At 70.9% G+C, this 56,862-nt stretch carries 48 protein-coding genes (1 of these 48 running past the window's edge); 26 read left to right on the top strand and 22 right to left on the bottom strand.

Features of this window, described 5'->3' with window-relative positions:
• Nucleotides 1–191 precede the first annotated feature (191 nt).
• Together SYYSPA8_RS10730 and SYYSPA8_RS10725 are read right to left on the bottom strand one after the other, a co-directional pair.
• Nucleotides 192–590, bottom strand: a complete 399-nt coding sequence (locus tag SYYSPA8_RS10730) for a DUF4259 domain-containing protein (RefSeq protein ID WP_323446803.1) — start codon at nt 588–590, stop codon at nt 192–194.
• Between the two features lie 303 nt (nt 591–893).
• Nucleotides 894–2,270 (bottom strand): cation:dicarboxylate symporter family transporter, encoded by a 1,377-nt coding sequence (locus tag SYYSPA8_RS10725; protein WP_323446802.1) that lies wholly within the window; start codon nt 2,268–2,270, stop codon nt 894–896.
• A gap of 136 nt (nt 2,271–2,406) precedes the next feature.
• On the opposite strand from SYYSPA8_RS10725, the gene SYYSPA8_RS10720 reads away from it, so the two are divergent.
• From SYYSPA8_RS10720 to SYYSPA8_RS10705, 4 genes are all read left to right on the top strand, one after another.
• Nucleotides 2,407–4,035, top strand: coding sequence for a sensor histidine kinase (locus SYYSPA8_RS10720; protein WP_323446801.1), 1,629 nt, complete (start codon nt 2,407–2,409; stop codon nt 4,033–4,035).
• Nucleotides 4,032–4,715, top strand: a complete 684-nt coding sequence (locus SYYSPA8_RS10715; RefSeq protein WP_323446800.1) for a response regulator — start codon at nt 4,032–4,034, stop codon at nt 4,713–4,715. The genes SYYSPA8_RS10720 and SYYSPA8_RS10715 overlap by 4 nt, the downstream gene beginning before the upstream one ends.
• A gap of 990 nt (nt 4,716–5,705) precedes the next feature.
• A complete protein-coding gene (locus tag SYYSPA8_RS10710; protein WP_323446799.1) occupies nt 5,706–6,641 on the top strand; it encodes a transcriptional regulator in 936 nt (311 codons plus the stop codon).
• A 289-nt stretch (nt 6,642–6,930) separates the two neighbouring features.
• A complete protein-coding gene (locus SYYSPA8_RS10705; RefSeq protein WP_323446798.1) occupies nt 6,931–7,359 on the top strand; it encodes a hypothetical protein in 429 nt (142 codons plus the stop codon).
• Between the two features lie 54 nt (nt 7,360–7,413).
• Here the strand turns inward: SYYSPA8_RS10705 and SYYSPA8_RS10700 are convergent, their stop codons facing one another.
• The gene (locus SYYSPA8_RS10700) at nt 7,414–8,277 is read right to left on the bottom strand and encodes a NucA/NucB deoxyribonuclease domain-containing protein (protein ID WP_323446797.1); all 864 of its coding nucleotides are present in this window, start codon (nt 8,275–8,277) and stop codon (nt 7,414–7,416) included.
• A 1,323-nt stretch (nt 8,278–9,600) separates the two neighbouring features.
• Nucleotides 9,601–9,840, bottom strand: coding sequence for a hypothetical protein (locus SYYSPA8_RS10695; RefSeq protein ID WP_323446796.1), 240 nt, complete (start codon nt 9,838–9,840; stop codon nt 9,601–9,603).
• Between the two features lie 139 nt (nt 9,841–9,979).
• Here SYYSPA8_RS10695 and SYYSPA8_RS10690 point away from each other — a divergent pair, with 139 nt between their 5' ends.
• The 4 genes from SYYSPA8_RS10690 to SYYSPA8_RS10675 all read left to right on the top strand — a co-directional run bounded on the left by SYYSPA8_RS10690 (nt 9,980) and on the right by SYYSPA8_RS10675 (nt 14,770).
• Nucleotides 9,980–11,302, top strand: a complete 1,323-nt coding sequence (locus SYYSPA8_RS10690) for a tetratricopeptide repeat protein (protein WP_323446795.1) — start codon at nt 9,980–9,982, stop codon at nt 11,300–11,302.
• A gap of 413 nt (nt 11,303–11,715) precedes the next feature.
• Nucleotides 11,716–13,086, top strand: coding sequence for an ABC transporter substrate-binding protein (locus tag SYYSPA8_RS10685; RefSeq protein ID WP_323446794.1), 1,371 nt, complete (start codon nt 11,716–11,718; stop codon nt 13,084–13,086).
• Nucleotides 13,083–13,946, top strand: coding sequence for a carbohydrate ABC transporter permease (locus SYYSPA8_RS10680; RefSeq protein WP_323446793.1), 864 nt, complete (start codon nt 13,083–13,085; stop codon nt 13,944–13,946). The genes SYYSPA8_RS10685 and SYYSPA8_RS10680 overlap by 4 nt, the downstream gene beginning before the upstream one ends.
• The gene (locus SYYSPA8_RS10675; protein ID WP_323446792.1) at nt 13,943–14,770 is read left to right on the top strand and encodes a carbohydrate ABC transporter permease; all 828 of its coding nucleotides are present in this window, start codon (nt 13,943–13,945) and stop codon (nt 14,768–14,770) included. Before SYYSPA8_RS10680 ends, SYYSPA8_RS10675 begins: the two co-directional genes overlap by 4 nt.
• Nucleotides 14,771–14,823: 53 nt before the next feature.
• On the opposite strand, the gene SYYSPA8_RS10670 is transcribed toward SYYSPA8_RS10675, so the two are convergent.
• Nucleotides 14,824–15,849: an ATP-dependent 6-phosphofructokinase gene (locus tag SYYSPA8_RS10670; RefSeq protein ID WP_323446791.1), complete on the bottom strand. Its 1,026-nt coding sequence runs from the start codon at nt 15,847–15,849 to the stop codon at nt 14,824–14,826.
• A 236-nt stretch (nt 15,850–16,085) separates the two neighbouring features.
• On the opposite strand from SYYSPA8_RS10670, the gene pta reads away from it, so the two are divergent.
• The 3 genes from pta (at nt 16,086) to pyk (ending at nt 20,941) form a co-directional block, all read left to right on the top strand.
• Nucleotides 16,086–18,170 (top strand): phosphate acetyltransferase, encoded by a 2,085-nt coding sequence (gene pta / locus SYYSPA8_RS10665; RefSeq protein ID WP_323446790.1) that lies wholly within the window; start codon nt 16,086–16,088, stop codon nt 18,168–18,170.
• 51 nt (nt 18,171–18,221) lie between these two features.
• Entirely contained in the window at nt 18,222–19,442 is a 1,221-nt protein-coding gene (locus SYYSPA8_RS10660; protein ID WP_323446789.1) for an acetate kinase, read from the top strand.
• A 74-nt stretch (nt 19,443–19,516) separates the two neighbouring features.
• The gene (gene pyk, locus SYYSPA8_RS10655; protein WP_323446788.1) at nt 19,517–20,941 is read left to right on the top strand and encodes a pyruvate kinase; all 1,425 of its coding nucleotides are present in this window, start codon (nt 19,517–19,519) and stop codon (nt 20,939–20,941) included.
• A gap of 67 nt (nt 20,942–21,008) precedes the next feature.
• Here the strand turns inward: pyk and SYYSPA8_RS10650 are convergent, their stop codons facing one another.
• The 4 genes from SYYSPA8_RS10650 to SYYSPA8_RS10635 all read right to left on the bottom strand — a co-directional run bounded on the left by SYYSPA8_RS10650 (nt 21,009) and on the right by SYYSPA8_RS10635 (nt 25,301).
• Nucleotides 21,009–22,439 carry a hypothetical protein gene (locus SYYSPA8_RS10650; RefSeq protein ID WP_323446787.1) on the bottom strand — a complete coding sequence of 477 codons (1,431 nt, stop codon included), beginning with the start codon at nt 22,437–22,439 and terminating at the stop codon, nt 21,009–21,011.
• Nucleotides 22,429–22,899, bottom strand: a complete 471-nt coding sequence (locus SYYSPA8_RS10645; protein ID WP_323446786.1) for a DUF6114 domain-containing protein — start codon at nt 22,897–22,899, stop codon at nt 22,429–22,431. The genes SYYSPA8_RS10650 and SYYSPA8_RS10645 overlap by 11 nt, the downstream gene beginning before the upstream one ends.
• A 94-nt stretch (nt 22,900–22,993) precedes the next feature.
• A complete protein-coding gene (locus tag SYYSPA8_RS10640; protein WP_323446785.1) occupies nt 22,994–23,662 on the bottom strand; it encodes a DUF6230 family protein in 669 nt (222 codons plus the stop codon).
• A gap of 661 nt (nt 23,663–24,323) precedes the next feature.
• A complete protein-coding gene (locus SYYSPA8_RS10635) occupies nt 24,324–25,301 on the bottom strand; it encodes a tetratricopeptide repeat protein (RefSeq protein ID WP_323446784.1) in 978 nt (325 codons plus the stop codon).
• A 212-nt stretch (nt 25,302–25,513) separates the two neighbouring features.
• Between SYYSPA8_RS10635 and SYYSPA8_RS10630 the strand changes: the two genes are divergently transcribed.
• On the top strand, nt 25,514–26,167 hold the full coding sequence (locus SYYSPA8_RS10630) for a TetR/AcrR family transcriptional regulator (RefSeq protein WP_323446927.1): 654 nt from the start codon (nt 25,514–25,516) through the stop codon (nt 26,165–26,167).
• A gap of 4 nt (nt 26,168–26,171) precedes the next feature.
• Here SYYSPA8_RS10630 and SYYSPA8_RS10625 read toward each other — a convergent pair whose 3' ends face one another.
• From SYYSPA8_RS10625 to SYYSPA8_RS10610, 4 genes are all read right to left on the bottom strand, one after another.
• A complete protein-coding gene (locus tag SYYSPA8_RS10625) occupies nt 26,172–27,872 on the bottom strand; it encodes an acyl-CoA mutase large subunit family protein (RefSeq protein WP_323446783.1) in 1,701 nt (566 codons plus the stop codon).
• An 88-nt stretch (nt 27,873–27,960) separates the two neighbouring features.
• Nucleotides 27,961–28,287 carry a DUF3817 domain-containing protein gene (locus tag SYYSPA8_RS10620; protein ID WP_323446782.1) on the bottom strand — a complete coding sequence of 109 codons (327 nt, stop codon included), beginning with the start codon at nt 28,285–28,287 and terminating at the stop codon, nt 27,961–27,963.
• Between the two features lie 82 nt (nt 28,288–28,369).
• Nucleotides 28,370–28,879 (bottom strand): MarR family winged helix-turn-helix transcriptional regulator, encoded by a 510-nt coding sequence (locus SYYSPA8_RS10615; protein ID WP_323446781.1) that lies wholly within the window; start codon nt 28,877–28,879, stop codon nt 28,370–28,372.
• A gap of 101 nt (nt 28,880–28,980) precedes the next feature.
• Nucleotides 28,981–29,325 carry a DUF3817 domain-containing protein gene (locus SYYSPA8_RS10610; protein ID WP_323446780.1) on the bottom strand — a complete coding sequence of 115 codons (345 nt, stop codon included), beginning with the start codon at nt 29,323–29,325 and terminating at the stop codon, nt 28,981–28,983.
• A gap of 158 nt (nt 29,326–29,483) precedes the next feature.
• On the opposite strand from SYYSPA8_RS10610, the gene SYYSPA8_RS10605 reads away from it, so the two are divergent.
• The 4 genes from SYYSPA8_RS10605 (at nt 29,484) to SYYSPA8_RS10590 (ending at nt 32,178) form a co-directional block, all read left to right on the top strand.
• Nucleotides 29,484–30,122, top strand: coding sequence for an AIM24 family protein (locus tag SYYSPA8_RS10605; protein WP_323446779.1), 639 nt, complete (start codon nt 29,484–29,486; stop codon nt 30,120–30,122).
• A complete protein-coding gene (locus tag SYYSPA8_RS10600) occupies nt 30,122–30,772 on the top strand; it encodes an AIM24 family protein (RefSeq protein ID WP_323446778.1) in 651 nt (216 codons plus the stop codon). Before SYYSPA8_RS10605 ends, SYYSPA8_RS10600 begins: the two co-directional genes overlap by 1 nt.
• The gene (locus SYYSPA8_RS10595; RefSeq protein ID WP_323446777.1) at nt 30,769–31,554 is read left to right on the top strand and encodes an AIM24 family protein; all 786 of its coding nucleotides are present in this window, start codon (nt 30,769–30,771) and stop codon (nt 31,552–31,554) included. Before SYYSPA8_RS10600 ends, SYYSPA8_RS10595 begins: the two co-directional genes overlap by 4 nt.
• 147 nt (nt 31,555–31,701) lie before the next feature.
• On the top strand, nt 31,702–32,178 hold the full coding sequence (locus tag SYYSPA8_RS10590) for a MarR family winged helix-turn-helix transcriptional regulator (RefSeq protein WP_323446776.1): 477 nt from the start codon (nt 31,702–31,704) through the stop codon (nt 32,176–32,178).
• Between the two features lie 61 nt (nt 32,179–32,239).
• On the opposite strand, the gene SYYSPA8_RS10585 is transcribed toward SYYSPA8_RS10590, so the two are convergent.
• Both SYYSPA8_RS10585 and SYYSPA8_RS10580 read right to left on the bottom strand, forming a co-directional pair.
• Nucleotides 32,240–33,664 carry a sensor histidine kinase gene (locus SYYSPA8_RS10585; protein WP_323446775.1) on the bottom strand — a complete coding sequence of 475 codons (1,425 nt, stop codon included), beginning with the start codon at nt 33,662–33,664 and terminating at the stop codon, nt 32,240–32,242.
• Complete coding sequence (locus SYYSPA8_RS10580) at nt 33,661–34,326, bottom strand: response regulator transcription factor (RefSeq protein WP_323446774.1); 666 nt, start codon at nt 34,324–34,326, stop codon at nt 33,661–33,663. The genes SYYSPA8_RS10585 and SYYSPA8_RS10580 overlap by 4 nt, the downstream gene beginning before the upstream one ends.
• 120 nt (nt 34,327–34,446) lie before the next feature.
• Between SYYSPA8_RS10580 and SYYSPA8_RS10575 the strand changes: the two genes are divergently transcribed.
• Nucleotides 34,447–34,986, top strand: a complete 540-nt coding sequence (locus tag SYYSPA8_RS10575; RefSeq protein WP_323446773.1) for a PepSY domain-containing protein — start codon at nt 34,447–34,449, stop codon at nt 34,984–34,986.
• A 906-nt stretch (nt 34,987–35,892) separates the two neighbouring features.
• Here SYYSPA8_RS10575 and meaB read toward each other — a convergent pair.
• Both meaB and SYYSPA8_RS10565 read right to left on the bottom strand, forming a co-directional pair.
• Nucleotides 35,893–36,849, bottom strand: coding sequence for a methylmalonyl Co-A mutase-associated GTPase MeaB (meaB, locus tag SYYSPA8_RS10570; RefSeq protein ID WP_323446772.1), 957 nt, complete (start codon nt 36,847–36,849; stop codon nt 35,893–35,895).
• Between the two features lie 72 nt (nt 36,850–36,921).
• Nucleotides 36,922–38,127 carry an acetyl-CoA C-acetyltransferase gene (locus tag SYYSPA8_RS10565; protein ID WP_323446771.1) on the bottom strand — a complete coding sequence of 402 codons (1,206 nt, stop codon included), beginning with the start codon at nt 38,125–38,127 and terminating at the stop codon, nt 36,922–36,924.
• Between the two features lie 148 nt (nt 38,128–38,275).
• Between SYYSPA8_RS10565 and mce the strand changes: the two genes are divergently transcribed.
• The 7 genes from mce to SYYSPA8_RS10530 all read left to right on the top strand — a co-directional run bounded on the left by mce (nt 38,276) and on the right by SYYSPA8_RS10530 (nt 49,453).
• A complete protein-coding gene (mce, locus tag SYYSPA8_RS10560; RefSeq protein WP_323446770.1) occupies nt 38,276–38,704 on the top strand; it encodes a methylmalonyl-CoA epimerase in 429 nt (142 codons plus the stop codon).
• A 167-nt stretch (nt 38,705–38,871) separates the two neighbouring features.
• Nucleotides 38,872–42,957 carry a polarized growth protein Scy gene (scy, locus tag SYYSPA8_RS10555; RefSeq protein WP_323446769.1) on the top strand — a complete coding sequence of 1,362 codons (4,086 nt, stop codon included), beginning with the start codon at nt 38,872–38,874 and terminating at the stop codon, nt 42,955–42,957.
• Nucleotides 42,958–44,118: 1,161 nt separating this feature from the next.
• Complete coding sequence (locus SYYSPA8_RS10550; RefSeq protein ID WP_323446768.1) at nt 44,119–45,054, top strand: coiled-coil domain-containing protein; 936 nt, start codon at nt 44,119–44,121, stop codon at nt 45,052–45,054.
• A 257-nt stretch (nt 45,055–45,311) separates the two neighbouring features.
• On the top strand, nt 45,312–46,376 hold the full coding sequence (locus tag SYYSPA8_RS10545; protein ID WP_323446767.1) for an ABC transporter ATP-binding protein: 1,065 nt from the start codon (nt 45,312–45,314) through the stop codon (nt 46,374–46,376).
• 3 nt (nt 46,377–46,379) lie between these two features.
• Nucleotides 46,380–47,159, top strand: coding sequence for an ABC transporter permease (locus SYYSPA8_RS10540; protein ID WP_323446766.1), 780 nt, complete (start codon nt 46,380–46,382; stop codon nt 47,157–47,159).
• Between the two features lie 288 nt (nt 47,160–47,447).
• The gene (locus SYYSPA8_RS10535) at nt 47,448–48,626 is read left to right on the top strand and encodes an ABC transporter ATP-binding protein (protein WP_323446765.1); all 1,179 of its coding nucleotides are present in this window, start codon (nt 47,448–47,450) and stop codon (nt 48,624–48,626) included.
• Complete coding sequence (locus tag SYYSPA8_RS10530) at nt 48,623–49,453, top strand: ABC transporter permease (RefSeq protein ID WP_323446764.1); 831 nt, start codon at nt 48,623–48,625, stop codon at nt 49,451–49,453. The genes SYYSPA8_RS10535 and SYYSPA8_RS10530 overlap by 4 nt, the downstream gene beginning before the upstream one ends.
• Nucleotides 49,454–49,511: 58 nt before the next feature.
• Here the strand turns inward: SYYSPA8_RS10530 and SYYSPA8_RS10525 are convergent, their stop codons facing one another.
• Nucleotides 49,512–49,838, bottom strand: coding sequence for an ATP/GTP-binding protein (locus SYYSPA8_RS10525; RefSeq protein ID WP_323446763.1), 327 nt, complete (start codon nt 49,836–49,838; stop codon nt 49,512–49,514).
• A 220-nt stretch (nt 49,839–50,058) separates the two neighbouring features.
• On the opposite strand from SYYSPA8_RS10525, the gene SYYSPA8_RS10520 reads away from it, so the two are divergent.
• Nucleotides 50,059–51,087 carry an LLM class flavin-dependent oxidoreductase gene (locus SYYSPA8_RS10520; RefSeq protein WP_323446762.1) on the top strand — a complete coding sequence of 343 codons (1,029 nt, stop codon included), beginning with the start codon at nt 50,059–50,061 and terminating at the stop codon, nt 51,085–51,087.
• Between the two features lie 122 nt (nt 51,088–51,209).
• On the opposite strand, the gene SYYSPA8_RS10515 is transcribed toward SYYSPA8_RS10520, so the two are convergent.
• On the bottom strand, nt 51,210–51,602 hold the full coding sequence (locus SYYSPA8_RS10515; RefSeq protein WP_323446761.1) for an SCO5389 family protein: 393 nt from the start codon (nt 51,600–51,602) through the stop codon (nt 51,210–51,212).
• 309 nt (nt 51,603–51,911) lie between these two features.
• Between SYYSPA8_RS10515 and nucS the strand changes: the two genes are divergently transcribed.
• Nucleotides 51,912–52,574: an endonuclease NucS gene (nucS, locus tag SYYSPA8_RS10510; RefSeq protein WP_323446760.1), complete on the top strand. Its 663-nt coding sequence runs from the start codon at nt 51,912–51,914 to the stop codon at nt 52,572–52,574.
• Nucleotides 52,575–52,685: 111 nt separating this feature from the next.
• Here the strand turns inward: nucS and SYYSPA8_RS10505 are convergent, their stop codons facing one another.
• The 3 genes from SYYSPA8_RS10505 to SYYSPA8_RS10495 form a co-directional block, all read right to left on the bottom strand.
• Entirely contained in the window at nt 52,686–55,223 is a 2,538-nt protein-coding gene (locus tag SYYSPA8_RS10505) for an ATP-binding protein (protein WP_323446759.1), read from the bottom strand.
• Between the two features lie 540 nt (nt 55,224–55,763).
• A complete protein-coding gene (locus SYYSPA8_RS10500; protein ID WP_153484418.1) occupies nt 55,764–56,087 on the bottom strand; it encodes an STAS domain-containing protein in 324 nt (107 codons plus the stop codon).
• Between the two features lie 250 nt (nt 56,088–56,337).
• Nucleotides 56,338–56,862 carry the 3' portion of a 3-hydroxyacyl-CoA dehydrogenase family protein gene (locus tag SYYSPA8_RS10495; RefSeq protein ID WP_323446758.1) on the bottom strand. 324 nt of this gene lie beyond the right edge of the window, so the window shows 525 of its 849 coding nt (coding positions 325–849); its start codon lies off the right edge, out of view; it ends in the stop codon at nt 56,338–56,340.

Here is a 56,862-nt window from a genome sequence, read left to right as displayed (position 1 = left end):
AATTCGACTCCCACCGCGATATGGTGTCCTCAATGGATGTGCTGCATTTGCGAATTGGCAAACACAGTAAATATCCACTTTACGCGAGGAAGCCCCCCGGCCGTCCATGGGATCGGGGCTTTTTTCTGTCCGGGCGGGGTTCTCCGCACGGCCGGGCGCTCCCGGCCCGGCCCCACGTCCCCGGCCTTCCCTCACCAGGCGGGCGCGGCCCCCGGCCGGCCCGCGCGTGACCGGGCCGCCGCCGCCACCCGGTCGAAGGTCTCCAGGAGTCGCGCCCGGCGCTCCTCCTTGAACCCGGGCGCCGGGTCGAGCCCGTCGACGGACCGCTCCCACACCGCCATGAACGCCTGCTTCCAGGCCTCCACGACCTGGGGTTGGGGGAGTTCGGCCCCGGCGTGGCCCTGGGCGGCGATGAGATACAGCAGCTCCAGATTGCAGGGGACGGCCACGCCCCAGTACTCGTCGGCCTCCAGCTCGACGGGGTCACCGGCCATGGCCTGCGCGACCTCGGTGACCAGGCGCGCGGTGACGATCGAGAGATGATCGGCGGCCGTGTCACTCTCGAAGTTCCCACTGCCCCAGGTGCCCATGCGGCTCCCTCCACCACGTGTGCCGGTCCGTGACGCCGTTTGTACCAGGGACCACCGACATATGCCGGTGGCCTTGGGGGATCCGCCGGATTTCCGACCGGGACGGGCACGGAGAGGGACGGGGGACACGCGACCGGAAGGGGTGGGGGAAAACCGCCGCGCCCGCCCTCCGCCGGGGGGAAGTAGCGGAGGACGGGCGCGGCACACGCCGTGACCACAGGGGCCGCACGGGGAGGGCGCGGAAGGCCCGTATGCGGAGGGAAGCACACCCCGTGGTCACGGGGTTCCGGGTCGTTCTTCGGCTCAGACCTTCTCCAGGTCCGGTCCCTTGCCCGGGGCGGGGACGTCGGCGGGGGCGTCGGCCGCCGGGGCCCCGTGCCCGTCGTCGTCCAGCAGGGTCTTCTCGTCGAACGGGATCCGCCCGGCCAGCACCTCGCGGGCCCGCTCCTTGTCGAACTCCTTCGTCCAGGTGCCCACGAGCACCGTCGCCACGGCGTTGCCCGCGAAGTTGGTCATCGCCCGCGCCTCGCTCATGAAGCGGTCGATGCCGACGATCAGGCCCACGCCGTCGACCAGCTCGGGCTTGTGTGACTGGAGGCCGCCCGCGAGGGTCGCCAGACCGGCACCGGTGACCCCGGCCGCGCCCTTCGACGCGATGACCATGAAAACGAGGAGCGAGATCTGCTCGGAGGCGCTGAGCGGGTCGCCCATCGCGTTGGCGATGAAGAGCGAGGCCATCGTCAGATAGATGGCGGTGCCGTCCAGGTTGAAGGAGTAGCCGGTCGGGACGGTGATACCGACGACGGGCTTGCTGACGCCCATGTGCTCCATCTTCGCGATGAGGCGCGGCAGCGCGGACTCCGACGACGAGGTGGAGAGGATCAGCAGGAACTCCCGGCCCAGGTACTTCAGCAGCGGGAACAGCCCGATGCCGGTGACCAGGCGCATCAGCCCGCCGAGGACCACGAAGACGAAGAGCGCGCAGGTGATGTAGAAGCCGATCATGATCACGGCGAGCGACTTCAGCGCGTCGATACCGGTCTCGCCGACCACGGCCGCGATCGCGCCGAACGCGCCGATCGGGGCCACCCACATGATCATCGCCAGGATGCGGAAGACCAGCCGCTGGATGTGGCCGATGCCGCGCAGGATCGGCTCGCCGGCCTTGCCCATCGCCTGGAGCGCGAAGCCGGCCATCAGCGCCACCAGCAGAGTCTGGAGCACCTTGCCCTCGGTGAAGGCCGAGACCATCGTGGTCGGGATCATGCCCAGCAGGAAGTCCACGGTGGACTCACCGCCGGCCCCCTCGGCGGCCTTGTCGCCCGCCGCCTTCGCCGACTCGGAGATCGTGAGCCCGGCGCCCGGCTCGATCAGATTGCCGACGAGCAGACCGATCGCGAGCGCCGCGGTCGACATCACCACGAAGTAGCCCAGCGCGAGCCCGCCGACCGCGCCCACCTTGGCCGCGTTGCGCACCGACCCGATACCGAGCACGATCGTGCAGAAGATGACCGGCGAGATCATCATCTTGATGAGGTTGACGAACCCCGTGCCGATGGGCTTCAGCTCGACGGCGACTCCCGGCGCCGCGAAGCCCACTGCGATACCGAGCACCACCGCCGCGATCACGGCGATGTACAGATAGTGCGTACGGTCCCTTCTGCCTGCCTCAGCAGCCACGGGGTTCCTCCTTGAAACGTTCCACAACAAAAGACCAGGCGTCAGCCGGATTTCCGTGACTATCCACCACGCTGTGACCCCGGTCACCCTTACGTGCGTTTCGTTCATACGAAATCCGGCAGGCAGACTGTGGGCCATGCGTATACCCCGACCCCGCAGCCTGGCGGGACAGCTCTTCGCGATGCAGGTCGTCCTGGTCGCCGCGATCGTGTCGGGGTGCGCCTACTTCACCTACGCGACCGACCGGGAGCAGGCCGAGGAGACCGCCCGGCTCCAGTCCACGGCCACCGCGGCCGCCGTCGCCCGCTCCCCCTCCGTGGTGGCCGCCGCCCGCTCCGCCGACCCCAGCGCCCGGCTCCAGCCCTACGCCGAAGGGGTACGGCGGGCCGCCGGCGTCGACTTCGTCGTCGTGATGGCCCCCGACGGCACCCGCTGGACCCACCCCGAACCCACCGAGATCGGGCGGAAATACCTCGGCCACATCGACCAGGCACGCGCCGGCCGCACCCACAGCGAGAAACACCTCGGCGTCCTCGGCCCCTCCGTCCGCACCGTCGTCCCCGTCCACGCGGCAGACGGCCGGATCGTCGCCCTGGTCAGCGCCGGGATCACCATCCGGGAGATCGGCGAACAGGCCCGCAAGCAGCTGGCCGCGCTGCTCGTCTTCTCCGGCGGCACGCTCACCGCCGGCGGAATCGGGACCTACGTGATCAACGTACGGCTGCGCCGGCACACCAAGGGCATGAACGCCGCCCAGCTGAGCCGGATGCACGACTACCACGAGGCCGCGCTGCACGCCGTCCGCGAAGGACTGCTGATGCTCGACGGGCGGCGCCGCATCGCCCTCGTCAACGACGGCGCCCGCGAACTCCTCGGCCTCCGCGACGACGCGGTCGGCAGCCCCGTCGACACCCTGGGGCTGCCACCGTCGCTCACCGGCGCGCTCCTGGCGTCCGAGCCCCGCGTGGACGAGGTCCACCTCACCGCCGACCGGGTCGTCGTCGTCAACACCAGCCCCGTCGTCGGCGGCGAACGGCGCGGCACCGTCGTCACCCTGCGCGACCACACCGAGCTTCAGGCGCTCTCCGGAGAACTCGACTCCGAACGCGGCTTCAGCCAGGCCCTGCGCTCCCAGGCCCACGAGGCCGCCAACCGGCTGCACACCGTCGTCTCCCTCATCGAACTCGGCCGGGTCCCCGAAGCGGTCGACTTCGCCACGGCCGAACTGGAACTCGCCCAAGTACTGACCGACCAGGTAGTCGGCGCGGTCGGCGAACCCGTGCTCGCCGCGCTGCTCCTCGGCAAGGCCGCCCAGGCCAACGAACGCGGCGTCGAACTCGTCCTCGCCGAGGACAGCCTCATCGACGACGGCGTCCTGCCGCCGACACTGCCGGCCCGCGACCTGGTGACGATCCTCGGCAACCTCCTCGACAACGCCGTCGACGCCGCGTCCCGTCCCCTCACGGGCGACGACGACCGGCCACGCCCGGCCCGCCCCCGCGTCACCGTGACCGCACGCGTCGAACCCGGCACCGCCGAACTGCTGCTCCAGGTCCACGACACCGGCGCCGGCATCGACCCGGCCCGCGCCGACGAGGTCTTCCGCCGGGGCTTCTCCACCCACGGCTCGCACAGGAGCCTCGGACTCGCCCTCGTCCGCCAGGCCGTCCACCGGGGCGGCGGCACGATCGTCCTCGCCACCGGCCCCGACGGCGGCGCCGAATTCACCGTACGGCTGCCACTGCGGACGGAGGTCCCCGCATGAGCACGATTCATGTCCTCGTCATCGAGGACGACCCGGTCGCCGCCGACGCCCACGCGCTCTACGTGGGCCGGGTACCGGGCTTCACCGTCGCCGGAGTGGCGCACTCCCGCGCGCAGGCGGTACGGGCCCTGGAACGCACCCGCGTCGACCTCCTCCTCCTCGACCTCTACCTCCCCGACGGCCACGGCCTCCAACTCGTCCGCTCCCTGCGGGCCGCCGGGCACAACGCGGACGTCATCGCCGTGACCTCCGCGCGTGATCTCGCGATCGTGCGCGAAGGAGTCTCCCTCGGGGTCGTCCAGTACGTCCTGAAACCCTTCACCTTCGCCACCCTGCGCGACCGCCTCGGCCGGTACGCCGAATTCCGCGCGGCGGCGGGCGAGGCCAGCGGCCAGGACGAGGTCGACCGCGCCCTCGCCGCCCTCCGCGCCCCCCAGGGCGGCGCCCTCCCCAAGGGCCTCAGCGGCCCGACCCTCGAATCGGTCACCCGCTCCCTGCGGGACGCCCCTACGGGCCTGACGGCGGCGGAGGCGGGCGCGGTCGTCGGCATCTCCCGCATCACGGCCCGCCGCTACCTGGAACACCTGGTGTCGGAGGGGCGGGCGGCCCGCAGCCCGCAGTACGGGCAGATCGGGCGGCCGGAGTTGCAGTACCGGTGGTTGCCGTCGGCTCGCGCGTGATTCTGTGCGGGTCTGTGTTTCTGCACCCGGGGCGGGGTGCGGGTCCGTCCTCAAGCTCCCCCAGACTTCGTCCGGGGGTGCCCCCAGGGGCTTGTTTTGCTCGGGTGGTCGTCGGGGGCCAGCCCCCGAACCTCCGCGCCTCAAGCGCCGGCGGGGCTGGTTTTTGTGCGGGTCGGCCCGGCCTCGGGTGGTGGTGCGGGTTGGCGGGGCCTCCGGGCTCACCTCCTCGGGGTCGGCGAGCGTACTCACCAGGTTGAGTGCGGGGCGGGCTCCGCCGATCCCCTGCGGGGGCGACCCTGCACCCCCGCCCGCGGACCACGCGAAGGTGGCCGGTACCCCCGCCGGGGGGAAGAAGGGTGCGGGACCCCGTACCGACACGGGCCGGGCAGGGTGGCCCCGGTCGCCTGTGCAGGGGGGGATCAAGGGGCGACCGACTGCTGTCGAACGCCAGCGTGCCCACCGCGAGAGCACTGCTCATGTCATTCGTTGTGTTCACGATTCAGAAAACCGGGCGGCAGTGCCGGTACCGTGGAAGACGCAGCACGGCGTAAAGCCCGTAAACGATCGCTTCCACACTGGGCGTTGAACATCTGTGGCGACCCGGGAACCGAACACACGTCTGGCGCTCCTGCACCGAGAAGCAGGGTGGACCAACAGCCAATTCGCCATGGCAGTCAATCGCATCGGAACTGAGCGCGGCACTCCGACCAGATACCAGCACCCGTCCGTGAGCCAGTGGATCGGCGGGCTCCTGCCCAAAGAGGAGACACGGCCTCTCATTCTTGAGGCGCTGACGCGGAGACTGAAACGCCCCATCACGGCTGACAACGCCGGTTTCCCGCCCGCTGTCGACACGGATTCACCCGGCACCACGGCAGGGATCATCGACCTCGGGAGCAAGGACATGCCCCCTCCCGGCGCGGAATCACGAATGCGACCCTTTTCTCCGTCGCTCTCACTATCCCGAACTGGCAGGACATTGTCGGGCGCATGGAAAAGGTTCAGCAGGGGTCGACAGTCCGCATAGGGCAATCCGACGTAAACTCGGTGATCGCTATGACCGAGCGATTTTCCGAACTGGACGACCAATTCGGCGGACGGTACGCCTGGCCGTCGGCCGCGGCATTTCTCGTCAATATCGTTGCACCGTATCTGAAGGCAGAAGCAACGGAAGCAGTGCGCAAATCCATGATGGCAGCCGCATCCGACCTCTACTATCTCGCCGGATACATGGCGGTCGACGAGGGCCTGCAAGGGGTGGCGCAGCAGTACTACCTCAGGGCCCTGGAGCTGGCAGGAGCCTCGGAAGATCACCTTACGTACTGCACAACCCTGCGGGGCATGAGCGTTCAAGCCGTGGATCTGGGGCACGGCCAGGCCGCGATGCGCCTCGCGAACGCAGCCGCTGCTGCTTCCCCTCAGGCAGGACCGAGGATGCGAGCGTTCCTGGCAGGCCAGCAGGCGCATGCATCCGCCCAGATCGGCGACCGAGTCGATGCGCTGAAATTCCTCAGGGAAGCCGAAGCGTCCATGGAAAAGGCCGAGTCGAAGTCGAAGACGTTTGGATCGTACAACCCCTCCTCGTTGACGTATCACATCGGCCAGGTCCGATACGAGCTGGGCGACATCAAAGGCTCCATTGCGGCACTGGAAGAATCCGACCGACTGCGCCACAGTTCGTTCCGCAGGAACAGAATTCGCTACCTCTCGATCCTGGCCGAACGGAAGCTGGAGATCGGACACTTGGAGGCGGCTTGCGAAACATGGGGACAAGTTATCGACATTTACCCCGATGTACAGTCCGGCAAGTGCGACGAGAAAATCTCCACCATGTTTAATCGCATTCGGCCGTATATGAGGAACCAGGCCGCACATGCCCTCCGCGAGCGCGCTCGGGCAGTCGCGCCCTCAAGGCTCCTGGCCTAGGAACAGCCCTTTCCCCCGGCGGGGGTACCGGCCGCCCCGCGCCTGGTCCGTGGGCGGGGGTGCAGGGTCGCCCCCGCAGGGGATCGGCGGACCTACCGGCCCACTGGAGTGGTGACCGGGGCCGGGGGCCGCTCCCGCGCGGTAGGCGCAGTGGCAAGGGGGCCACTGCCGCGCGGAAACGGGGTCTCAAGGCCACTGTCGCGAGTAGCGTGGGATGGGCGTGGGCGGCGTCAGAGCGCGTTCGACATATGGGACTTGAGTGGTGGAGGGTCAGAGGGTGCAGCTTCGGGTGGATGAGTTCAAGGTTCGGGTGACCTATCACGGATGGTGCATCCAGGAGTCGGACGAAGCCCTGATTCCGGTGCCGTATCCGGATGAGTCGAGTGATGCCTTCTTGACCCAGTTCGAGCACCGGGTGGACCTGTACTCGGCCGGGCATACTCACTATGCCGATGTAGTCATCGAGCACTGGGACAGCGAGCCAGCCCCGGACGGCCGGCGGCACTGGGATGAGACGGCGACGGCCGAGTTCGTCTCCGTGTCAGGCGAGGCTGCGATCTGGTCCGACGGACGGGATCACGATGTGAATCTGCTGGGCCCGGGGGCTTGGAAGCTGCGTGCACATTGCGCGGGGCGCGCTGAAGTGGCCCGCGCATGCAAGGAAGGAAGCGTCGCCGACGGTGTCGAGAAGTACCTGATCCAGTTCTGGCCGCGCTGATGCTTCCGGCTCGGCTGAGGCAACCGTTTCGGACCGCTCCAGCCGAGCCGGAAACTAACCCGTGATCTGGACGATAAAACTATCGTTTCCGCTGTCCAGGATCCGATTCTTCGCATAGAAACTTTTCAGCAGATCGCCGGCGGCTTTGTTGTCGTCTTTCCATACCGGCCGTATGGAAAAATTAAACTTCTTGACATCCGGGTCGTATTCCGAGTGGGCCGCACCTTGATGGGTTGAGGCGAACGGGTACTCATCACATTCCCTGCCGCCTTCAGTGTAATCGGGGCCGTAATGCCTGCGGCACTGAGCAACAGCCCTCCGCCAGTTTTCGTCGTGGCGCTTTTTATCCCAGTAGAGCCGCCGCAGTCCATTCCCAGGCTCCTGGCCAGGGACCTTCTTGGCCGCCATGTAGGGCTTGGTTTTCTCTGGGTTCTTGAATGCTTGTCGAATATGGAGCGCGACCCCAGCTTCAGGCGCTCTATCTTTCGCACTGTAGTTCAATTTCCCGACAATGGCAAAGGTGGCGGCACCACGCTTTCCGGGCTTACCGCCGCCTGTGGAATTGCGGAGATAGGAGGCGGAGTCCCAGCGGGGAGGGAGGAAGAAAAGCTTTCCTCCAGGATCACCCTGAACTCCGGTTGGGAAAGTGATCCCAATGTGGGGTTCGTAAACGGCATGGACGACGTCTGTCTTCTTGCCTTCGTTCCCCTGACCGGGTGCGACATTCATGGTGTGGGTGAACGAGGGATGCGCTTTGAAGTGGTCCCAGCTCTTCCGTCCAGGGAGACTTCCCCCGAATTTATGCTTTGCTTTCTTGGGGACTATGAGTGGGACCTTCGCTGTCGGGTTGATCATCAAAGCGCTGGTTCTGGCCGCTCCTGTCTTGTCCATAGAAGTGAAGTGGTAGGTCACGTTCATTTCCCGACTGTCCAGAGCTATCGTCCCGACCACGAGAACAACGAAGCGACTCTCACCGATCGGACGGCCGTTCCGCGTCCATACCTGCTGGTACAGAGCCCCAGTGCACATGGCGAATCGGGACTTCATGTAATGAGGGTTCTTGCTGCCCAGTTTCTGAAGGCACTCGGCAGCCGTCATCTTCCGTGACGGATCCGGGTACGACACCCTCGGCGCCGGAGCACCACCGTCGGTCGCCGAATCGACTGGCGACGGCCGAGGGCTGAGCCGGGCCCATGACCGAGCCGGACCCGTGGTCTCCTGAGGCAGCGTCATGCGGTCGGCTGAGGTCAGCGCCTGGCCCTTCCACCTGGTCCAAGTTTCCGGATCCCGCTGGAACTCGCGGAGAGACGGTACGTCGGTGCCTGTGGGGAAGGCCCGTGCCTCAACTTCCAAAGCCCCTTCCTGGGCTGTGGCGGGCTCTCCCAGCGGGAGCATTGCCACCGTGCCCGCCAGTACCAGCGCCCTCCGCGCGAGACGGCTGCCACCCGCTGTCCCCGAACCTTGCTGCTGCACTATCCAACCCCTTGTGTCTTTGATCGCTTCGCCTTGGCCTGAGCGTTCAGCCAACAGAGGTGTCGTGGCAACACACGCTTCGACCACGCGGTCTGGCCGGATCCACCATCGAGATTGGCCGGACTCGGTGGCCGGTTCCTCAGTGGCGGTGCCGGTGCTGCAAGGCACTACAGGTCGCCGAGCCGGCCGGCCGGACACGACGGGACGGGCATCGACGGGTCCGCCCCGGCCGATGTGCCGCTCTACACGTGGAACCCGGGCACCGCGGGGCCACGGGCCGTCGAACGACAGGAAGCAGCCCTCCTTCGGCGGGCTCACCGACACCGCGTTCACCACAATTCCGCTGCTGTGAATCCTCACTTCGCCCACCTGCGTGCTGGCCCGCGCCAGTTCAGGACGTGTCACCACCTGGGCGCTGGAGCCTATTGACCTGTTCATACAGCCAGTGGGCCCTGACCGTGCAGGTTCTGAAGGCAAGCGCGGCAACATCGCGGTCGAGGAGAGCGGGGTGCAAGAGGCCGGCGGCCGGTACCCCGTGTCGGGGGGAAAGAGAGGTGGCCCCGGTCGCCTGTGCGGGGGAATGGAATGGCGACCGGGGCCGGGGGCCGCTCCCGCGCGGTGGTGCGCAGTGGCAAGGGACCACTGCCGCGCGGAAGCGGGGCTTGAAGGGTCAGAGCTGGTCGCGCGCAGCGGATATCAGCAGCCCGACGATGGAGAGGTAGGCGGATACGAGCACCGCCGTCGCGGCGCCTTCTTTGAGCCGCTTCCTCACAGGACACCTCCCGCGCTGCTGCGCGCGTTCGCCTCGGTCAGCGCGGGCCTGAGCTGGTCCGCGACGGTCGCCGGGCGGATGTCGGTCCGGGGCGCATCCCACTCACACCCACCGTGCGGCGGGCGGAGGTAGTACCGCGTCCCGTACTCCGCCATCACCACCCCGATCGCCCCGATCACCGTGTCGAACGCCAACGTGCCCACCGCGAGACCCTCGCGAGTGTCCGCAGTGGCCATGGCCGCTTCTCCTTTGCTCCGTCAGGTGTCGCACTGCACCTTGTTCGTCCTAGACAACTCCTCGACTGCGTAGGGCGGTACCGTGGTGACGGCGGCATAACTTGAAAGGCTTGAACGGCTATCCAGGCCAAGGAGATCTGTGGAGACACGGAAACCGAACACCCATCTGGACCGGCTGCACAAAGAAGCAAGTTGGACCCAGGGGCAGTTCGCTCGTGCGGTCAATCTGATCGGCACCGAGCGAGGAACACCGACCACGTTCGTGGAGTCCACCGTCCACTACTGGCGGAAGGGTGTCACCCCCAAAGAAGAGGTGCGCCCGCTGATCCTGGAAGCCCTTTCTCGCAGGCTGGGCAGACCGGTCACCCATTCCGAAGCAGGGCTTCCCAACCCTGTCCACCATTCGAACAGTTACTCCGCTGTGGAAGATCTGATCGACCTAGGGAGACAGGACGTGGAGCGTCGCAATTTCCTCGGAGCAAGCCTCTTCTCCGTTGCATTGTCCATCCCCGACTGGCCGGACATCGTGGGCAGAATGGAATCTGTACAATCAGGGGGAGCCCACCGTATAGGGGAATCGGAAGTTGCGCTGGTCACGAAAATGACCGACCGCCTGTGGGACACCTTTGAAGATCTCGGCGGCACGCATACTCGGCCACTGGCCGCGCTGTTCCTCGCCAATACGGTTGCCCCGTTCCTTCGAGCGGATGCGCCTGGCGCGATCCGCAAGGCAATGTTGTCGGCCGCCTCCTTCCTCTGCTATCTGACCGGCTGGATGGCGGAGGACGAAGCACTGCACGGACTGGCCCAGCGGTACTACAGAAAGGGCTTGGAGTTCGCGGGGGCGAGCGACGATCATCTGACGTACTGCCACGTTCTCCGGGGCATGTCGGTGCAGGCAGCGGATCTGGGACATGGCCCGATCGCTGTCCGTCTGGCCGACGCCGCTGCTGCCGCTTACCTGAAATCGGAACCTCGCAAGCAAGCGTTCTTCGCGGCGCAGCAGGGGTACGCCCATGCTGTGGCCGGTGACAGCCGTGCGGCATTGATCAGCATTCGGAAGACAGAGAAGTCACTCGACATTGCTGAAAGCGGAGCCAGAACCTTCGGCGGCTTCAGCGCATCGACCTTGGCTTACGCAACATCCCATGTTCGCTATCATTCCGGGGATGTCAGGGGCAGCATCGATTCCCTGGAGCTACATTTCCGCCTGAGAGATACGGGCGACACACTTCGATCCGCGTTGCGCTTCAGTTCGATTCTGGCCGAGCGACAGCTGAAGCTGGGGCACTTGGACGCCGCGTGCCAAACGTGGACTCAGGTGCTCGACGACTATCCGAAGGTACATTCCGGGCGGGTTGATCGGCACGTTGCCAACATCCCGCTACTGCTCCGCCCCTACCGCACCAATGCAGCGGCGCGCGAAGTCAGGGAACGTGCCTTGCAGGACGCCAAGCGCTGAACGGGTGCCCGCACCTGTCTTTCCCCCCGTCCGGGGGTACCGGCCGCCCTCCGGCTGGTCCGTGGGTGGGGGTGCAGGGTCGCCCCCGCAGGGGATCGGCGGAGGCCGACCTGCACACAACCCCGTGAGTACGCTCGCCGACCCCGAGGAGGTGAGCCCGGAGGCCCCGCCAACCCGCACCACCACCCGGCCCCGGGACCACCCGCACAAAACCAGCCCCGCCGGCGTTTGAGGCGCAGGGGTTCGGGGACTGGTCCCCGACGACCGGCCGCACCGGGGCCCGGGGCGCACCCCACCGCACGCCCCCGGTCGACCGGCCCGGGGGATTGACCCCCCGCACCACCCCGACCTACCGTCGCACCGCAGCCCCCCGGGGCCACCGCCCCGGACCGGCTCCGAGGAGGTCGTGCCCCATGCACCCCGTCCCCCCGCTCCGCCCGGTCCTCGCCGCCACGCTCGCCGTGATCGCCGCAGCAACCACACTCACCGCCTGCGGCGACGGCTCCGGCGGCGACTCCGACACCGTCAAGGTCGTCTACAACCGTTCCACGGACAACACGATCCGGTTCAAGGACGAGCATCTCCAGTCCGTGAAGGCGCAGTTCGAGAAGGCCCACCCCGGCAAGAAGGTCCGGCTGATCCCCGTCCAGGCCCCGGACAACGACTACGCCACCAAGGCGCAGCAGATGATGCGTTCCGCGAAGACCGCTCCGGACCTGGTGTACGAGGACACGTTTCGGATCAACTCGGACATCAAGGCCGGGTACTTGAGACCGCTGGACGACGACCTCAAGGGCTGGAAGGAGTGGGGGCGTTTCCTGCCGTCCGCGAAGGCCGCCGCCCGTGCCGAGGACGGCCGTACCTATGGCATCCCGGACGGTACCGACACCCGTGGCCTGTGGTTCAACAAGGCGGTCTTCGCGAAGGCGGGTCTCCCGGCCGACTGGCGTCCCCGTACGTGGGAGGAGGTCCTGGACGCGGCCCGTGCGATCAAGCGAGAGGTCCCCGGTGTCATCCCGCTGAACGTGTACACCGGGAAGGCCCCGGGCGAGGCGGCCGTGATGCAGGGATTCGAGATGCTGCTCTACGGCACGGGCCGTGACCCGCTCTACGATCCCGCCGCCAAGAAGTGGGTGTCGGAGCGTCAGGGCTTCCGGGACGCGCTGGAGTTCGTCCGGACCGTGTACGCGGAGAAGCTGGGTCCGGATGTGTCCGACGCGCTCGATCCGAACGTCAATACCCGGGTCGCCACCGAGTGGCTGCCGGAGGGGAAGCTGGCGATCGCTCTCGACGGCTCCTGGATGGGCCAGAACTGGATCAACAAGGGGCCCAGGGAGTGGCCGCGCTGGGGCGAGGAGCTGGGGCGGACCGCGATGCCGACGCAGCACGGCGAGGCCCCGGGGAAGGTGTCGCTGTCGGGCGGCTGGGCGTGGTCCGTTCCGGCGAAGGCGAAGAATCCGGATCTGGCCTTCGAGTTCATCAAGATCCTCCAGACCCGGGCGAACGCGACCCTCTGGTGCGTGGTCGCCGCGCAGATCGCCGTACGCGACAATGTCGCCGCCGACCGCTCGTATCTGACGTCGATGCCGGGTGTCGCGTTCTTCACCTCCCTGGTGGAGTACACGCACTACCGGCCCGCGCTCCCGGTCTATCCGCAGGTCTCGTCCGCGATCGGCGAGGCGATGGAGCAGGTGACCACCGGGGACGCGAGCGCGGAGAAGGCGGCGCGCGCCTACGACGAGGAGCTGCGGGCGATCACCGACGGCGCGGTCACCTCCGGGTGAGCGGGCGTACGGGCCGGTGGCGCTGGGCCCCGATCGCCCCCGCCACCGTGCTGCTGGTCCTCTTCCTGGGCGGCCCGATCGGCTACTGCGTGTGGATCGCCTTCACGAACACCCAGCTCACGGGCGCGTCCGGCGCGGATTTCGTGGGTCTGGAGAATTTCCGCCGGGCCTTCGCCGACGAGGCCTTCCGCAACGCGGTCTGGCTCACGCTGGTCTTCACCGTTCTCTCGGCGGTGATCGGGCAGAACACGCTGGGTCTGGCGCTTGCGGGGTTGATGCGCCGGGCGTCCCGTCCGCTGCGGACCGCGACCGGCGCGGTGGTGATCGCCGCCTGGGTGCTCCCGGAGATCGTCGCGGCGTTCCTGCTGTACGCGTTCTTCCGCCGCGAGGGCACCTTGAACGCGGTGCTGGAGTGGCTCCATCTCCCGTCGCAGAACTGGCTGTTCACCGCGCCGATCCTGGCGGTGTCGTTCGCCAATGTCTGGCGCGGGACCGCGTTCTCGATGCTGATCTACTCGGCGGCGCTGGCGGAGATCCCGCGCGATGTGGTGGAGGCGGCGAAGGTCGACGGCGCGAGCGGGCCGCGCCGGCTGTGGCATGTCACCCTGCCGATGATCCGGCGTTCGATCGGCACGAATCTGATGCTGAACACCCTCTCGACCCTGTCGGTCTTCGGCCTGATCTGGGCGATGACCCGGGGCGGGCCCGGCGGCCGGAGCGAGACGCTGCCGGTGTTCATGTACGACCAGGCGTTCGTGAAGAGCCTGATCGGCTATGGCACGGCGGTCGCGCTGCTGCTGCTCCTGGTGGGGGCGCTGTTCTCGCTGGTGTATCTGCGACTGATGAGGGTGGAGCTGTGAACGGGGCCCGGGCCCGGGGCCGCCTCGCCGCGAACGCCGCCCTGCTCCTGGTCGCGCTCGCCTTCGCGCTCCCGCTGCTGTGGCTGGTGCTCTCCGCCCTTGATACGGAGGCGGATCTCCGGGTCAAGGTGCCGTCGTCGGTGACCGGCGAGAACTTCTCGGCCGTCCTGACCGACGAGATCACCTTCACCCCGATGCTCAACAGTCTGCTGCTGTGCGGCGGCGCCACCGCCGTGACGGTCGTCTGTGCGGCACTGGCGGCGTATCCGCTCTCCCGCCACCGTTCACGCTGGTCCCGCCCGTATCTGCTGACCATCCTGTTCACGACGTGTCTGCCGATCACGGCGGTGATGGTCCCCGTCTACGCGCTCTTCGTCCGCGTGGAACTGATCGACACGCTGTCCGGGACGGCCCTGTTCATGGCCGCGTCCCAGCTGCCGTTCGCCATCTGGCTGATGAAGAACTTCATGGACGCGGTCCCCCGGGCGCTGGAGGAGGCGGCCTGGACGGACGGCGCCTCCGGCTTCCAGACCCTGGCGCGGGTGGTGCTGCCCCTGATGGGCCCGGGTCTGGTGGTGGTAACGATCTACACGTTCATCCAGCTCTGGGGGAACTTCTTCGTCCCCTTCATGCTGATCCTCACCCCGGACCGGCTGCCCGCGTCCGTCTCCGTCTTCACCTTCTTCGGGAACTACGGATCGGTGGTGTACGGGCAGCTCGCGGCCTTCTCGATCCTGTACTCGGTCCCGGTGCTGCTGCTGTACGTCCTCATCGCGCGCCGGCTCGGCGGCGGCTTCGCGCTGGGCGGCGCGGTGAAGGGCTGATCCCTTGAGGACCCTGGCTCCGGACCACCCGGAGCCAGGGATCACAGGAGAGATCAGAAGACGGACTCGGCCTCGTCCATCCGGTTCTCCGGGACGGTCTTCAGCTGGGTGACGGCGTCCGCGAGCGGGGCCATCACGACCTCGGTGCCCCGCAGCGACGTCATCTTCCCGTAGTCGCCCCGGTGCGCCGCCTCCACGGCGTGCCAGCCGAAGCGGGTGGCGAGGACCCGGTCGTACGCCGTGGGCACGCCACCGCGCTGGACATGGCCGAGGATGACGGGCTTGGCCTCCTTGCCGAGGCGCTGCTCCAGCTCCACGGCGAGCCGGTTGCCGATGCCCTGGAACCGCTCGTGGCCGAACTGGTCGATCTCGCCCTTGGCGTACTCCATCGACCCCTTGGCGGGGTGCGCGCCCTCGGCGACGCAGATGACGGCGAACTTCTTGCCCCGGGAGAAGCGCTCCTCGACCATCTTGACCAGGTCGTCCACCTCGAAGGCCCGCTCCGGCAGACAGATGCCGTGGGCGCCGCCGGCCATGCCGGACTCCAGGGCGATCCAGCCCGCGTGCCGGCCCATGACCTCGACGACCATCACGCGCTGGTGCGACTCGGCGGTGGTCTTCAGCCGGTCGATGGCCTCGGTGGCGACGGTGACGGCCGTGTCGAAGCCGAAGGTGCGGTCGGTGGCGGAGATGTCGTTGTCGATCGTCTTCGGGACGCCGACGACCGGCATCCCGGCGTCCGAGAGCATCCGGGAGGCGGTGAGGGTGCCCTCGCCGCCGATCGGGATCAGGACGTCGATGCCGTAGCGCCGCTGGAGCTCGCCGCAGTTCTCGGCGGCCTCCCGCAGGCGGTTGCGCTCCAGGCGGGCGGAGCCGAGTATGGTGCCGCCGCGCGCGAGGATGCCGCTGACCTCGTTGAGGTCGAGCGTGCGGTAGTGGCCGTCGAGCAGGCCCTTGAACCCGTCTTCAAAGCCGATGACCTCGTCACCGTAGCCAGTGATCGCCCGGTGCACGACCGACCGGATGACAGCGTTCAAACCGGGGCAGTCGCCTCCGGCGGTGAGGACTCCGATACGCATCGTGCTGTGTCTCCTGCTCGGTCGGTGGGTACGCGTGTGCCCGGGTCCAATTGTTCCATGTGCCCTTTGGCCGTGCTTTCGCGGTGCTGCGGGCCCGCCCGGAGCCCGGCAGGCGTCTTATCCATCGCCAGAGGTATTGTCAAGAGGTAATGGCCGCCATCCAGCGGTTTTTTTGTACGAACTTTTGTACGTGGCCCCCATGAACCGGCCACCTCGGAGCAGGACGGGAGACACGCGTGACGCGCAGCGTGTACGTGACCGGGATCGATCGCGGGGACGGCCGGCAGGTCGTCGAGCTGGGGGTCATGGAACTCCTCACCCGCCAGGTGGACCGGGTGGGCGTCTTCCGCCCGCTGGTCCACGACGGACCCGATCGCCTGTTCGAGCTGCTGCGGGCCCGCTACCGGCTCACCCAGGACCCGGCGAGCGTGTACGGGATGGACTACCACGAGGCCTCCGCGCTCCAGGCCGAGAAGGGCACCGACGAGCTGGTCTCCCGGCTCGTCGACCGCTTCCACGCGGTCGCCCGCGAGTACGAGGTCGTCCTCGTCCTCGGCACCGACTTCGTGGGCACCCAGCTCCCCGACGAGCTGGCGCTCAACGCCCGGCTCGCCAACGAGTTCGGCGCCTCCGTGATCCCCGTCGTCGGCGGCAAGGGCCAGACCGCCGAGTCCGTCCGCGCCGAGGCCCGCAACGCCCACCGCGCCTACGAGGCCCTGGGCGCCAAGGTGCTCGCCCTGGTCGTCAACCGCGTCGCCCCCGCCGAGCGCGGCGACATCGCCGAGCGGCTCGCCGCCCGGCTCCCCGTCCCCTGCTACGTCCTGCCCGACGAGCCCGCGCTCGCCGCCCCCACGGTCGCCCAGATCAACCAGGCCCTCGGCGGCACCGTGCTCCTCGGCGACGACTCCGGGCTCGCCCGGGACGCCCTCGACTTCGTCTTCGGCGGCGCCATGCTGCCGAACTTCCTGCGCGCCCTGACCCCCGGCTGCATGGTGATCACCCCGGGCGACCGGGCCGACCTGGTGGTGGGCGCGCTGGCCGCCCACTCCGCCGGCACCCCGCCCATCGCCGGCCTGGTGCTCACCCTGAACGAGCGGCCCAGCGAGGAGATCCTCACCCTCGCCTCCCGGCTCGCCCCCGGCACCCCGGTGATCTCCGTCCCCTCCACCAGCTGGCCCACGGCCGCCGAGCTGTTCGGCCTGGAGGGCAAGCTCAACGCCACGACCCCGCGCAAGGCCGAGACCGCCCTCGGGCTCTTCGAGCGCCATGTCGACACCGGTGAGCTGCTGGAACGTCTCGCCGTCGCCCGCAGCGGCCATGTCACCCCGATGATGTTCGAGCACGAGCTGCTGGAGCAGGCGCGCGCCGACCGCCGCCGGGTCGTCCTCCCGGAGGGCGCCGAGGAGCGCGTCCTGTGGGCGGCCGACGTCCTGGTCCGCCGGGACGTCTGCGACCTCACCCTCCTCGGCGATGTCGAGCTGATCCGCAAGAAGGCCGCCGACCTCGGCATCGACCTGAGCGGCGTCCAGCTGATCGACCCGAACACCTCCGAGCTGCGCCAGGGCTTCGCCGAGCGGTACGCCCAGCTGCGCGCGCACAAGGGCGTCACCGAGGAGCTGGCGTACGACGTGGTCGCGGACGTCAACTACTTCGGCACGCTGATGGTCGAGGAGGGCCTCGCCGACGGCATGGTCTCCGGCTCGGTCCACTCCACGGCGGCCACCATCCGCCCCGCCTTCGAGATCATCAAGACCAAGCCGGACGCCTCGATCGTCTCGTCCGTCTTCTTCATGTGCCTCGCCGACAAGGTGCTGGTGTACGGGGACTGCGCGGTCAACCCCGACCCCAACGCCGAGCAGCTGGCCGACATCGCCGTCCAGTCGGCGGCCACGGCGGCCCGCTTCGGCGTGGAGCCGAGGATCGCGATGCTCTCGTACTCCACCGGCACCTCCGGCTCCGGCGCGGACGTCGACAAGGTGCGCGAGGCGACCGAGCTGGTCCGCAGCACCCGGCCCGAGCTGCGGATCGAGGGCCCCATCCAGTACGACGCGGCCGTCGACACCTCCGTGGCCGCCACCAAGCTGCCGGAGTCCGAGGTCGCGGGCCGGGCCACCGTCCTGATCTTCCCGGACCTCAACACCGGCAACAACACCTACAAGGCCGTGCAGCGCTCGGCGGGCGCCGTGGCGGTCGGCCCGGTCCTCCAGGGCCTGCGCAAGCCGGTCAACGACCTCTCGCGCGGGGCCCTGGTCAGCGACATCGTCAACACGGTCGCGATCACCGCCATCCAGGCCCAGCCCGAGCGCCCCGCGTCCGGCTGACCCCCGTCCCCCTCCCTGTTCGCTCCCGTTCCGAAAGACATCACGAACCCCATGACAGCCACCCGAGTCCTCGTTCTCAACTCCGGCTCCTCGTCGGTGAAGTACCAGCTCCTCGACATGCGCGACGGCTCCCGGCTCGCGGTCGGCCTGGTCGAGCGGATCGGCGAGGAGACCTCCCGCCTGGTGCACACCCCGCTGGCCGGCGAAGGCTCCGCCAAGCGGGAGCGCACCGGACCGATCGCCGACCACGAGGCGGCGCTGAAGGCGGTCGCCGACGAACTGGACGCCGACGGCCTCGGCCTGGACTCGCCCGAGCTGGCCGCCATCGGCCACCGGGTCGTCCACGGCGGGCTGCGGTTCACCGAGCCCACCGTGGTGGACGACGAGGTGCTGGCCGAGATCGAGCGGCTGGTTCCGGTGGCCCCGCTGCACAACCCGGCCAACATCACCGGCATCCGCACCGCGCAGGCGCTCCGCCCCGACCTGCCGCAGGTGGCGGTCTTCGACACCGCGTTCCACACGACGATGCCGGAGTCGGCCGCCCGCTACGCCATCGACACGGAGGTCGCCGACGCCCACCGGATCCGCCGCTACGGCTTCCACGGCACCTCGCACGCGTATGTCTCGCGGGAGACCGCGCGGCTGCTCGGCAAGGCGCCCGAGGACGTCAACGTGATCGTGCTGCACCTGGGCAACGGAGCCTCCGCCTCCGCCGTGCGGGGCGGGAAGTGCGTCGACACCTCGATGGGGCTCACCCCGCTGGAGGGCCTGGTCATGGGCACCCGCTCCGGCGACGTCGACCCGGCGGTGACCTTCCACCTCCAGCGCGTCGCCGGAATGTCGACCGACGAGATCGACGTCCTGCTGAACAAGAAGAGCGGTCTGGTGGGCCTCTGCGGCGACAACGACATGCGGGAGATCCGCCGCCGTATCGAGGAGGGCGACGAGCGCGCCCGGCTCGCCTTCGACATCTACATTCACCGGCTGAAGAAGTACATCGGCGCCTATTACGCGGTCCTCGGCCGGGTGGACGCGATCGCGTTCACCGCCGGGGTGGGCGAGAACGCGGCACCGGTCCGGCAGGCGGCGGTGGCCGGCCTGGAGGAACTGGGCCTGGCCCTGGACGCCGCGCTCAACGAGGAGCGTTCCGATGAGGCGCGGATCGTGTCGACCCCGTACGCCCGGGTCGCGGTGGCCGTCGTGCCCACCGACGAGGAGCTGGAGATCGCCCGCCAAACCATCGCTTTGGTGGCTCCGAATTCACTCGACTGAGCGGGGTCGCGCCCACTTGTACTTTCCACCAGCCTGAATATTCCGAGTCGAAACAAACCGATAGGATCCGCCTTATGCGCCGTTCCAAAATCGTCTGCACACTGGGCCCCGCCGTCGACTCGTACGAGCAGTTGAAAGCTCTGATCGAGGCCGGTATGAACGTGGCCCGCTTCAACATGAGCCACGGGTCCCACGCCGAACACGAGGAGCGGTACCACCGAGTCCGCAAGGCCGCCGCCGACACCGGCCGCGCCCTGGGCGTCCTCGCCGACCTCCAGGGCCCGAAGATCCGCCTGGAGACCTTCGCCGAGGGCCCGGTGGAGCTGGTGCGCGGTGACGAGTTCACCATCACCACGGAGGACGTGGCCGGCGACAAGTCGATCTGCGGCACCACCTACAAGGGGCTGCCCGGCGATGTCTCCAAGGGCGACCAGATCCTGATCAACGACGGCAACGTCGAGCTGCGCGTGGTCGAGATCGAGGGCCCGCGGGTGAAGACGATCGTCGTCGAGGGCGGTGTCATCTCCGACCACAAGGGCATCAACCTCCCCGGCGCGGCGGTGAATGTCCCGGCCCTGTCCGACAAGGACGTCGAGGACCTGCGCTTCGCGCTGCGGATGGGCTGCGACCTGGTGGCGCTCTCGTTCGTCCGCGACGCCGACGACGTCAAGGACGTCCACAAGGTGATGGACGAGGTCGGCATCCGCGTCCCCGTCATCGCCAAGGTGGAGAAGCCGCAGGCCGTCGCCAACATGGAGGCCGTCGTCGCGGCCTTCGACGGCGTGATGGTGGCCCGGGGCGACCTGGCGGTGGAGTACCCGCTGGAGAAGGTCCCGATGGTGCAGAAGCGCCTCATCGAGCTGTGCCGGCGCAACGCCAAGCCGGTGATCGTGGCGACCCAGATGATGGAGTCCATGATCACCAACTCCCGGCCGACCCGCGCCGAGGCGTCCGACGTGGCCAACGCCATCCTGGACGGCGCGGACGCGGTCATGCTCTCCGCCGAGTCGTCGGTGGGCGCCTACCCGATCGAGACCGTGAAGACGATGTCCAAGATCGTCTCCGCGGCCGAGGAGGAGCTGCTCTCCAAGGGCCTCCAGCCCCTGGTCCCCGGCAAGAAGCCGCGCACCCAGGGCGGTTCGGTCGCCCGTGCCGCCTGCGAGATCGCGGACTTCCTCAGCGGCAAGGCCCTGGTCGCCTTCACCAAGTCCGGCGACACGGCCCGCCGGCTCTCCCGCTACCGCGTCTGCCAGCCGATCCTCGCGTTCACCACCGAGGAGTCCACCCGCAACCAGCTGGCGCTGAGCTGGGGCATCGAGTCCTTCGTCGTCCCGCATGTGAACAACACCGACGCCATGGTCGACCTGGTCGACGCGGAGCTGCTGAAGCTCCAGCGCTACAACGAGGGCGACACCATGGTGATCACGGCGGGCTCGCCCCCCGGCGTCCCCGGCACCACCAACATGGTCCGGGTGCACCACCTGGGCAAGGAGGCGTAGCCTCACCGCGCGCACCGCTGTGTGGGCCGCGACCCTTCGGGGTCGCGGCCCACAGCCGTACCGGGGGTCAGCCGCCGAGGGTGCCGGTGAGGGAGTTGCGCAGCCCGGGGATGGTGAGGGTGCCGCCGAACTGGCCGGCCTGGACCACCCGGGCCTGGGTGAAGAAGGCGAAGGAGAGGTTCAGCGGCGGCGGGGTGCGGGGGCTGAAGGTGATGGGGATCAGGCCGAAGAGATTCCCCTTCAGCTCCTCCGTGTACATCGTCACCGTGCCCTGGCGGATGGTCGACGTGGAGCCCGCGCGCGCCTGAGCGTGCAGGGTGGTCCCGCCGGGGCCGTCCACCAGCTGGTGGAGATCCCTGATGTCGATGCCGCTCGCGGTGAACTTCAGTACCTTCTTGACCTTGCCGCTGCCCGTGCGCACCTCCACGATGCCGTGGTAGTCGAGCCCGTACAGGGTGAGCCGCGAACTCTGAAGGATCCAGGGCTCGTCGGGCAGCAGCGGCAGGCCCCGCTCCGTCTTCGCGTCGGCCAGGGCCCGCGGGTCGGGGGTGGGGCAGGGGAAGCGGGGCTTGGCGCCGTCGGGGATGTCCTTCTCCTGGACGGGTTCGGTGCCGCCGACCTCGTCGTCCAGCTCCTCGACGGTGGCACCGGCCTGCCGCGCCGCCTCCTCGATCGCCTTCCTGACGCTCTCCCGGTCCGTGTCCCGGCCCTTCTCGCCGTCCGTCTCGCCGCCGGGGGTGGGCCGTCGCCCGTCGGGCTGCGGCGCGGAGGGCTGCACGGTGGGACCGTCGTCCGGCCCGAGGGGCGGTTTCGTGGACGGCCCGGCGGGCGGCTTCGCCGGCGGTTTCGTGGACGGAGCCGGATCCGACGGGGCCGCCGGGGCCGGGGTGGGCGACGGCGAGCGGCCGGGCGGTCGGAGCAGATCCCCGATGGCCTTGCCCAAGCCCAGCGGATCCAGGGGGTTCACCCCCGGCGGACCGGCCGGGTCGGGCGCCGGGGCCCGGGGGCTCTCCGGCGCCCCGCTCTCCCGCCCGGGCCCCCGGGCCGGAATCCCCGGGCTCTTCTCGGGCTTCTTCTCAGGACTGTTCCCGGGACTCTTCTCGGGACTCTTCTCCGGTTTCCCCGCCGGGGCGTTCGCGCCGGATCCGGCCGCCGCACCCGTGGCGGACGGCGCGGGACTCGCTCCGGTCGTCGCCCCCGGCCCGGACGGCGACGGCTCCGGTGCCGGCGGCGCGGAGGTCGGGGTGGTGGGCGACGGCGCGTCGGAGCGGGTGACGCACGGCCCGGGGGCGAAGGGGATGTCCTTGTCCTCGGCGAGCGCCAGCTTCGGCGCGAGCCCCATGCCCACGAGGACGGCGGTCGGCATCGCCGCCAGCACCATCGCCTTGCCGGCGGGCCGCTGGAGCTTGGCGAGCAGCGACTTCCTCGGGGCGGCGTGGCGCGGCCCCCTGGTGGTACGGGCCCCGTCGCCCGTCAGCGGTGTGGACTCATCCCGCACTGTGCCCCCCAGCCTCGGCCCGGCCGTCGGCTACCTCCGACTCCCCGGCGGGCCGGGGCCGCCCCGGCGCCCAGGAGATCGAGAGGGCTCCGCCCGTCAGCGCGAGCAGGAACCCGACGACGAAGCCGCCGAGGTTGGCGATGGGGAGGGAGATCAGGGCCAGCAGGATGGAGGCGACACCGGCGAACACCCGCACGATGTGGTGGAACCACATCGTCAGTCCGAGCGTCACCAGCAGGACGCCGATGATGAGCGAGCCCGCCCCGGCCGTGGTGGACATGGAGAGCGTCAGATCGCCCAGTCTCATGCTCGCGTAGGGCAAGTAGGCGATGGGAATCCCGCCGAGCAGCGTGAACAGCCCCGCCCAGAAGGGCCGTTGTCCCCGCCAGTCGTAGAACCGTCGCCGCAAGACGCGGAGAAAGTGTTCGTTCTGCCCCGTGGCCATGGACTCGGCGCTCATGGAAAACAGCTCCCTGGAACTGGTGTTGCCGTACGAGGGGGTGAGCGGGCGGGCGGGGATTCAGCGGCACCCCCGCCCGCCCCGGCGGTCACCGTCAGAAGCACTCGGCGTCGGGGCCGTCGCCCCGCAGAAGACGCATCTTCAGGCCGGCCAGGGAGAAGCTCCCGGCCGTGGTCGCCCACGCCGTCTGCTCGACGTCGGTGAGCGTGGCCTTCCGCGCCTGCTGGGCGAAGCCGTTCTCCTGCACCCGGCCCTTGACGGGCGGACCCTGCCCCGCCGGGCCGTCCGGGCCCGCCGCGTTGTCGGTGTCCTTGACCGCGACACCGATGTCGATGTCGTCGAAGGTCGCGTTGCCGTCGAGCTGGGCGATGTCGAGGTAGAGGTTCCGCGCCTTCACCGGTTCCTTGCCCTCGCCCGCGGTCATCCTCATCGTGATCTTGCCCAGTACAGGCAGATCGGTCACGACCGACTGACACATGTCCCGGATCGTCGCGGTCTTGAAGGAGGAGACCGAGACCGCGCGCGCGGTCTTGCCGTCCCCCGTCATTTCCTCGTACCCGGTGTCGACAGCGCCGTACGAGGAGAAGCCGTACCCTTCGATATGTCCGGCCTTGACCTTGAACTGCTGGCCGGACACGGTGAACGAGGCGGCCAGCGCCCCCTGTGCCAGTCCGATGCCTATCGCGGCCGTCGCGGCCACGCTGGGCACCATGACGAGGGCGAACCTCTTCCATCTGGTTCCGCCACGAGCCACTGACTCCATGACTGTCCTCCTTCTCGGACGTATATCTCCGGTCCGGACTGCGAGTGTCCGTCCTGGGATGGGAGAAGTGCTACGTCCTCGGGAAGGAGAGCGCCCGCACTTCCAGGCGCGGTCCGCGTCCGAAACACCGGCGATCACCCCCGAGCGACAACCACTGGTCGCGCCTGACGCATCACGCACAACCCGGTGCGGACAGGCCCTGCCGGTCGACAGGAACCCCCCTGTCCGCGGTCCGGCGGCGCACCGCCGCCGGCCCGACCCGGTGGGGACCCCCGTCCGCCACGGCACGGCTGGGAACCGGGCCGGTGCGCCGGGGGACCGGGCGTCGCCGATCGTGGTCCATTCCCGGCCGCCGCACAAGAGGCTTCATTACTCGCTGGTAACAGCCGGTCACCACACCACCGCCGGCGGGCGCCCAACGGCCACACAGGGTGCAGCCGAGTGTGCCACCGGAGGGGTGATTGTCATCGATAAACGGACAGAAAAAATGCGCTGATTTACTCCGAGTAACACGGCGCACGAATGCCAAGTTTTGGTAAAGAGAGGTCGGGTTCTGTCAGTCTGTCGCCAAAACGGCGGCGGCGCGCTCCCCGCACCACCGCCGTATGTCACGACATGTCCGGCGGAACCTCGGTTTCGTCCCGGCGGTTGCCACTTTGGCTCAGAACAGCACCCTGGCCAGCGCCTGCCGGGCGGCCGTCACCCGGGGGTCGTCCCCGCCGATCACCTCGAAAAGCTCCAGCAGCCGCACGCGGACCGCCTCGCGGTCCTCACCCACCGTCACCCGTACGGTGTCGACGAGCCGGCCGAAGGCGTGCTCGACATGCCCGCCCACCAGATCCAGATCGGCCACGGCCAGCTGGGCCGCCACATCGGCCGGCTTCCCGGCCGCCTCGGCACGGACCTTCTGGGCGTCCATGTCCCGCACCCGGCCCAGCAGTCGGGCCTGGGCGAGCCCCAGCTTGGCCTCGGTGTTGGCGGGGTCGTCGGAGAGCACGTTCTCGTACGCCCGGACCGCACCGGCGAAGTCGCCCGCGTCCAGCGCCTGGACGGCCGCGTGGAGTGCGGCGTCGTACGGGCCCACGGGGGCGGCCGGGGCCTCGGAGGCGTCCGGTCCGTCGGGGGCGTCCGCGTCGACCGCGATACCGGTGAGACCGAAGCGCTCCTCGGCGACCTGGATCAGCTGGTCCAGGGTCTGCCGGATCTGCGTCTCCGGCGCGGCGCCCTGGAAGAGCGGCAGCGCCTGCCCGGCGACCACCGCGAAGACGGCGGGAATCCCCTGCACGCCGAACTGCTGCATCAACATCTGGTTGGCGTCGACATCGATCTTGGCCAGTACGAAGCGGCCGCTGTACTCCTGCGCCAGCCGCTCCAGCACCGGGCTGAGCTGCTTGCAGGGCTGGCACCACTCGGCCCAGAAGTCGATGACGACCGGGACCTCGGTGGAACGCTGGAGCACATCCCGTTCGAAGCCCGCCTCATCGACGTCGATCACCAGGCTGGAGGGGGGGACGGCACCGCCGCCGCCCTGGCGGGCGGCCTCGGCACGGGCCTGCTCCGCCTTGGCCTTGGCCTCTCCGGCCGCCTTCACCGCGGCGAGGTCGACGACGCCGCTCATGGACATGTTCCTAGGCTGCATGCGTACATCCTCCCCCTTTCGCGCGCGCATGGGAAAAGCGCGGGCGCGAAGCCCCCACACGGTCAGGTCGGCGCGGGGTCCCCACCCCGCGCCCGTGGTCGTCGCTCGGCCGCTCAGGGCTTTCGCTACGGCTCGTAGCGTAACTCCGCGACCTGGGGGCCTGTGAGATTCACCGCGTGAACTGGCTCACAACAGCCGGTCTACTGGCCGGTATGGTCGCCGTCATGCGCAGCCACCCCGACCTGCCGACGGAACCGAACGCGCGCATCGGACGCCCCCGGAGCGCCGAGGCCGACCGCGCGATCCTGGCGGCGACCCGCGCGGCCCTGGTCGAACTGGGCTGGTCCAAGCTGACGATGGGCGATGTGGCGACCCGTGCGGGGGTCGCCAAGACGACGCTGTACCGCCGCTGGGCGGGCAAGAGCGAGCTGGTCGTGGACGCGGTCGCGGTCCTCTTCGACGAGCTGGAGCTGCCCGATCTGGGGAGCCTTGTGGCGGATGTGGAGGCGATGGTGCTGCGGTTCGCCGCGCTCCTGGAACGGCCGGAGACCCGGACGGCGATGATGGCCGTGGTGGCGGAGGCGACCCGGGACGAGGCCCTGCGGAAGCGGATCCGTGTCGCGATCGTGGACCGGCAGAAGGTCCTCGTCCTTCAGGGCCGGGCGCGGGCGCAGGCCCGGGGGGAGCTGCCGTACGAACGGGATCCGGTGACGGCCGCGCACAACGCCGACCTGATCTTCGATGTGATCGCGGGCGCGGTCGTGCACCGGACCCTGGTCAGCGCGGAACCGGTGGACCCGGCGTGGGCCCGCCGCTTCACGCGTCTGCTGCTGCACGGCGCGAGCGCCGTGACCCCTCGGCCGTGACTCCCTAGAAGCCCGGCGGTTCCGTGTACGTGCCCCATTCGTCGCGGAGGGTGTCGCAGATCTCCCCCAGGGTGGCTTCGGCGCGGACGGCGTCCAGCATCGGGCCGACCATGTTGGAGCCGTCGCGGGCCGCCGTCAGCATCGCGGCGAGGGCGGTCCGTACCCGGGTGTCGTCGCGGCGGGCCCTGCGGGCGGCGAGGGCGCTCACCTGCTCCCGTTCGACTTCATGGCTGACGCGCAGGATCTCCAGGTCGCCGGTGACGGAGCCCAGGTGGGTGTTGACCCCGACGACCCTCTTGTCGCCCTTCTCCAGGGACTGCTGGTAGCGGAAGGCGGATTCGGCGATCTCGCCGGTGAACCAGCCGTCCTCGATGCCGCGCAGGATTCCGGAGGTGATGGGCCCGATGGGGTGCCGGCCGTCGGGGTGGGCGCGCAGGCCGCGTTCCCTGATCCGGTCGAAGATCGCCTCGGCGTCGGCCTCGATGCGGTCGGTGAGCTGTTCCACGTACCAGGAGCCGCCGAGCGGGTCGGCGACGTTGGCGACGCCGGTCTCCTCCATCAGGACCTGCTGGGTGCGCAGGGCGATCTCGGCGGCCTGTTCGCTGGGGAGCGCGAGGGTCTCGTCGAGGGCGTTGGTGTGGAGCGAGTTGGTGCCGCCGAGGATCGCGGAGAGGGCTTCGACGGCGGTGCGGACGACGTTGTTGTAGGGCTGCTGGGCGGTGAGGGAGACCCCGGCGGTCTGGGTGTGGAAGCGGAGCCACTGGGACTTGTCCTGCTTCGCCCCGTATTCGTCCCGCATCCAGCGGGCCCAGATCCGGCGGGCGGCGCGGAATTTGGCGATCTCCTCGAAGAAGTCGAGGTGGGCGTCGAAGAAGAAGGAGAGCCCGGGGGCGAAGACATCGACGTCCAGTCCCCGGCTGAGTCCGAGTTCGACGTAGCCGAAGCCGTCGGCGAGGGTGTACGCCAGCTCCTGCGCGGCCGTCGCCCCGGCTTCGCGGATGTGGTAGCCGGAGACGGAGAGCGGTTTGTACGCGGGGATGGAGCGGGCGCAGTGCTCCATGAGGTCGCCGATGAGCCGCAGGTGCGGCTCGGGCTGGAAGAGCCACTCCTTCTGGGCGATGTACTCCTTGAAGATGTCGGTCTGGAGGGTGCCGTTGAGGACCGCCGGGTCGACGCCCTGGCGTTCGGCGGCGACCAGGTACATGCAGAAGACGGGGACGGCCGGGCCGCTGATGGTCATCGAGGTGGTGACGTCGCCCAGCGGGATGTCCTTGAACAGCACCTCCATGTCGGCGGCGGAGTCGATGGCGACGCCGCAGTGGCCGACCTCGCCGAGGGCGCGGGGGTCGTCGGAGTCCCGGCCCATGAGGGTGGGCATGTCGAAGGCGACGGAGAGCCCGCCGCCGCCGGCGGCCAGGATCATCTTGTACCGCTCGTTGGTCTGCCCGGCGTTGCCGAAGCCGGCGAACTGGCGGATGGTCCAGGTGCGGCCGCGGTAGCCGGTGGCGTGCAGACCGCGGGTGAAGGGGTACTCGCCGGGCCAGCCGATGCGTTCGAATCCTTCGTACGCGTCGCCGGGCCGGGGCCCGTAGACCGGGTCGACCGGGTCGCCCGAGAGCGTGGTGAAGTCCGCTTCGCGCGTGCGGGCCCGGTCGTAGCGGGCCTGCCAGCGGCGGCGGCCGTCCTCAATGGCGTCAGCGTCCATGGAAACAAATTTACTAGGACGTCCTAGTAAATGTCGATGAGAAAGCCGCCGCGGGTCCGCACGCGGCGGCTTACGGGTGCACGAGGGCTCAGGCCGCCGCCTTGGCGGCGTCACTCTCCGCGATCAGCGCCTGGGTCTCACGGGAGATCTTCGGCTCGACGAAGAACGAGGCCACGGGGATGCAGCCGGCCGCCAGGACCCACAGCAGCTTCCCGAAGGACCACTTCGCCTTGGAGCCGAGATCGAAGGCGAAGATGACGTAGACGATGAAGAGCACACCGTGGATCTGGGAGATCACCATGGTGTCGCCGGTCTCGAAGCCGTACTTGGCGACGATGGCGGCGGTGAACACGAGCAGCCAGACGGCGGTGATGTACGCCATCACCCGGTAGCGGGTCAGCACGGTCTGTTTCATGGAAATGAGCGTAACCGGGAGTGAGAGGGGCACCGCCGCCGGGGCGGTGCGGGACGGACGGAGGAACAGCGGGGCGGCGGGGCTACTTCTCCTCGAAGTCGCGCGCGGCCACCCGCAGCGGGCGGAGCATGGCGAAGATCTCGGCGCACTCCTCGGCGTCGTACGCGCCGAGGCCGAAGTCCATCGCCATGAGATCGCGGGTGGCGGACTCCACCACCTCGCGCCCCTTGGCGGTGATGCTCGCGAGCGTGCCGCGCCCGTCGTTGGGGTTGGGCCGCTTGTCGACCAGGCCGGAGCGGACCAGGCGGTCCACGGTGTTGGTGACCGATGTGGGATGGACCATCAGCCGCTCACCGATCTTGGACATCGGCAGCTCGCCCGCCTTGGAGAAGGTGAGCAGCACCAGCGCCTCGTAGCGCGCGAAGGTCAGTCCGTACGGCTTGACGACCGCGTCCACCTCGGCGAGCAGGATCTGGTGCGCGCGCATGATCGAGGTGATGGCGGCCATCGAGGGGACGGGGCCCCAGCGCTGCCGCCACAGTTCGTCGGCGCGGGCGATCGGGTCGAAGGGGAGGCTGAGCGGCTTGGACACAGGCAGACCCTACCCACTGGTCACCTGCGGGGGCCGTACCGTCTCGCTCCTCGGGCCACCGGCCGGGGGCGCGGACACCGGCCCGCGCCCCGGGCGGTCGGTCAGGCCTTGACGACGCCCTCGCGCCGGGCGCGGGAGGCGATCACCGCGTCATCGGCGGCGCGCTTGAGCTTGCGCTCGGCGACGAAGCCGCCGAAGGGCAGCACCGAGAGGACGAAGTAGAGCGCGGCGGTCTTCAGGTCCCACTTGGTGCGGTTCCAGGCGTCGGCCCAGAAGAGCACGTAGATCACGAAGAGGATGCCGTGGATCATCCCGAGCGCGGGGACCGCGTTGAACTCCGTCGTGCGCTTCAGCACCGAGGCGATGAGCAGCAGGATGAAGGAGACGGCCTCCGGCGCGGAGACCAGTCGGAGGCGGTGGAGGGACGATGCGGTCTTGATGTCCACGATGGCACCTTCGGTGGTCGGTGGGGGTTGATCTTGTGAACGCGCTCACAAGCGCTGCCCCATTGTGCCAGGCGTCTTTACCCGCCCTTGGTCCGGGGTGCGGTCGGCTTTGTCCACAGGCCCTGTCGCCCCGCCGGGACGGAGGTTACCGTCGCTGGGTGGCAACGTTCCGGCTCCAGGGGAGCAAGGTGCTCGCGGTCGACCTGACCGGCGACGCCGTCAAAGCGAAGAACGGGTCGATGGTCGCCTACGACGGCCGGATGGCCTTCAAGAAGCTGTCCGGTGGCGGGGAGGGCATCCGGGGGATGGTCACCCGGCGGATCACCGGCGAGCAGATGACCGTGATGGAGGTCAAGGGCGAGGGCACCTGCTGGTTCGCCGACCGCGCGACCGAGATCAACCTCGTCGGGCTGCACAGCGACAAGCTCTATGTGGAATCGAGCAATCTGCTCTGCGCGGAGGCGTCGCTGCGCACCGGCACCAGCTTCACCGGGCTGCGCGGCGGGGCGAGCGGCCAGGGGCTCTTCACCACCACGGTCGAGGGCAGCGGACAGGTGGCGATCATGTCCGACGGGCCGGCGGTGCTGCTGCGGGTGACCCCGCAGTACCCGCTGTCGGTCGACCCCGGCGCGTATATCGCGCACCAGGGCAGCCTCCAGCAGAAGTTCCAGTCCGGGGTGACGTTCCGCTCCTTCATCGGGGAGAGCGGCGGCGAGGCGTTCCAGATCCGGTTCGAGGGCGACGGGCTGGTCTATGTCCAGCCCAGTGAGCGGATCACGGTCGGAGGGGACGCCTGATGTCGTTCCGTGAGATCAATTCCCGGATGGTCGAGGCCACGGTGGTGCCCGGCCGGCGGGTGTACAGCCAGCGCGGCGCGATGCTCGCGTACCGGGGCGAGGTGTCCTTCACCCCCAACAGCCGGGGCGGGCAGGGCGGGCTCGCGTCGATGATCGGGCGCCGGGTCGCGGGCGAGAGCACCCCGCTGATGACGGTCGAGGGCAGCGGCACGGTGATGTTCGGCCACGGCGGCCACCATGTGCAGCTGATCCAGCTCGCCGGGGACACCCTCTGTGTGGAGGCCGACCGGCTGCTGGCGTTCGACGGCACCCTGGAGCAGGGCACGCTCTTCCTCGGGGCGCAGGGCGGTGTGATGGGGATGGTGCGCGGCCAGGTCAGCGGGCAGGGGCTGTTCACCACCACGCTGCGCGGCCATGGCTCGGTGGCGGTGATGGCGCACGGCGGGGTGATCGAGCTGCCGATCGTCCCCGGCCGGCCGGTCCATGTGGATCCCCAGGCGTACGTGGCCCACCACGGCGACGTGCGCAACAAGCTCTCCACCGCGCTCGGCTGGCGGGACATGGTGGGGCGCGGCTCGGGCGAGGCGTTCCAGCTGGAGCTGAGCGGCAGTGGCGCGGTGTATGTCCAGGCATCGGAGGAGAAGCTGTGAGCGGGCCCGTGGCGTACGACCCCATGACCCTGCCGAGTGACGACAACGTCAACCCGTACACCTTCTGTGTGGAGTTGAAGGGCGACCGGTGGTTCCTCCAGAAGGGGAAGATGATCGCCTACTACGGGCGGATCGACTTCAACGGCATCGGGCACGGCCGCTTCGACGCCCTGCTGCGGACGTCCTTCCACTCACCGCTGCACGCGGGTGACTGGGTGGTGGCGGAGGGCAGCGGGAAGATGCTGCTCGCGGACCGCGCGTTCGATGTGAACTCCTTCGATCTGGACGAGGGGAATCTGACGATCCGATCGGGGAATCTGCTGGCCTACCAGCCGTCCCTGGCGCTGAAGCAGTCGATCGTGCCGGGGTTCCTCACCCTGATCGGGACGGGGAGGTTCGTCGCCGTCTCGAACGGTCCCGTGGTCTTCATGGAGCCCCCGGTCCGGGTGGATCCGCAGGCGCTGGTGGGCTGGGCGGACTGCCCCTCGCCCTGCCATCACTACGACCACGGGTACAAGACCGGGGTGATCGGCGGGGTGCGGGCGCTCACGGGGCTCGGCGGGGCCTCCGGCGAGGAGCACCAGTTCGAGTTCGTGGGCGCGGGGACGGTGCTGCTCCAGTCGACGGAGAAGCTGCTGGACGAGGTGGCGACGGGTGCGCCGCCCCAGGAGGCGGGGATTCCGGGTGCGCGGGCGGGCTCCGCCGGGGCCCCGGGTCAACACGGTGCCACGCCCCGGCTGCCCGGTCAGCTCGGAGACCTCCAACGCCGCTTCGGCCTGTGAGCGGTAACCTGCGGAGTGTGACGTCGAACGTCTGCGCCCACAGTACGCTGCGGGCACCAGACCACCGGTCGGCTCCGCTGTCGCGGGTGCCGGGGGTCACACCCCCAGACTTCGTCCGTATTTCAACTTCTTAGGTAGAATCCATACATGGAGACCGAGACGGCCACGCGCTGGCTGAGCGATGACGAGCAGTGCACCTGGCGCACCCATCTGGACGTCAGCCGGCTGCTGATGCACCAGCTTGAGAAGGACCTCCAGCCGTTCGGCCTGACCAACAACGACTACGAGATCCTGGTCAATCTGTCGGAGTCGGCCGACCAGCGGATGCGGATGAGCGACCTCGCCGCGGCCACCCTCCAGTCGAAGAGCCGGCTCTCGCACCAGATCACCCGGATGGAGAACGCCGGACTGGTCCGCCGGGAGAACTGCGAGTCGGACCGGCGCGGGCTGTACGCGGTGCTCACCGAGCACGGCATGGCCACCATGCAGAAGGTCGCGCCCCACCATGTCGCTTCCGTACGCAAGCACTTCATCGATCTGATGAACCCCGAGGCGCTGGCGGACCTGCGCCGGTCGCTGGGGCCCGTCGCCGACCATCTGCGCGGACGGCGCGGCAAGATCTGACCCCGCACGGGCCCTCCCACGAGGGCCCGTGCCACCGCGTTCTCACGCGGCGGCCGTGCCCTCACGCGGCGGGCAGCCGGAGCCGGAAGACGGCGCCGCCCCCGGGAGCCGCGCCCACCGTGAGACCGCCGCCGTGCCGCACGGCCACATCCCGGGCGATGGCGAGCCCGAGCCCGGCCCCGCCCTCGTCCCGGGTGCGGGCGTCGTCCAGCCGGACGAACCGCTCGAAGATCCGCTCCCGCTCGTCCTCCGGGACCCCCTCGCCGTCGTCGGCGACCTCCACCAGCACCTCCCGCCCCACCGCGCGGACGGTCACGGTCACCGCGCCCCGGGCATGGCGCTGGGCGTTGTCCAGCAGGTTCCCCACCACCCGGGCCAGCTGCGAACGGGAGCCGACCACCTCCGGAGCATCCCCCTCCACCGTGACCGGGACCCGGTCGCCGGTCCGCTGCGAGACCTCCTCGCGCACCAGCGCCCCCGGATCGATCCGGGCACTGCCGGGCCGCTCCCCCGCGTCCAGCCGGGCCAGCAGCAGCAGATCGGCGGCGAGCTGCTGAAGCCGTACGGTGTCCTCGACCGCGCCCGGGACGTCCAGCAACTCCGGGTGCGCCGCGCCCACTTCGAGCTGGGTCCGCAGCGAGGCGATCGGGCTGCGCAGCTCGTGGGAGGCGTCGGCGACGAAGCGGCGCTGCCGCTCCACGGACGCCTCCAGCGCGGCCAGGGTCTCATTGGTGGTCCGCGCGAGCCGGGCCACCTCGTCCCCGGAGCCCGGCTCCGGCACCCTGCGGGACAGATCCTCGCTGTGGGTGATGGCGGCCATCTCCCGGCGGATCGCCTCGACCGGGCCGAGCGCCCGACGGGTCACCAGCCAGGTCACCGAACCCACGACCACCAGCAGCACCGGGAGCCCCACCAGCATGGCGTCCCGTACGGTGTCGACCGCGCTCTCCTCCGTCGTCAGGGGCGCCCCCGCGTACACCGTCGCGGTGACCCCGTCGTCACCCCGGGTGGCCTCGACGGCGGCGAAACGGTAGCGGGCGGTGTCACCCCCCACGGTGACACTCCCCGTGGAAAGACCCGCCCCACCGGCCGCCACCTGCCCCGGCTCGGGGTCCTCCGGCTCCTCGGTGTCGTCGTCACTGTCGCTACCGCTCTCGTTCTCGTCGGCGTCCCGCCCCGGGCACTCCTGCGCCCGCACCCCACCGCTCCCCGTACCGGAGATCCGCTCCACCCCCGGGCTGACGGCGAGCACACAGCCGTTCCCGTCCACGATCTGAACGGGCCGCTCCTCCGCGTCCGACAGATCGGGATCCCGGTCCAGAGCGAACCGGGAGGCGGTCTCCCGCGCCGTGACCTCGGCCTGGAGCCCGGCGGCGTGCTCCAGGTTCTGCCGCAGCAGAAAGAGCACGGACAGCCCCGCCACGACCAGCGCGACCGCGACCACCAGCGTGGCCCCGACCGCGGCCTTCGCCCGTACGGATCTCATGACGCCGCCACCAGCCGGTAGCCCGCGCCGCGCACCGTCTGGATCCGGGGAGCGCCCAGCTTGCGGCGCAGCGCGCTGATGTAGACCTCGATGATGTTGGGGTCGCCGTCGTACGCGAAGTCCCACACATGCTCCAGGATCTGCGCCTTGCTGACCACCTCACCGGCCCGCACCGCCAGCTGCTCCAGGACGGAGAACTCCTTCGCCGTCAGCGTGGTCTCCGCCTCGCCGAGGAAGACCCGGCGGGCGGCCGTGTCGATCCGCAGCTCCCCGATGACGAGCACCGGGGAACCGCCCGCGCGGCCCCGGCGGCGCAGCAGCGCCTTGATCCGGGCGACGAGGACGACATACGAGAACGGCTTCGTCAGATAGTCGTCGGCACCGGTGTCCAGTCCCTCCGCCTCGTCGTACTCGCCGTCCTTGGCGGTGAGCATCAGGATCGGCACATCATGGCCGGCCGCGCGCAGAGCGCCGCAGACGCGGTAGCCGTTCATGCCGGGCAGCATGATGTCGAGGACGACGAGGTCGTACGCGCCCTCGGAGGCACGGTGCAGCCCTTCGAGGCCGTCGTGCACCACATCCACGGCATAGCCCTCGGCGGTCAGACCCTTGGCGAGGGAGAGCGCGAGCCGCTTCTCGTCCTCCACGATCAACAAACGCATGCGCCCAGGGTCGCAAACCGAAGCTGAAGATCGCTTCAGGCGGCTTCAGGTTGTGTTCAGCATGCCCCGGCGAGATTGGTCCCCGTCGAAGCAACCGATTCCCTCACCGGAGGACTTCCCATGAAGCGCAAGCTGATCATCGCCACCGCGGTCGCCGCACTGCTGACCGGCGGAGCGGTCACCGCCGTCACCGCGGCCGCCGACGACAAGCCGTCCAAGATCTCTTCCTCCACGGCGGTGAGCACCGCGCTGAAGGAGCAGTCCGGAGTGGTGGAGTCCGTCAGCCTGGACGACGGGGCGTGGGAGGTCGAGATCGCCGACGCCAAGGGTGCGAGCGGTGCGGACGGCGCGGACGATGCGGACCGCGAGGTCCGCGTCGACGCGGAGAGCGGGAAGGTCCTGGGGGCCGAGCGGGACGACGCCGATGACGACGACCGCGACGACCGGGATGACCGCGACGACGTCCCGGTCCGGGACGCGAAGGTCGACGCCAAGCAGGCGGGCGCGGCGGCGGTGGACTTCCGGGCGGGGACGGTGACGGACATCGAGTTCGACGACGGCCACTGGGAGGTCGAGATCCACGCGAAGGACGGCGCGGAGCACGAGGTCCGCGTGGACGCGGTGACGGGCAAGGCGTCCGCGTCGCCGTCCGACGACTGACCTTCACCTCCCGGCCCCGTGTCGGTACGGGGTCCCGCACCCTTCTTTCCCCCGGCGGGGGTACGGTCCGGCTTCGCTTGCTGTGTGGGCGGGGGGTGCAGGATCGCCCCCGCAGGGGATCGGCGGAGCCCGCCCCGCACTGAACCTGGTGAGTGGGCTCGCCGACCCCGAGGAGGTGAGCCCGGAGGCCCCGCCAACCCGCACCACACCCGCGCGGCGGTCGACCCGCACAAAAACCAGCCTCGTGGGGGTCCCCCCGGACGAAGTCTGGGGGAGATTGAGGCGCGGGGGCTCGGGGGCTGGCCCTCGACACGGGGCCGCACATGCCGTGTGCCCGGCAACCTGTCCGCCCCTGCGGCAGCCCGGAAAACTCAGCCTGGCCCGCGATGAGCCCGCACAAATCCCGCCTCGCCGACGATGACCCGGCAAAATTCAGCCTCGCCGGCGTTTGAGGCGCAGGGGTTCGGGGACTGGTCCCCGACGAGGGCCCGCACGCTGCGGGGTTTTTCGCCTGTGCGGCGGGGCAGGGTGCGGGGTCCGTCCTCAAGCGCCGGACGGGCTGGTTTTGTTCGGGTGGTTCCGGGGCCGGGTGTGGTGTGGGTTGGTGGTGGCCTCCGGGCTCACCTCCTCGGGGTCGGCGGACCGAAGGCCATCCGTCAGCGCAAGCAGGACTTCCCGCCGATCCCCTGCGGGGGCGACCCTGCACCCCCCACCCACGCAACAGCCGGAGGGTGGCCGGTACCCCGAGCCGGGGGAAAAGAAGGGCGCGGGACCCCGTACCGACACGGGCCAGGCAGGGCGGACCCCGGACGAGCGCCACGCACACGTACCGACACGGGCCGGCCACCGTAGGCCCCGGACGAGCGCACCCCACCCGCACCGACGCGGGTCGGGCAGCGCGAGGGCCTACGCGTCCTTGAGCGAAGCGATCAACGTGTCCGCCGCACCGTACGGATCCAATTCCCCCGCGACCACCCCCGCCGCCAACCCCGCCAAGTGATCGTTCCCATGAAGGTCCGCCAGCCGCGTCCGCAACGCCGTGACCGCGATGGTCTCGATCTCCGCCGCCGCCCGCCGTACCCGGCGCGCCGCGAGGGCGCCGTGTTCGTCCATCCAGGCCCGGTGTTTCTCCACCGCCGCGACGAGTTCGTCCACGCCTTCGCCCCGCGCGGCCACCATCTTCAGGATCGGCGGCCGCCAGTCCCCCGGCCCCCGGGCCTCGCCGAGGCCGAGCATGTGGTTCAGCTCGCGCGCGGCGGCGTCGGCGCCGTCGCGGTCGGCCTTGTTCACCGCGTAGATGTCGCCGATCTCCAGGATTCCGGCTTTCGCGGCCTGGATCCCGTCGCCCATGCCGGGTGCGAGCAGCACGGCGCAGGTGTCGGCCTGGGCGGCGATCTCGACCTCGGACTGGCCGACGCCGACGGTCTCCACGAGGATCACGTCGCAGCCGGCGGCGTCGAGGACGCGGATGGCCTGGGGCGCGGCCCAGGCGAGCCCGCCGAGGTGGCCCCGGGTGGCCATGGAGCGGATGTAGACGCCGGGGTCGGAGGCGTGTTCCGACATCCGTACCCGGTCGCCGAGGAGGGCCCCGCCGGAGAACGGCGAGGAGGGGTCGACGGCGAGGACCCCGACCCGTTTCCCGGCGGCGCGGTACGCGGTGACGAGCGCGGAGGTGGTGGTGGACTTCCCGACGCCGGGCGACCCGGTGAGGCCGATGACGTAGGCGCCGCCGGTGAGCGGCGCGAGGGCCGCCATGACCTCGCGCAGCTGGGGGGAGGCCCCTTCCACGAGGGAGATGAGCCGGGCCACCGCGCGGGGCCGGCCCTCTCGCGCGCGGGCGACCAGCTCTGGGACGTCCACCATGGATGCCGCTCCTCGGTTGTGGGAGTCCGTGGGTCCGGGACTCTTCCTGGGCCGTATGTACCCCGGTGGGGTTCAGCTCCGGGCGGGTACGCGCACGATCAGCGCGTCGCCCTGTCCGCCGCCGCCGCAGAGGGCCGCCGCGCCCGTGCCGCCGCCGCGCCGCCGCAGCTCCAGTGCCAGGTGGAGGACGATCCGGGCGCCGGACATGCCGATGGGATGACCCAGGGCGATCGCCCCGCCGTTGACGTTCACCCTTTCGGGTGTCACGCCCAGATCCTTCATGGACTGGACGGCGACCGCGGCGAACGCCTCGTTGATCTCGATCAGGTCGAGGTCGCCGACGTCGATGCCCTCCTTGCCGGCGGCGTGCAGGATCGCGTTGGACGGCTGGGAGTGGAGGGAGTTGTCGGGGCCGGCGACGTTGCCGTGGGCGCCGATCTCGGCGAGCCATTCCAGGCCCAGTTCCTCGGCCCTGGCCCGGCTCATGACGACGACGGCGGCGGCCCCGTCGGAGATCTGGGAGGAGGAGCCGGCGGTGATGGTGCCGTCCTTGCTGAAGGCGGGCCGCAGCCGGGCGAGGCCCTCGGCCGTGGTCTCGGCGCGGATTCCCTCGTCCTGGGTGAGGATCACGGCCTCGCCCTTGCGCTGCGGGATCTCCACCGGGGTGATCTCGGCCTCGAAGATCCCGTTCTTCTGCGCGGCGGCGGCGCGCTGGTGGGAGAGGGCGGCGATCTCGTCCTGTGCCTCGCGTCCGATGCCGAGGCGGGTGTTGTGCTTCTCGGTGGACTCGCCCATGGCGATGGACTCGTAGGCGTCGGTGAGGCCGTCGTGGGCCATGGAGTCCAGTACCTCCACGGCGCCGTACTTGTAGCCCTCGCGGGACTTCGGCAGCAGATGGGGGGCGTTGGTCATGGACTCCTGGCCGCCGGCGACGACGATGTCGAACTCGCCGGAGCGGATCAGCTGGTCCGCCAGGGCGATGGCGTCGAGCCCGGAGAGGCAGACCTTGTTGATCGTCAGGGCGGGGACGTTCATCGGGATGCCGGCCTTGACGGCGGCCTGGCGGGCCGGGAGCTGTCCGGCGCCGGCCTGGAGCACCTGGCCCATGATCACGTACTGCACCTGGTCGGGGGCGACCCCGGCCCGGTCCAGGGCCGCCTTGATGGCGAATCCGCCCAGGTCGGCGCCGGAGAAACTCTTCAGCGAACCCAGCAGTCGTCCCATCGGCGTCCGTGCGCCCGCGACGATCACTGAGGTGGTGCCGGTCGTTCCAGACATGAGACACGATCCCCTTACCGGCCGGTCGGCCGAGGAGTGAACGAGGGTTTACCTCAAATGTACTGAGCGGTACCGCCGGAGGTCACCGGGCGGAGAGTGTGATCGCGCGCACCTTGCGCGGTCGCCGCACCAGCGCTGCACTGGGCTGATGCTGACAAGAATCGACCACATCGGGATCGCGTGTCACGACCTCGACACAACTGTGGAGTTCTACACGTCCACCTACGGCTTCGAGGTGACCCACACCGAGGTCAACGAGGAGCAGGGGGTACGGGAGGCCATGCTCCGGATCAACGGCACCTCCGACGGGGGTTCCTCGTACATCCAGCTGCTCCAGCCGGTACGGGAGGACTCCCCGGTGGGGAAGTGGCTGGCCAGGAACGGCGAGGGCGTTCATCACATCGCCTTCGGCACCGCCGACGTCGACGGGGACGCCCAATCCATTCGGAGCAAAGGCGTCCGAGTTCTCTACGACGAGCCGAGGACCGGATCCATGGGGTCCAGGATCACCTTTCTGCACCCCAAGGACTGCCACGGAGTCCTCACCGAACTCGTCACCTCTGCAACAGAGCACTGACCTCACGATTCCCGGCCCGGTAGAGTGGGCGATTCCGGGCCGGGGCCGGGTCGGGGCCGCACCGCGTCCTCTCATTTCGATCTGTCACCATTCCCCGGGGAGCCGTTCGTACGCGAACGGCGTTTGTGTGGAGTCAGTTGCGACCAGGGGACGGATGGGACCGCGCAGTGCGGGGCTACGAACGCCAGGAGAGCCACCGAGCTGACGACGACCACCTCTCGCGGTTCGAAGCCGAGATGGACCGGCTGAAGACCGAGCGGGAGAAGGCCGTCCAGCACGCCGAGGACCTCGGCTACCAGGTCGAGGTGTTGCGCGCCAAGCTCCATGAGGCACGCCGCAGCCTCGCGGCGCGTCCCGCCTACGACAGCGCCGACCTGGGCTATCAGACCGAGCAGATGCTGCGTAACGCGCAGGTGCAGGCCGATCAGATGCGCCAGGACGCGGAGCGCGAGCTGCGGGAGGCGCGCGCCCAGACGCAGCGCATCCTCCAGGAGCACGCCGAGCACCAGGCCAGGCTCCAGGCGGAGCTGCACACCGAGGCCAACCAGCGCCGGCAGCGGCTCGACCAGGAGCTGGCCGAGCGCCGCCGCACCGTCGAGGCCCACGTCAACGAGAACGTGGCCTGGGCCGAGCAGCTGCGGGCCCGGACCGAGTCCCAGGCCCGCCGGCTCCTCGACGAGTCCCGGGCCGAGGCCGAGCAGTCCCTCGCCCAGGCCCGTGCGGAGGCCCAGCGGCTCGCCGACGAGACCCGCCGGCGGGTGAACGGCGAGGCCGAGGCGGCCCGTACGGAGGCCGAGTCGATCCTGCTGCGCGCCCGCAAGGACGCCGAGCGGATGCTGAACACGGCCTCCGGCCAGGCCCAGGAGGCCGCCGCCCACGCCGAGCAGCTGCGGTCGACCACGACGGCCGAGGCCGAGCAGGCACGCCAGCAGGCCACCGAGCTGAGCCGCTCCGCCGAGCAGCAGTTCCAGGAGGCCGAGGAGCGGCTGCGGGAGGCCCGCGCCGAGGCCGACAAGGTGCTCGCCGGGGCCCGGGACTCCGCCGCCCGGCAGCTCGCGTCCGCCGAGTCGGACAACGAGCAGCGCACCCGTACCGCCAAGCAGGAGATCGCCCGCCTGGTCGGTGAGGCCACCGGCGAGGCCGAGGCGCTGAAGGCGGAGGCCGAGCAGGTGCTCGCCGACGCCCGTGCCGAGTCCGACAAGCAGGTCGCGGCCGCCACCGAGAAGGCCCGTACCGCTGCCGCCGAGGACTCCGCCGCCCAGCTCGCGAAGGCGGCCCGCGCCGCCGAGGAGATCCTCACCAAGGCGTCCGACGACGCCCGGGAGACCACCCGCAAGGCGGGCACCGAGGCCGAGCGGATCCGCGGCGAGGCCGAGGCGGAGGCCGAGCGGCTGCGCACGGAGGCCGAGGAGCGGGCCGACGAGCTCAAGGGCGCCGCCAAGGACGACACCAAGGAGTACCGCGCCCGCACCGTCGAACTCCAGGAGGAGGCGCGGCGGCTGCGCGGCGAGGCCGAGCAGCTGCGGTCCGAGGCCGTGGCCGAGGGCGAGCGGATCCGTGGCGAGGCCCGCCGGGAAGCGGTCGGCCAGATCGAGGAGGCGGCCGGCAGCGCCGAGGAGATCCTCACCCGGGCCCGTACCGACGCGGACGAGCTGCGGACCGCCGCGACCGCCGAGAGCGAGCGGGTCCGCGGTGAGGCGGCCGAGCGGGCCACCGCGCTGCGCCGGCAGGCCGAGGAGACCCTGGAGCGCACCCGCGAGGAGGCCGAGCGGCTGGGCACGGAGGCCGGCGAGCACGCCACCGAGGTGCGCGAGGTCGCCGAGCGGGCCGCCCGGGAGCTGCGCGAGGAGACCGAGCGGGCCGTCGCGTCCCGGCAGGAGGAGGCGGCGGCCGAGGTCAGCCGGGTCCAGGACGAGACCGACGCCCGGCTGCGGGCCGCCGAGCAGACCCTGACCGACGCGCGCGCCGAGGGCGAGCGGATGCGGCGGGAGGCCGCCGAGGAGACCGAGCGGCTGCGCACCGAGGCCGCCGAGCGGGTCCGTGCCCTCCAGGCACAGGCCGGCGAGGAGGCGGACCGGCTGCGCGACGAGGCCGCCGCCGATGCCTCCACCGCCCGCGCGGAGGCCGAGAACATCGCGGTACGGCTGCGCGGTGAGGCGGCGGCCGAGGCGGAACGGCTCAAGAACGAGGCGCAGGACACCGCCGACCGGCTGCGCGCGGAGGCCGCGGCCGCCGCCGAGCGGGTGGCCACCGAGGCCGCCGAGGCCCTGGCCGCCGCCCGGGAGGAGGCCGAGCGGCGCCGCCGGGAGGCCGAAGGGATCCTGGAGTCCGCCCGTGCCGAGGCCGACGAGGAGCGGGAGCGGGCCCGGGAGCAGAGCGAGGAGCTGCTGGCGTCCGCCCGCCGCCGGGTCGAGGAGGCCCAGGCGGAGGCGCACCGGCTGGTCGAGGAGGCGGACGCCCGCGCCGGCGAGTTGGTCACGGCGGCCGAGCAGACCGCCCGGCAGGTGCGCGAGTCCGTCGCGGGCCTGCACGAGCAGGCCGAGGAGGAGATCGCCGGGCTGCGTTCGGCGGCCGAGCACGCGGCCGAGCGGACCCGTACGGAGGCACAGGACGAGGCCGACCGGGTGCGGTCCGACGCGCACGCCGAGCGGGAACGGGCCACCGAGGACGCGGCCGCTGTCCGCTCCCGCGCCCGGACCGAGGCGGACGCGGCGGCGGCGCTCGCCGAGCGCACCACCGCCGACGCCATCGCGGAGGCGGACCGGCTGCGCGCGGAGACCATCGCCGAGATGGAGACCCTGCGCACGGAGACGGTGTCCGAGGCGGAGCGGGTGCGCACGGAGGCCGTCGCCGACGCGGACCGGCTGCGCGCGGACACCGCGGAGTACGCCCAGCGGATGCGGACGGAGGCGTCCGACACCTCGGCCGCCGCCGACCAGGACGCCGCCCGGACCAGGGCGGACGCCCGGGAGGACGCCAACCGGATCCGTTCGGATGCGGCCGCCCAGGCGGACCGGCTCATCGGCGAGGCGACCGCCGAGGGCGACCAGATCCGCACCGACGCCCAGCAGGTGCTGGACGAGGCGCGGCAGACGGCCGACAAGCGGCGCGCGGACGCCGCCGAGCAGGCCGACCGGCTGGTCGCGGAGGCGCAGAGCGACGCCGAGCGGGTCCGTACCGAGAGCGAGCAGGTCCTCACGAAGGCCCGGCAGGCCGCCGACAAGCGGCGCACCGACGCGGCCGAGCAGGCCGACCAGCTCGTCGCGGAGGCGTCGGGCGAGTCGGACCGGATCCTGAGCGACGCGCGTACGGAGGCGGAGCGGCTGCGTGCCGAGGCCGCCGACACCGTGGGTGCCGCGCAGCAGGCGGCGGAGCGTATAAGGGCCGAGTCCGAGCAGAAGCGGACGGACGCGGAAGCGGCCGTGGAGCGGATGCGCGGCGACGCCCAGGATGCGGCCGACCGGCTGGTGGACGAGGCCCGGCAGGCCGCCGACAAGCGGCGCACGGACGCCGCCGAGCAGGCCGACCAGCTCGTCGCCAAGGCCCAGGAAGAGGCGATGCGGGCCGCGCTGGAATCCGAGAAGCGGGCGGACGCGCTGGTGGGCGCCGCCCGGCAGGAGTCGGAACGGCTGGTCGCCGAGGCCACCGTCGAGGGCAACTCCCTGGTGGAGAAGGCCCGTACGGACGCGGACGAACTGCTCGTCGGCGCCCGCCGGGACGCCACGGCCATAAGGGAACGCGGCGAGGAGCTGCGGACCCGGGTCGAGAGCGAGGTCGAGGAGCTGCACGAGCGGGCCCGCCGGGAGACCGCCGAGCAGATGAAGACCGCCGGCGAACGCGTCGACCAGCTGGTGAAGGCCGCGACCGCGCAGGAGGCCGAGGCGTCCGCCAAGGCCAAGGAGCTGATGGCCGACACGGACGCGGAGGCGAGCAAGATCCGCATCTCGGCGGTCAAGCGGGCCGAGGGCCTGCTCAAGGAGGCCGAGCAGAAGAAGGCCGAGCTGACCCGCCAGGGCGAACGCGCCAAGGCGGAGGCGGAGGCCGAGGCCGAGCGGCTGGTCTCCGAGGGGCAGCGGGAGCTGGAGGTGCTGGTGCGGCGGCGCGCGGACATCCAGACGGAGATCTCCCGGGTGCAGGATGTGCTGGAGGCGCTGGAGTCCTTCGAGGCGCCGGGCTCCGCGAAGCCGACGGGTGGGAGTACGGGCGTCAAGGCCGGCGCGGGCGGCCGCCCGACCGGCAAGTCCTCGGCCTGACCCCGCCACCCGGGAACGGGGGCCCCGGCCCCCGTTCCCCCCGCACCTGCGCACGAGTCCGGCCTCGCGCTGCCCGACCCGCGTCGGTACGGGGTCCCGCACCCTGTCTTTTCCCCCGGCTCGGGGTACCGGTCCGCCTGCGCTGGCTTCGTGGGTGGGGGGTGCAGGGTCGCCCCCGCAGGGGATCGGCGGGAAGTCCGGCGTGCGTGGACCGTAAGCCCTCGGTCCGCCGACCCCGAGGAGGTGAGCCCGGAGGCCACCACCAACCCACACCACACCCGGCCCCGGAACCACCCGAACAAAACCAGCCCGTCCGGCGCTTGAGGACGGACCCCGCACCCTGCCCCGCCGCACAGGCGAAAAACCCCGCAGCGTGCGGGCCCTCGTCGGGGACCAGTCCCCGAACCCCTGCGCCTCAAACGCCGGCGAGGCTGAATTTTGCCGGGTCATCGTCGGCGAGGCGGGATTTGTGCGGGCTCATCGCGGGCCAGGCTGAGTTTTCCGGGCTGCCGCAGGGGCGGACAGGTTGCCGGGCACACGGCATGTGCGGCCCCGTGTCGAGGGCCAGCCCCCGAGCCCCCGCGCCTCAATCTCCCCCAGACTTCGTCCGGGGGGACCCCCACGAGGCCGGATTTTGCCGGGTGATCGTCGGCGAGGCGGGTTTGCGCGGGCCAATGTTGACCGGGGCGGTTTTGTGCGGGTCGACCCGGCCCGGGTAGTGGTGCGGGTTGGCGGGGCCTCCGGGCTCACCTCCTCGGGGTCGGCGAGCGTACTCACCAAGTCCTGTGCGGGCCTGCCTCCGCCGATCCCCTGCGGGGGCGACCCTGCACCCCCACCCACGGACCACGCGAAGGCGGACCGTACCCCCGCCGGGGGAAAAGGGGCGCGGGACCCCGTACCGACACGGGCCAGGCAGCGCGAGGCCGCCCTCGTATCGCCGCAGGCCGCGCGGGGTCCACGGGGCCGGGCCCCGGGCCACGCCGACGCGCGCGCGGTGCCAGGCGCGGCGGCCGACGGTGCGTCAGGATATCGGGAGGCACGCCTCAGCCACCCGAAAGGCTGGACATTCTCCAGATCAAACCGACATCCGCTCGATGACACGCCGCTCGGGCCCCTAGGATTCCCTCTATCACCTCACCGGTCTCTTTCGACAGGAACCTCATGAGCGACACATCCTCCCCCTTCGGCTTCGAGCTCGTGCGGCGTGGTTACGACCGCGGCCAGGTGGACGACCGCATTACCAAGCTCGTCGCCGACCGTGACAGTGCTCTGGCCCGAATCACCTCTCTGGAAAAGCGCATCGAGGAACTCCACCTCGAAACGCAGAACGCCCAGGCCCAGGTCGCCGAGGCCGAGCCGTCGTACGCGGGGCTCGGTGCCCGCGTCGAAAAGATTCTCCGGCTGGCCGAGGAGGAGGCGAAGGACCTGCGCGAGGAGGCCCGTCGCGCCGCCGAACAGCACCGTGAGCTGGCGGAGTCCGCCGCGCAGCAGGTGCGCAACGACGCCGAGTCGTTCGCCGCCGAGCGGAAGGCGAAGGCGGAGGACGAGGGCGTCCGCATCGTCGAGCAGGCGAAGGGCGAGGCCCAGCAGCTGCGGGCCGAGGCGCAGAAGGACGCGCAGTCCAAGCGGGAGGAGGCGGACGCGCTCTTCGAGGAGACCCGTGCCAAGGCCGCCCAGGCCGCCGCGGACTTCGAGACCAACCTCGCCAAGCGGCGCGAGCAGTCCGAGCGTGATCTGGCCTCGCGTCAGGCGAAGGCCGAGAAGCGGCTCGCGGAGATCGAGCACCGGGCGGAGCAGCTGCGCCTGGAGGCCGAGAAGCTGCGTACGGACGCGGAGCGCCGGGCCCGTCAGACGGTGGAGACGGCGCAGCGTCAGGCCGAGGACATCGTCGCGGACGCGAATGCCAAGGCCGACCGTATCCGCAGCGAATCGGAGCGCGAGCTGGCGGCGCTGACGAACCGCCGGGACTCGATCAACGCGCAGCTGACCAATGTCCGCGAGATGCTGGCGACGCTGACGGGCGCGGCCGTCGCCGCGGCGGGCAGCCCCGCCGACGACGATGTCTCGCGCGGTGTCCCGGCCCAGCAGTCCCGCTGACGCTCCGTCGCCGAGGATGCGGGCGGTCCGGCCGGCGGTCGGGTTCCGTGGTGGGAATCACCCCCGTGTCCCCACCGGGAATCGTGTCCCGGCCCGCCGCCGCGTCATGCGGAGGAACCGGAGAACCACGGAGGAGCACACCGGTACGCGGAGGAGTGCACCCGTACACGGATGAGTGCCGTGGAATACAGAGAAGAATGGAAAAGCCCCCTGTCGCTCAAGTGGCGGGGGGCTTTCCGCGCCTTTAGCGTGGCCGCATGATCGAGTTGGATGGCCTCACCAAACGGTTCGGTGCGAAGCTCGCCGTCGACCAGCTCTCGTTCCGGGTCAGGCCCGGGGTGGTGACGGGTTTCCTGGGCCCGAACGGGGCGGGGAAGTCGACCACGATGCGCATGATGCTCGGTCTCGACAATCCGACGGCGGGCCAGGTCCGGATCGACGGCCGGCGCTATCGGGAGCTGGCGGAGCCGCTGAAGTACATCGGCGCGCTGCTGGAGGCGCGGTCGGTGCACGGCGGCCGGAGCGCGTACCACCATCTGCTCTGTCTGGCCCAGTCGAACCGGATCCCCGCCTCGCGGGTGCGGGAGGTCCTGGACATCGTCGGGCTGACGGCGGTGGCGAACCGGAAGGCGAAGGGTTTCTCGCTGGGGATGGCGCAGCGGCTGGGTATCGCGTCGGCGCTGCTCGGCGATCCGCGGGTGCTGTTGTTCGACGAGCCGGTCAATGGGCTCGACCCGGAGGGCATCCACTGGATCCGCCATCTGATGAAGCAGCTCGCCACCGAGGGGCGGACCATTTTCGTCTCGTCGCATCTGATGAGCGAGATGGCGCTGACGGCCGACCATCTGATCGTGATCGGGCAGGGGCGGCTGCTGGCGGACACTTCGATGGCGGCGTTCATCCAGGAGAATTCGCGCAGCTACGCACGGGTGCGTTCGCCGGAGCCGGAGCGGCTGCGGGAGGTGCTGCTGTCGGCGGGGTTCACGCCGGTGGAGGCGGGCGGCGGGACGCTGGAGGTGGACGGGGTGACCACGGAGCGGCTGGGGGAGCTGCTGGCGGAGCACCGGATCACCCTGCACGAGCTGAGCGCGCAGCGCGCGTCGTTGGAGGAGGCGTTCATGCGGATGACGGCGGGCGCGGTGGAGTATCACGCGCACGGGACGACGGAGGGGCCGACCACGGCCCCGCCGCAGGCGCCGGGCCGCACGCCGCCGACTCCGCGGTGGGGCGAGGGCTTCGCGCCGCCGGCCGGCGGGGGTCGTGCGGGGCGGCGGCGTTCGCGGGCCGGTGACGTGGGCGGCCACGGCCGCGGGGAGGGCTGAGCGGTGGCGTCGATGCCCGCGGTCCTGCTCTCCGAGTGGACCAAGATCCGTACGGTGTCCTCCACGACGTGGACGTTGATCAGCGCCTTCGTGGTGACGGTGGCGGTGAGCGGGGCGCTGTGCGCGCTGTTCCGGTCCAGTTTCGACCGGCTCTCGCCGGAGCAGCAGCTCACGTTCGATCCGACGTTCGCGAGCTTCTCGGGGATGACGCTGGGGCAGCTGGCGATGGTGGTCTTCGGGGTGCTGGTGGTGGGTACGGAGTACAGCTCGGGGATGATCCGCGCCTCGCTGGCGGCGGTGCCCCGGCGGGGGCTGTTCCTCTTCTCCAAGCTGGCGGTGGCGACGGCGCTGGCGCTGGCGGTGGGGTTCGCCACCTCGTTCGCGTCGTTCTTCGTCGGGCAGGCGTTCCTGGGGTCGCACCGGACGACGCTGGGGGCGGAGAACGTGCTGCGGGCGGTGCTCGGCGGCGGGCTGTACATGGGGCTGATCGCGCTGTTCTCGATGGCGGTCGCGACGATGCTGCGCAGTTCCATGCTGGCGCTCGGCATTCTGATGCCGTTCTTCTTCCTGGTGTCGCAGATCCTGGTGGCGGTGCCGAAGGCGAAGACGGTGGCGCGGTACTTCCCCGACCAGGCGGGTGCGAAGATCATGCAGGTGGTGCCGGACGCGATGGGCAGCGCGCAGGCTCCGTACGGGCCCTGGGGCGGTCTGGGGATCATGGTGCTGTGGGTGGTGGCGGCGCTGGCCGGTGCGTATCTGGTGCTGCGGACCCGCGACGCCTGATATCCCCTCGCGGATACGGTTCTTCACGGGCTCTTCAGCGGTCTCTTCGCCGGGCTCTGCGCAAGCCGTGACATTTCCTGATGGGTCCGGGGAAAACCGCGATATCCGCCGGATGGGTAGGCCGACGCATTTTCCGCACCATTACCTGACAGAGCGCAAGAAAGCGTGACCGAAGCGTTACCACCCGCCCGGGACTCTGCAAAAGTCGTTATCCTCCTAAGTCTTACGGGGGCGTACAGCCGGGTGGCGTGTGCCCTGACGACGATCGAAAGTCGATGGGGCTGGAGAATGATCGAGGCAGTCGGCCTGACGAAGCGCTACGGCGACAAGACGGCCGTGTTCAACCTTTCCTTCCAGGTGCGGCCGGGTGCCGTCACCGGGTTCCTCGGCCCCAACGGCGCCGGCAAGTCGACCACGATGCGGATGATCCTCGGGCTCGACGCCCCCACCGCGGGCAGGGTCACCATCGGCGGCCGTCCCTTCCGGCAGACGCCGAACGCGCCCCGCCAGGTCGGCGCGCTCCTCGACGCCAAGGCCGTGCACGGCGGGCGCAGCGCCCGCAACCATCTGCTGTCGCTGGCGCAGCTCTCCGGCATCCCGGCCCGCCGGGTGGACGAGGTGCTGGCCGTGGTCGGTCTGCACGAGGTCGCGGGGAAGCGTTCCAAGGGCTTCTCGCTCGGCATGGGCCAGCGGCTCGGCATCGCGGCGGCCCTGCTGGGCGACCCGCAGGTGCTCCTCTTCGACGAGCCGGTCAACGGACTGGACCCCGAGGGCATCCTCTGGGTGCGGAATCTGATGAGGCAGCTCGCCGCCGAGGGCCGTACGGTCTTCGTCTCCTCGCATCTGATGAGCGAGATGGCGCTGACCGCCGACCATCTGATCGTGATCGGGCGCGGGCGGCTGCTCGCGGACATGAGTGTCACGGACTTCATCTCGGCGAACTCGGCCGACTTCGCCCGGGTGCGGATCCCGGACACCGAGCCGGAGCTGCGCGAGAAGCTGTCGTCCACGCTCTCCGGGGCCGGCGGTCAGGTCATGCCGGAGCCCGACGGCGCGCTGCGGGTGATGGGGCTGCCGCTGCCGCGTATCAGCGATCTCGCCCATGAGGCCGGGATACGGCTGTGGGAGCTGTCGCCGCACCAGGCGTCACTGGAGGAGGCGTACATGCGGATGACGCAGGGCGCCGTGGACTACCGGGCGTCCGCCGACCAGAGGTCGGGGCTGATGCAGGAGGTGCGGCCCGGCTTCGCGCCGCCGCCGCAGATCCCCGACGTACCGCAGCAGGGCTGGTACGCGCCGCCCCAGCAGCAGGGCCCGGCGCCCGCCGTGCCGCCGGTGCCGGCCGCTCCGGGGGCGGGCGGTGTGCCGCCGGTGCCGCCGGCCCCGCTGGACCCGCGGATCGCTCCCCCGGCCCCGCCGGCCGCCGCTCCCGCCGCCGCTCCGACCACGTCCGAGGACCCCCGATGACCACCCCGTACCCCCCGCAGGGCGCGACCGGCGCCTCTTACTCCTCACCGATCCCGATCCGCAAGGCCACCCTGGGCGACGCGCTCGCTTCCGAGTGGACCAAAATTCGATCGGTGCGGTCCACGATGTGGACACTCGGCGCGATGGCGATCCTGCTGGTCGGCCTCAGCACGATCATCGCGTTCTTCGTCGGGGAGTCCGACCCGGAGCTGGGCGAGGAGTCCGTGCTGGGTCTCGCCGTCTTCGGCGTGCTGATGAGCAGCCTCTGTGTGATCACCCTCGGGGTGCTGACGATCACCTCCGAGTACGGCACGGGGATGATCCGGACCACGCTGACCGCCTGCCCCTCCCGGGCCCGGGTGCTGGCGGCGAAGGCGATCGTCTTCTTCCTGGTGGTCTTCACCGTCACCTTCGTGCTGACGCTGGTGGTGAGCGCGCTCGCGGTGGCGCTGGTCGACCAGGCGCCGGCGCCCTCCGGCGGCGACTGGGCCCGCGCCACCCTCGGCATCAGCCTCTATCTGGCCTTCCTGGGGCTGATCTCGCTGGCGATGGGCACGATGATCCGCCACTCGGCCGGTGCGATCACCGCCATGCTGGGGACGGTGCTGGTGCCGCTCGTCGCGGCCATGTTCATGAGCGCGCGCTCGCTGGAGGACCTTCAGCGGTGGCTGCTGGAGTACTCCATCCCCAACCAGCTCGCCATGATCTACGACGTCACCGCGGGGCGGAGCGGGCCGCAGGGCTGGGAGTCGGTGGGGATCGTCGCCGTGCTCGCCGCGCTCGCCCTCGGGGGCGCCTACGCCGTACTGGAGAAGCGCGACGTCTGAGGAGTCCGGGCCCCCACCGGCACCGGCCGGGGCCCGGTACGCCGGAGCGTCACGGGGCTCAGTACTTCGGAGCGTTACGGGACCGCTGCACCCGCGTGGTGCGGCGGTCCTTCGCGTTCCAGCACGCCTTGTGCCAGTGCCGGCGGTCGTCCACGCCGCCGTACTCCGGCCACACCACCACATGCGGTGTGCCGACGATCTCCTGGTCGCAGCCGGGGCAGCGGTAGCGCTTGCCCTGGGCGCTCGCGCCGGCGACCAGCCGGACCGACCACTGTTCGCCCTGCCAGGTCTCGGTACTGCCGAAACCCCCGTAGCGGTCTGCCGGTTCACCTGAGGGGGCGGATGAGTGGTCGCCGCCCTTGGGGCGGTTGCGGCGGGGGGACACGTGGACACCTCACGGGCGGACGGGGACGATGTGCGGGCATCCAGCCTACGGGCCCCGTCCGGGGGTACACGTACCCGCGCGAGCGGGTGACCGGGCCTCCCACCGGCGGGGTTACCGGACAATCGCAAGAGATTCACGAGGAGCCGTGCCCTTGGCACGTGTCAGACGTTAGTGCCGGTGGGGGAAAGAGAGACGCGTCGGCCGCAAGGAGGCAAAGGCGATGCGCGTGGGTACGTTCGTACTGGCAGCCCAGTTCCCGGGCCAGGGGCAGGGGGAGGCGCTGCACCGGGCGGTGCGGTCGGCCGAGGTCGCCGAGGAGGCCGGGCTGGACTCCGTCTGGCTCGCCGAGCACCACTTCGTCCCGTACGGGGTCTGCCCGTCGGCGGTGACGCTCGCCGCGCTGCTCCTGGGCCGCACCCGGCGGATCAGGGTGGGCACGGCGGTGAGTGTGCTGCCGGGGGTGCATCCGGTGGCCCTCGGCGAGCAGGCCGCCCTGCTCCATGTCACCAGCGGGGGACGGTTCTCGCTGGGGGTGGGCCGGGGCGGCCCCTGGGTGGATCTGGAGGTCTTCGGCGCGGGTCTGGAGGCGTACGAGTCGGGGTTCCCGGAGGCGCTGGACCTGCTGCTGCGCTGGCTGCGGGAGCCCGCCGTCGGCGCCGCGTCAAAACGGTTCTCCTTCCGCGAAGTGGCGGTCGTGCCCCGGCCCGACGAGCTGATCGGCGGCCAGGGCGGCCCGGAGACCGTGGTCGCGTGCACCTCGGCACGGACGGTCCGGCTCGCCGCCGAGCGCGCGCTGCCGATGCTCCTGGGCATGCACTGCGGGGACCAGGAGAAGGCGGAGATGGTGGCGTTCTGGCGGCGCTGCGCGCTGGAGGCGGGGCACTGCCCCGACACCGTCGCGGACGTGGCCCATGTCTCCGCGGGAGTGGCCCAGATCGCGTCCAGCGCGGCCGACGCGAGCGAGCTGCTGCTGAAGTCGATGCCGGGCTGGCTGCGGCAGGGCCTGGACGCGCACATCACCGTCGACGGCCGGGTGCGGGTGATGCGTGATCCGCTGGCGTACACGGAGATGCTGTGCGGTCTGCACCCGGTGGGCCCGCCCCGGCTGGCGGCCGACCGGCTCGCGGCGACGGCCGAGCGCACCGGCATCCGGCGGTTCGCGCTGCTGGTCGAGGGGTCGGGCGAACTGTCCGCGACGGAGGAGAACATCAGGCGCCTGGGGGAGGACGTCCTTCCGCTGCTGACCTGAGGCCCATCCGTCACAGCCGTTGCGCCATCACCCCGGGATCCCGCCGCGGACGGCCGGGGTCCCGGCGGCCGCCACCGCTCCGCGCCTGTCGTCCTCCCGCGACACGGAGCGGCGGCCGGCCGTCAGCAGTCCCGCAGTACCGGCGACTGGTTCAGCAACTGCCCCCGTACGGAAGTGAAGCGCGCGTACCGCTCGTCCACCGCCGCATCCAGCGGGAAGACGGCGACACGGTGACAGTTCTGGAACGCCAGGCGCACCCCGAAGTGGCGCTCCAGCGCTCCACGGATCGCGTCACTGGCGAGAGCGCGCAGCAGCTGGCCGCGCGCCTGCTCGTCCGGTGGCGGCGTCTGGTTGTCGGCGAACTGTCCGCCGTCCACCGTCAGCCGGGTCACCAGAGAGCTGATCATCTCCCATGCGTAGGGCAGGGAGGTCCGGACGCAGTCGACGAAGTCGGCTTCGTCGACCTCGCCTCGCTCGGCCTGTGCCAACAGGGCCGGTGAGACGTCGAGCGACATGGGTTCTCCTCTCGCGGCCCCGGGATCCGGGGCCTTACGGGCAGGGAAGAAGCCGCCGTACTGGAGCCTGTCACAGCCGCCATGGGCATGACTTATGGCGACACAGAGTGTGCGGACAGCGACCTCCTGCATCAACGGTAAGTGCGCGCTCGGTGACGCACCAGGAGAAGGAGCGGACATCCGGCCGGAAACGAAGGGAGAGAAGGGGGTCGACCCGAAGAATCTCAGTCAGCCGCAGGGGGTGCCCCACCGTGGGTGTGCGTAGGGAGAATCGCGCGCGGGGGCCGGTGTCGAGTAGCGTTGCCGACCATGCGCCTTGTCATCGCCCGCTGCTCCGTGGATTACGCGGGCCGGCTCACCGCCCACCTGCCCTCCGCCCCCCGTCTGATCCTGGTCAAGGCAGACGGCAGTGTCTCCATCCACGCGGACGACCGGGCGTACAAACCCCTCAACTGGATGTCGCCGCCGTGCACCCTCAAGGAGGGCGACGACAACATCTGGACGGTCGTCAACAAGGCGGGCGAGAAGCTGATCATCACGATGGAGGAAGTCCTCCACGACTCCAGCCATGAGCTGGGCGTGGACCCGGGCCTCATCAAGGACGGGGTGGAGGCCCATCTCCAGGAGCTGCTCGCGGACCGCATCGAGACCCTGGGCGAGGGCTACAGCCTGATCCGGCGCGAATACCCCACCGCCATCGGCCCGGTGGACATCCTCTGCCGGGACGCCGACGGCGCGACGGTCGCCGTGGAGATCAAGCGGCGGGGCGAGATCGACGGGGTGGAGCAGCTCACCCGCTATCTGGAGCTGCTGAACCGCGACCCCCATCTCGCGCCGGTGAAGGGCCTGTTCGCCGCGCAGGAGATCAAACCGCAGGCGCGGGTGCTGGCGACGGACCGGGGCATCGGCTGCGTGGTGCTCGACTACAACGCGCTGCGGGGCATCGAGGACGACAAGCTGCGGCTGTTCTGAGCCGTACGGCGACAGCGCGCACACGGACACACACAGCGGTACGGCTGCGGCCCCGGGGAGCGGATCCCCGGGGCCGCAGCCGTCGGTGCCGGTACTAGGGCCTGTCTGACCCTAGGGCCTGCCCGGCTTGTCGGGTGCGCCCGGGTCCCCGGGGCCGCCGTCGCCGCCGCCGGCCTGTCCGGTGTCCGGCGGCGTCGACGGCGTGGTCGGCGTCGGCGGCGCGGTGGAGGGCTCGGAGGTCGGCGGCTGCGAGGTGGGCGGCTGCGGAGACGGCGGAGGGGAGGTCGGCGGGCGCCCCGAGGAGGTCGGCCCGGGCGGCTCCGGCGGGGTGCTCGGCCCCGTCGAAGGACCGGACGGCACGGGCTGCGCCGGCCCCGACGGGCTCCCGGCGGGCGACTCCACGGGAGGGCCGGACGGGCCGCCCGTGGACGGGGAGGCGCTGCCGCCGGGCGCGGTCGTCGCGCCCCCGGTCCGCCACGCCGGCGTACCGGGAACACCGGGCCGCGTCTGCCCGCCGTCGTCCGTGACGTCGTCGAAGCCGGGGTCGCCGGTGGGCTCCTCCTCCACCGACGCGCCGTTCTCGCGGACCGTGCCGCCCTTGGGGTCGTCGCCCTGCGAGGCCGGGACGATGGCGACGACGGTGCCGACGACGACGGCGAGCACGGCGGCCGCGCCGACCGCGACGAGATTGCGGCGGGTGCCCAGCATCGTACGGTGGCTCATCCCCGCGCCCCGGCGCCGCTTGTCCGGCGCCGCCGTCCCGGAGAGCGTCACCGGTACCGTCACCGTCCCGGACGCCACCACCGGCAGGGGCCGGGTGCCGCCCCCGAGAGCGGTGGTGGCGGCCGCGCCCGGGCCCGGGGGCAGGGCGAGCGGCCGGGGGGCGGGGCCCACCTCGGGGCGCGGCCCGGGCGGCTCCAGGGCCAGGGCCGGGGTCGGCGCGGGCGCCCCGGGCACCAGCCCGTTCTCGCGGTCCTCGACCAGGGCGAGCGCACGGCGGCCCACCACGGTGCCGATCCGGTCGGCGAGCGCGCCGCGCATCCCGATGGAGGTCTCCAGCTCGGTCCTGGCCCGGTCGAGACGGCCGGTGCAGAGCGCGAGGATCCCCAGCTCGTGGTGGAAGTAGGCCTCCTCGGCCACCTCGCCCGCGTTCCTGGCGGCCTCGCTGCCCGCGCGCAGCACCCGCTCCCACGCGCCCCAGTGCAGCCCGGCGGCGAGGGCGGGGGCGGCGCTGCGGGCGAGCAGGACGGCGGCGCTGGCGTGCCCGGGGTCCCGGCCGGCCACCAGGGCGGTGAGCGCGGCGACGACGGCGTCCGCTTCGGCGGCGGCCCGTTCGGGGCTGACGGAGGGGTGTCCGGTCCACCAGGTGTAGTGCTGGGCGGCGGTCTGGGCGCGGGTGTCGGAGTCGTCCCCGTACCCCTTCTCCCTGAGCTGGATCAGCACCCCCGCGGCCAGCCGGTAGCAGCAGCCGGCCGGGGAGATCAGTCCGCAGCCGAGGAGTTCGCCGATGGCGCTGTCGGCGTGGGTGTCGCCGGTCAGCGCGGGCAGGTGCGCCTGGTGCGGCACCTCCCCGCCGAGGGCGACGGCGAAGCGCAGGGCCTTGCGGGCGGAGTCGCCGAGACGGGAGGCGAGCAGCGGCGCGGGCGCCGCGCCCTGACCGAGCGTCGGCAGCGGTACCTCGGTGCCGTCGATGCCCTCCGGGGGTGCGAAGGCGTCGAAGGACTCGGGGTCGTCGCGGAGTTGTTCGCGCAGTTCGTCCGCCTGCCGCAGCAGGGCGCCGGCCTGGACGAAGCGCAGGGGCAGGCCGTCCGACTCGAACCAGAGGTCGCCGGCCCAGGTGGTCTCGTCCTCGGCGAGCGGGCGGCCCGCGGCCTGCCGCAGCAGCTCCAGCGAGGTGGTGCGGTCGAGGCCGGGCAGGGCGACCTCGGTCAGCTGCGACGACGGCGGTGTTTCCGGAGCATGGGAGGTGCCGGCGGTGTCGGCGGTGGCGGCCAGCAGGAAGGCGCACTCGGGCGCGGCGGCCAGGAACTCGTCGAGCGCGCTGCCGCCGAACTCCAGGTCGTCCAGGACGACGACGGCCCCGATCCCGGCGACGGCGGCGAGCAGCGTGTCCCGGTCGGGCCGGTGGCGGGGGGTGTCGTGGACGGCGGTGAAGAGGTCGTGGAGCAGGTCGGCGGGGCCCCGGTGATGGCCGTTCAGCCGTATGACGCCGTCGGGCGCGAGGTCGGCGCAGTCGGCGGCGACCGCTTCGAGGAGGGCGGTGCGGCCGGAGCCCCGGGGGCCGGTGACGCGCAGGGAGCGGCCCTGGGCGAGGAGCCGGGCGATCCGTTCGCGCTCGTCGTCGCGGCCCAGCAGGCGCGTACGGGGGGCGGCGGGTCCCGGCGGTACGGGCGGGCGGCCGGCGCGCTCGTGGACGGCGCGCTGTTCGGGGGTGCGCCTCGGGGTCTCGGCGGAGAGTCCGGCGCGGCCGGCGCCGCCGGGCGGGAGGGCCTCTATCTCGCTGCCGTCGACGGGGTTGACGGTGAGGAGGAAGTCGCCGGTGAGCAGCCGTACGGTACGGACGGGCGCGGGCCGGTCGGAGCCGGGCGCCTTGGGGTCGCGTGGCGGGCGCACGGCTCCGGTGTCCTCGCCGGTGCTGTCGTGGTCCATGGTGCAAAGCCCCCCAGGTGCCTGCGCACTGTTCTCCGTGCCTGTCGGTCCGTCGGGGGTTCGGGACAGGGCCGTGCGCGAAGGCCCTTCCGGTTCCCTGGCACGCCCGGCTGTCGCTCCGGTGCCACCTGGCCGGGCGGGACACGGGGCGCGGCGGTGGCCGGGGCCCCGGGGTGTTCCGCGCGCCGGCCGGCGATCGAACCCCAGATGTCAGCAGGGTATCCCGACGGGGGCGGGGTGCCGCCTGCCGGTGAGGTCACAGCTTGGTGAGAACGGTACGGGGCCTTCCGCCCGGGCCCGCTGTTCCCCGGGGGGCCGGTACGCGGGCCGGCCCCGGGCCGGCGGGTGCGGGCCGGTTCCCGGGGCCGTGTGCCCTGTGTGCTGTGTGTGTTGTGCCCGTGGTGCGGTGGCGTGCGCGGCCCCGGCCGGTGCGGTCCGGGCCGTAACGCCGGTGTGCCCGCGCGGCCGCGGGCGTCGGACCCGATTCGGAGCCGGTTCGGAGCCCGTTCGGAGCCGGTTCGGAGCCCGTTCGGAGCCGGTTCAGACCCGGGGCAGTGATTCCGCCGCGAGCCCGCCCTCGATCGCGAGGATCCGGTGCAGCCGGGTCGCCACCAGAAGCCGCTGCATCTGCGGCGGCACCCCGCGCAGGACGAGTCGTCTGCCGCACCGGCCGGCCCGGCGGTGGGCACCCATGATGACCCCGAGCCCGGTGGCGTCCCAGGAGTCGAGACCGGTCAGGTCGAGCACCAGATCGCCGTCTCCGTCGTCGACCGCCGAGTGCAGGACCGTACGGGCGTCCGCCGCGCTGCGGACGTCGAGGCGGCCCCCGACGACCAGCTCGGCGTGGTCGCCCCTGATGTGCATATGCGCTCCCGAGTGCCGGTGCCCCTGTGGACATGTCGTCGAGGCAGCTCCGGCGCGTCCCCCCGACCCGCCGGGCTGCTCTCCTTGCCTCTCCTTGCCGCTCCTGCGTTCCCTTACGTCTCCCTGACGGGACGCTTCCCCTGACGCCCCGTACAGGGGAGCAGTTTCCGCTGGTAAGCGAAGCGATACCGAATTCACTCCTGGGAGTGACCCCGGCGGTGACAGCGCGGCGGCGTCGGCAGGCCGCCGCTCAGTAGCTGTAGAACCCCTGCCCGCTCTTGCGGCCGATGTCACCGGCGTCGACCATCCGGCGCATCAGCTCCGGCGGCGCGAACTTCTCGTCCTGCGACTCGGTGTAGATGTTGCCGGTGGCGTGGAGCAGGATGTCCACACCGGTGAGATCGGCGGTGGCCAGCGGCCCCATGGCGTGGCCGAAGCCCAGCTTGCAGGCGATGTCGATGTCCTCGGCGGACGCCACACCCGATTCGTACAGCTTCGCCGCCTCCACCACCAGCGCCGAGATGAGCCGGGTGGTGACAAAACCCGCGACGTCACGGTTGACGACGATACAGGTCTTGCCGACGGACTCGGCGAACTCCCGGATCGTGGCGAGGGTTTCGTCGCTGGTCTTGTACCCCCGTACCAGCTCGCACAGGCCCATCATCGGGACCGGCGAGAAGAAGTGCGCGCCGACGACCCGCTCGGGGCGGGAGGTGACGGCGGCGATCTTGGTGATCGGGATGGCGGAGGTGTTGGAGGCGAGGACCGCGTCGTC

The organism is Streptomyces yaizuensis (assembly GCF_034961445.1).
GTDB classification, from domain to species: domain Bacteria; phylum Actinomycetota; class Actinomycetes; order Streptomycetales; family Streptomycetaceae; genus Streptomyces; species Streptomyces yaizuensis.
This window is presented reverse-complemented; position numbering and strand designations above follow the sequence as displayed.

Bases quoted from the DNA above. Each gene is read 5' to 3' on its own strand.
- SYYSPA8_RS10730 (WP_323446803.1), bottom strand. From the start codon at position 590: ATGGGCACCTGGGGCAGTGGGAACTTCGAGAGTGACACGGCCGCCGAT.
- SYYSPA8_RS10720 (WP_323446801.1), top strand. From the start codon at position 2,407: ATGCGTATACCCCGACCCCGCAGCCTGGCGGGACAGCTCTTCGCGATG.
- SYYSPA8_RS10715 (WP_323446800.1), top strand. From the start codon at position 4,032: ATGAGCACGATTCATGTCCTCGTCATCGAGGACGACCCGGTCGCCGCC.
- SYYSPA8_RS10710 (WP_323446799.1), top strand. From the start codon at position 5,706: ATGGAAAAGGTTCAGCAGGGGTCGACAGTCCGCATAGGGCAATCCGAC.
- SYYSPA8_RS10700 (WP_323446797.1), bottom strand. From the start codon at position 8,277: ATGAACGTGACCTACCACTTCACTTCTATGGACAAGACAGGAGCGGCC.
- SYYSPA8_RS10695 (WP_323446796.1), bottom strand. From the start codon at position 9,840: ATGGCCACTGCGGACACTCGCGAGGGTCTCGCGGTGGGCACGTTGGCG.
- SYYSPA8_RS10685 (WP_323446794.1), top strand. From the start codon at position 11,716: ATGCACCCCGTCCCCCCGCTCCGCCCGGTCCTCGCCGCCACGCTCGCC.
- SYYSPA8_RS10670 (WP_323446791.1), bottom strand. From the start codon at position 15,849: ATGCGTATCGGAGTCCTCACCGCCGGAGGCGACTGCCCCGGTTTGAAC.
- SYYSPA8_RS10660 (WP_323446789.1), top strand. From the start codon at position 18,222: ATGACAGCCACCCGAGTCCTCGTTCTCAACTCCGGCTCCTCGTCGGTG.
- pyk (WP_323446788.1), top strand. From the start codon at position 19,517: ATGCGCCGTTCCAAAATCGTCTGCACACTGGGCCCCGCCGTCGACTCG.
- SYYSPA8_RS10645 (WP_323446786.1), bottom strand. From the start codon at position 22,899: ATGAGCGCCGAGTCCATGGCCACGGGGCAGAACGAACACTTTCTCCGC.
- SYYSPA8_RS10640 (WP_323446785.1), bottom strand. From the start codon at position 23,662: ATGGAGTCAGTGGCTCGTGGCGGAACCAGATGGAAGAGGTTCGCCCTC.
- SYYSPA8_RS10635 (WP_323446784.1), bottom strand. From the start codon at position 25,301: ATGCAGCCTAGGAACATGTCCATGAGCGGCGTCGTCGACCTCGCCGCG.
- SYYSPA8_RS10630 (WP_323446927.1), top strand. From the start codon at position 25,514: ATGGTCGCCGTCATGCGCAGCCACCCCGACCTGCCGACGGAACCGAAC.
- SYYSPA8_RS10625 (WP_323446783.1), bottom strand. From the start codon at position 27,872: ATGGACGCTGACGCCATTGAGGACGGCCGCCGCCGCTGGCAGGCCCGC.
- SYYSPA8_RS10620 (WP_323446782.1), bottom strand. From the start codon at position 28,287: ATGAAACAGACCGTGCTGACCCGCTACCGGGTGATGGCGTACATCACC.
- SYYSPA8_RS10600 (WP_323446778.1), top strand. From the start codon at position 30,122: ATGTCGTTCCGTGAGATCAATTCCCGGATGGTCGAGGCCACGGTGGTG.
- SYYSPA8_RS10590 (WP_323446776.1), top strand. From the start codon at position 31,702: ATGGAGACCGAGACGGCCACGCGCTGGCTGAGCGATGACGAGCAGTGC.
- SYYSPA8_RS10585 (WP_323446775.1), bottom strand. From the start codon at position 33,664: ATGAGATCCGTACGGGCGAAGGCCGCGGTCGGGGCCACGCTGGTGGTC.
- SYYSPA8_RS10580 (WP_323446774.1), bottom strand. From the start codon at position 34,326: ATGCGTTTGTTGATCGTGGAGGACGAGAAGCGGCTCGCGCTCTCCCTC.
- SYYSPA8_RS10575 (WP_323446773.1), top strand. From the start codon at position 34,447: ATGAAGCGCAAGCTGATCATCGCCACCGCGGTCGCCGCACTGCTGACC.
- meaB (WP_323446772.1), bottom strand. From the start codon at position 36,849: ATGGTGGACGTCCCAGAGCTGGTCGCCCGCGCGCGAGAGGGCCGGCCC.
- SYYSPA8_RS10565 (WP_323446771.1), bottom strand. From the start codon at position 38,127: ATGTCTGGAACGACCGGCACCACCTCAGTGATCGTCGCGGGCGCACGG.
- mce (WP_323446770.1), top strand. From the start codon at position 38,276: ATGCTGACAAGAATCGACCACATCGGGATCGCGTGTCACGACCTCGAC.
- SYYSPA8_RS10550 (WP_323446768.1), top strand. From the start codon at position 44,119: ATGAGCGACACATCCTCCCCCTTCGGCTTCGAGCTCGTGCGGCGTGGT.
- SYYSPA8_RS10545 (WP_323446767.1), top strand. From the start codon at position 45,312: ATGATCGAGTTGGATGGCCTCACCAAACGGTTCGGTGCGAAGCTCGCC.
- SYYSPA8_RS10535 (WP_323446765.1), top strand. From the start codon at position 47,448: ATGATCGAGGCAGTCGGCCTGACGAAGCGCTACGGCGACAAGACGGCC.
- SYYSPA8_RS10530 (WP_323446764.1), top strand. From the start codon at position 48,623: ATGACCACCCCGTACCCCCCGCAGGGCGCGACCGGCGCCTCTTACTCC.
- SYYSPA8_RS10520 (WP_323446762.1), top strand. From the start codon at position 50,059: ATGCGCGTGGGTACGTTCGTACTGGCAGCCCAGTTCCCGGGCCAGGGG.
- SYYSPA8_RS10515 (WP_323446761.1), bottom strand. From the start codon at position 51,602: ATGTCGCTCGACGTCTCACCGGCCCTGTTGGCACAGGCCGAGCGAGGC.
- nucS (WP_323446760.1), top strand. From the start codon at position 51,912: ATGCGCCTTGTCATCGCCCGCTGCTCCGTGGATTACGCGGGCCGGCTC.
- SYYSPA8_RS10505 (WP_323446759.1), bottom strand. From the start codon at position 55,223: ATGGACCACGACAGCACCGGCGAGGACACCGGAGCCGTGCGCCCGCCA.
- SYYSPA8_RS10500 (WP_153484418.1), bottom strand. From the start codon at position 56,087: ATGCACATCAGGGGCGACCACGCCGAGCTGGTCGTCGGGGGCCGCCTC.